Genomic DNA, 56972 nt, shown 5'->3' with positions numbered 1-56972 from the left:
GAGCAGGATGCGCGTGAACACGTTCACCTTTTCCGCGCCGCCCGCCGCGAGAATCGCGGCGCGGGCGCGCTCCATGTGCGGCGCATCGGGCGAATCGCCGATCATCTTCAGCGCGAAATACGCCTTCACGGTCGCGGAAACGTCCATCGCGCCGTCGGTGAAAAGCGGCCAGCCGCCGTCCTCGCGTTGAATGCGGCGGAGATAGCGGCCGATTTTCGCTTCGAGCTTTTCGTCGGCGGTTTCGCCGAGATAGTGGACGAGCAGCACGTATTCAGCAGGAATGGTTGCGTCTGCTTCGAGTTCGTAGAGCCAGTAGCCGTCTGGATGCTGCGCCGCGAGCAGCGCGTCGGTGGCCTTGTTGACGGCGGAATCGAGCGGGGCGCCCGAAACCTGCGCGCCCACGGCCGACAGGGATAAATCGTTCATCAGCGTTCCATCGATGGGTTCAACAGCGCTTCCGCCGCCTTCTGGCCGGAGCGGATCGCGCCTTCGATCGTCGCGGGCAGGCCGGTCGCCGTCCAGTCGCCCGCGAGCATGAAATTGCGCCAGCGCGTGCGCGTGGCGGCTCGCAAGCCTTCCTGCGCGGGCACGGCGGCAAACGTCGCGTGCGCGTCGGCGACGACTTGCCAGGGCGGCATCGGCGCGGCGGGCAGGCGCATCGCCGGCGCCGTTTCCTGCCACACCGCCTGCGCGAGCGTTTCGTGCGGCGTCGCGAGCCGCGCGCCGGCGCTCGCCAGCGTCACCGATATCCGCCCCGGCACCGCGCAGATCCAGTCCGCGACGCCATTGACGAGACACGTCAGCGGCGCGCAGCCAGCGGGGGCGTCGACAGCGAAATGCACGGTGACGATCGCCCGCGACGCGTCCGGCGCGATGAGCTCCGGCACCAGGCTGCGCGCCGCGCCGGGCGGCACGGCGAGCACGACGCCATCGCCCGGTGCGAGCTCGAGCGGCTCCGCGCCTTCAAAAGCCAGCGAGCTTACACGTTCGGCCGAATCCGTGCCCGATACACCAATGCGCGTCACGCGCGAGCCGAGCCGTATCTCCGCGCCACCGTACTGCAAGTGCCGCAGCGCGGGTTCGACGAACGCATGCGACAACCCGCTTCGCGCGACGAGCGGACGGCACGCCTGCCCGCCCTGCGCGACCGTCTCGCGCAGCAGGCCGGCGGCAAGTTCCGCGCTCGCCTCGGACGGATCGGCGTTCAGCATCGTGCGCAGGAGCGGGCGCACGAGCAGATGCCACACGCGGTCCTTGCGCCGCACGGATTCGTCGACGGTTCGGCCCTGCTTCGCCCAGAAGAGCGGCAGGAACGACAGGTAATCGGCGGGTTGCGTGCCGGGCACGCGCGCATCGGCGTCGAAAATCCAGCGAGGCAAACGTCCGGACGACATCCGGATAATCCACGCGCCGCTGCTCGCGACATCGAAGAAAGGATAGTCGGCTTGCGTCGGGCCGATCAACGTATCAGTCGCGCCGATGGCACGCAAATAGGCCATCGTCGATTGATTGCCGGATAGCAGCAGATGAGCGCCGTTATCGAGCGTGACGCCGAGTTTGTCGTCGAAAAACGAGCGGCAACGTCCGCCGGCGTGCTGCTCCGCCTCGTGCAGCGCGACGCGCGCGCCGCGCCGTTGTGCCTCGACTGCGGCGGCAAGGCCGGCGACACCCGCTCCGACGACGACCACCCGCCGCGACATCAGAACAGGTTGCGCGCCACGATCCACAGCAGGCGCGAGCGCGGCGTGCGCACGCGCGTGCGCGGCAGGTCGAAACCGCGTTTGAGATTGGCGTCGAGCACCGTGCGATACGCCGCCGACATGATGCGCGGCGCGCGCACCTGAGCGCGCGGCGAGGCCGCCATGATCGCGTCCGATTGCGCGTAGTGGCCCTTCGCGCGCTCGGCCAGCACGGCGCACACACGCGGCAGGCGCGCATCGCCGACGATGCTCGCCGGATCGCTCGTCGAAATGCCTTCGCGCGCGAGCAGTTCGCGCGGCAGATACACGCGGCCGATTTCGGCGTCTTCGTCGATGTCGCGCAGGATGTTGGTCAGTTGCAAAGCGCGGCCGAGGTGATGCGCGAGCCGTCGGCCGGCGTCTTCGTGCATCCCGAAGATTCTCACCGATAGCCGCCCGACCGCGCTCGCCACGCGGTCGCAATAGAGGTCGAGCGTGGCTTCGTCGGGCGCGACGATGTCGCCGGCGGCGTCCATCGCCATGCCGTCGATGACGGCCATGAAGTCGTCGCGGGAAAGCCGGAAATCCTGAATGTGATGCATGAGCGCTTCGAGCGCTTTTTTCGGGCGGCCGGCGTAGCACGCGTCGATGTCCTCGCGCCACTGGTCGAGCGCGACCGCGCGTTCGCGGCGCGGCAGCGTGCCTTCGTCGGCGATGTCGTCGACGGCGCGGCAGAACGCGTAGATCTGATACATCGCGTCTCGCTGCGCGGCCGGAAGGATGCGCATCGCGAGATAGAACGAACTTCCCGACGACGCTTTCGCGGCGTCTGGTGCGGGATCGTCAGCGATGATGTTGGAAACGGCCAAGACGAGCTCCGTTGTGGCGCCCTCAGGGGCAAATTAAGAGATCGGGCGCCGGTTTCGATGCAATGCCGATGCGCGCGGAACCACCTGGCGCAGAGCGGGACGAACGAAGAGGAAAGCCGGCGCGAGCCGGCTGCGACTGCGCCGGAAGCGGCAAAGAGTATAGCAATTCTTTGCCCGATTGCGCCGCGACCGCGCCGGGCAAGGCACCGCATCGACGGCGCCTCAGGCGAACCCCACCGCCCGGTTCCGCCCTTCGCGCTTGGCCGTATAGAGCGCCGCATCGGCCTCATTGATGAGCGCCTCATACGACGACGTCACGCCAGGGCGCGCACGCGCCGCCCCGACGCTCGCCGTCACCGGCACGCGCGCGCCCTGCACGTCGATAGGCGTCTCGCCGATCGCGCAGCGCACTTTTTCCGCAACGATCATCGCATCGTCGAAGTTCGTGCACGGCAGCAGCAGCGCGAATTCCTCGCCGCCGAAGCGCCCGAACACGTCCTGCACGCGCACCGCCTTCGCGACACGTTCGGCCATCACGCGCAGAACCGTGTCGCCGACGAGATGCCCGAGGTCGTCGTTGATGCGCTTGAAATGATCGAGATCGAACAACAGCATCGACAACTCGCCGCCATAGCGCTGCCAGCGTGAAAATTCGTCGCGCAGGCGCAATTCGAAGTAGCGACGGTTCGCAATGCCGGTCAGGCCGTCGCGGTCGGCGAATTCCTGAAGTTTCGCCACGGCTTCGTCGCGGGCGCGCTGCATCATGCTCGCGTGCGTCACGTCGGAAATCGTCACGCAGACGGCGCGCACGTCGCCTTCGAGCGCGAGCGGCATGAAGGTGCAGTCCTGCTGCATATAGTCGACGCCGCCGGTGATCGGCCGGTCGTGGTCGAACTTGAAAAGATACGGGCGCTGCTCCCACGAACTGAACGCGAAGCTGCCGAGCTGAAACACGCTTTCGACCTTGCGCGTGAACCACACGCGCGGCAGTTCCGGAAAGCTCGAAAAAATCGACTTGCCGATAACCGTTTCGGCCGTCTTGCCGCTGTGATCCTGCATGAAGCGGTTCCACATCAGCACGTTCAGATCGCGATCGAGCACGAAGATGCCGAAGCCCACGCGCTCGATCACGAGTTCGCTCAGCAGATGGCGCAGGTCTTCCATGCGTCAGAGACTCGACAAGAGCGCGTCGAGCGCCTCGTTCAGATGCGCGATCGCGTCCTCCGCCATCAGCATCACGAGATGCGCGCGGAAGCTGTGATCTTCGAGCGCGAAGTTCACTTCGAGCAGGAGCGCCGTCTTCCACGCGAGCATCGCGGGCTGGAACACCTCGTCGAGCCCGATTTCCGTGCCGAGCATGCCGGGCGGCGAAAAGATCGGCGAACGCCCGAGGCGGTCGAGGATGCACGACACGCACGCGCCCATCAGCACCGTGGCGACGTCGAACACGAGCTCGGTGCGCGTGGTCGCCTCGTATGTGGACTTGGTGTACGGATCGTCGACGAGCGCGCAAAGCTGATCGACGCTGCCGCTCTTGCACAGCACGATCGCCTCGCCCTTGATGTCGGAGCGAAAGCCCTGGCGCACCGCGGTGACGGCATCGGTGATGCCGGTCATCTCCGAGAGCGCCGCCGACGCCTCCGCGACACTCACGACGCGCACGCGCGGCACCGAAAGCTCGATGAACGTGCCGAGCAGCTTCGAGAGGCGCGTCGCGGCCTGGCCCATCGCCATATTGGCGACTTCCTGCAGCGCGTCGCGCTGATCTTCGTTCAGGGCGGCATCAACCATGAAGACCGTACTCCTTCAGAACGGGACGCAGCGCTTCGGGCGTCACCGGCTTAGGCAGAAACGCGATCGCGCCGAGCGCGCGCACGCGCTCCTGCGCCATCGGCTGCACTTCGGCGGACACGACGATTACGAACGTGTTCAGGTCCTCGTGCTGCAAGGCGTCGAGCACCTGATAGCCCGTCATGTCGGGCATCGTCAGATCGAGAAACATCACCGACGCGCGGCCCGCGCGGTAGTGATCGAGCGCTTCGCGCCCGTTGGTCGCGTAGGAGATCTCGACGTCCCACTCCGGCGGCAGCGCGCGCGTCAGCACCTTGCGCGCGAGCAGGGAATCATCGGCAATGACAATCGGCAACGGCATGGTCGGCTGGATCTATTAGGCTGTTGGTCGGGCTCGAGGCGCGCGCGTGGCTATACACGGCATGCTCTCGTATGGGATTACGGCATCCGCGCGGCGATCTTTAGGCGATCTTCACGGCAGAGCCGGCGAGAGCCCTCTGGCCCGGCGGGCACGCGGGCGCTGTCGGCAATGCAATTCGGCGGCGACGAGCCAGGCGCGCCGAGCGTGGACATATGCGCGCCATCCGGCGGGCGTGCGTTGCGCAATCGGCGTGCCGGCGGCACGCGCTGAATGTTGGCTCTCGATCGGCGTCATGGTGCCTGCCCGTGCAAGATCCGGCAGTCCCGGACCGTGGCCTTCAAATCCTCGCTCGTTCACGCTGCCCGCACGGTTTTATCCCGTGCGGGCCGTACTTCTCCCCGAAGCGCGCCGCGAGGTTGCTTGTATTTCTCCGGCAAACGCTCTGGATGGCATATTGGCCGGAGATTGCATTGTCTGACTATCAGAATGTCAAAGCAACTCGCCAACCGCTCCAGCGCGAATTAATATGATGAAATAAGTTTTCTGACCGGAATAATTCTCTCGATTCCGCCTCTGCTCGAAGGTTCCATGCTTTTGTGTACGTTTGCGCTTCCGATAATCTCGCTAACTCGGGAACGCAATCGAACCTTTCTTCCACACGATTCACACGACAAAACGCGAAATCGGCATACTTCGTGCGTACTTCTTGCGGTTGCACTGATCACGCTCGGCCAATCCCGCCCGCGCCCGCGTCGCGCCGTACGGAACGCGCGGGCTTCGAGTAAGTTTTTCCAATTCGCTGCCAAAAAATGACGCTGCAACGTGACGAGCCCGACGTCGATCCTGCCGCGCAATCCTGGCAGGACGAACCGCCGTTTCCGGTGGTTCCCGAGCGCAACTTCGCCGCGCAGCGCCTCACGCTCTACGCACTGCTCGTGGCTGCGATCGTGCTGCCATGCGTGTACGTCGCGCTCACCGCGCTGAACGACTATCACGCGCGCGTCGCCGAAGCGTCCGAACTGGTCGCGCGCAATGCCCGCGTCGCCGAGGAACACGCCCTCAAGGTCTTCGATCTCAACGTGACGCTCAACGAGCGCATCGTCGATCTGCTCGACGACCTCGACGCCGACGCGATCCGCCGCGAAGGCCCGGCCATCCATCAGCGGCTGAAAATGATCAGCAACACGTACCAGCAGGTCGCCGCGGCGTCCGTGTTCGCCGCCGACGGCACGCTGCTCGCGACGAGCCGCGCCTGGCCGACGCCCGACATCTCCGTCGCCGACCGCGACGACTTCGACGGCCTGCGCGCCGGCCAGAAGATCCAGCAGATTTCCCGCGTGATGGTCGGACGCGTCGCCGGCGAGCAAGTTTTCAACACGGCGATCGCGCGGCACACGGCGGCGGGCAAGTTCGACGGCATCGTGTCGATCGCGCTCCGGCCAGCGTATTTCGGCGCGTTTTATCGCGAATTGATCGGCGATAACCCGAGCGTCTCGCTCGGCCTGTCGCGCTCGGACGGCGAAGTGCTCGCGTGGTATCCGGCGCGCCCGCCCGAACGCATGTCGCTCGCGCCGCACTCGCCGCTGCGCGAAGCCTACGCGGCCGGGCGCAGGAGCGGCGTCGTGAAGATGGTTTCCGGGCTGGACGATCAGTTGAAGATCGTCGCGTTCCGGCGCGTCGGCGGCTATCCGATCTACGTGTCGAGCGGCTATCCGATAGCGACGATCTGGTCGGCGTGGTGGCGGCATCTGAGCGTGCTCGCGCTCTCGATCTTCGCGCCGTGCGTCGTGCTGTGGGGCGTGATCGCGCAATCGCTGCGGCGGCTCGCGACCGAAGAGGAAGCGTGGGAGCGCTGGCAGGCGGAAGCGTCGATGCGCCGCTCGATCGAATCGGCGTATCGGCAGGCGCGCAAGATGGAGGCGCTTGGCAATCTCGTCGGCAGCGTTGCGCACGATTTCAACAATCTATTGATGATCGTCTCGACCAACGTGCAGATCGTGCGGCGGCGCGGCGCGCCCGGCATCGACCGCGAACTGTCGGCGATGGAGCGCGCGCTGAAAAGCGGCCAGTCGCTCACGCGCCAGTTGCTCGGCGTCGCGCGCAAGCAGCCATTGCGCAGCGAAGTCATCGCCATTGGCAAATGGGTGCCGGCGGGGCGCGAACTGCTGCGCGCGTCGCTCGGTGCGAAGGTCGCGCTCAACGTCGAGGTCGCGCCGGACGTGTGGACGATCCGCGTCGATCCGGCCGAACTGGAACTGGCGCTCATCAACGTCGCGGTGAATGCGCGCGACGCGATGCCGAGCGGCGGCACGTTCACCGTGCGCGCCGACAACGTGCGCTTTCGCCACGAAGACGGCTTTCCGATCACCGGCGAATTCGTGCAGATCACGCTCGAGGACAACGGCTTCGGCATGAGCGCGGACGTGCTGGCGCGCGCGTTCGAGCCGCTTTTCACGACCAAGCCCAAAGGCATGGGCACCGGCCTCGGCCTGCCGCAAGTGTTCGCGTTCTGCGAGCGCGCGGGCGGCCTTGCGACCATCGACAGCGCAACCGGCGCGGGCACCGCCGTGCGCCTGTATCTGCCGCGCGCGACGGGCAATGCGCCGGGCGCGGCCACGACGGCCGAGCCGGCGGCGGCGCTGGAAGCGGACGGACTGCGCGTGCTGCTCGTCGAAGACAACGAGGAAGTCGCGGCCGGCACCGAGGCGCTGCTCACGATGATGGGTCACCACGTCACCTACGTCTTCAATGCCGATACCGCCGCCACGATGCTCGAAGCGGCGCGCGCCAACGCAGGCGCTGGCTTTCCCTTTGACGTCGTGCTGTCCGACATCCACATGCCGGGGCAGATGAACGGCATCGATCTCGCCGAAATGTTGCAGCGCACGGCGCCGGACGTCCCAGTGATTCTCGTCACGGGCTACGCGGAAGAACTCGATCGCGCGCGTCAGGTCGGCGCGCGCGTGCTGTCGAAACCGTTCGACATCGCGTTGCTCGATTCGCTGCTGCGCGCCATCCGCGAACATGCCGACGAGCCGCGCGCAGCGCGCCCGGTCGATCGTTGACGCGGCCGCATCGCTGCCGGCTTTTGCACGCGCGTTTGTAAAAGCGCCGCCCTCGCAAAGCACGCACGCCCGCGCGAAACCGCCCGCGCGCATCCGGCACGCGAGTTGCGTGAATGCCGATATGCGCGGCGACATGGTGTCGCCGATTTCTGGAATCCGCCCATTCGCAGGAGGCGTACATGCGACACACCGTTATCGGAGTTTTCGACACTTATGCGCAAGCCGAGGACGCGCGCTCGGCCCTGATCGCGGCGGGCTTTCCGCGCGCGGACATCGAACTGCAGGCGAACCCGAAGCGCGACGACGCCGCCGCGCCGTCCGACATGCCCGATGCCGTCACGCATCAGGAGCCGGGCATGCTCGCGAACATCGAGCGCTTTTTCAGCATGCTTTTCGGCGGACGCGATCAGCCGCCTGAAGTCGCGCATTATTCCGAAGCCGTGCGTCGCGGCGCGATTCTCGTGGCCGTCGATACCCCGAGCGTCGAGCAGGCCGATGTCGCGCGCGCGACGCTGACCGATCAAGGCGCGGTCGATATCGACGAACGCGCGGCAAGCTGGTCGACGCTCGAACACGGCACGACCGACACGGCCGCCGCAGCCGCGAGCGAGCGCGATCACTCGGTGCTCGACGAGCTCGGCCTCGGACGCGGCAGCGCCGTGCCGGGACGCGAACCTGTCAATGATCCCGCTGTGACGTCGCCCGTGGCCTCGGGCATGACGACGCCTGTGACGCCTTCGCGTGCTCGTGCGTATCCGCATGCCGATGTCGGCGATCCGGCTTCGGTGGCTCCGCGCGATTACGTCAGCGATCCCGCCGACGATCCGCTGATGCCGCGCGCCGGCATGCAGTCGCAATCGCAGACGCAATCTCAATCGATGATGAGCGACGCCGGGCGCGCGACGCCCGATCCGTTCGCGACGGGCGGCATCGATCCGCTGGCCGATCCGCTCGCCGGCACGCCTGCCGATCCGCTCGCGGCGCGCACCGAACTGGCGGGCGAATCGCTGACCGAACGCGATGCGCTCGCGGGCCGCGATCCGCTGCGCACGACCGGTTCGACGATGGACGGTCCCGCGCGCGTTCGCGATCCGCTGCCCGGCGTGCGGACCGACACGGCATCGGAATGGCGCTCGGTCGAGCCGCTGAGCCCGCTCGACGAACCGGCGCCGCCGCAGTCGTCCACTGGCATGACGGCATCGCAGACGGTGCCTAACGAGTACATGGAGTACGAAGAAGACTTCCGCGCCGATTACGAATCGAAGTATTTGGCAACCGGCGAGCCTTATGAGGACTACCAGGGCGCGTATCGCTACGGCGCGACGCTCGGCAACGATGACCGCTTCCGCAGCCGCGCGTGGGATGACCAGATGGAATACGAGATGCGCCGCGACTGGGAAACGAAGCATCCCGAGGGCGACACGTGGGAGCGTTTCAAGGCGGCGATCCGCCACGGCTGGGATCGCGTGACAGGACATCATCACGTGTGACCGGAAACGCGGTAACAGAAGAAATACGGCCCGCCCGCGCGGGCCGTTTTTACGTTCGGAGAATGCGCTCAGGCCGCCCGGTCGCGCACCCATGCGGCGTACTTGTCCATGAACGTCTGCAGATACTTGCGCGTGTCCTCGCTCACGATGTTGCCGTTATGGTCGATGCGCGACGCGTCATGCTTGATGTACATCTCCGGCTGATTCATCAGCACGATATCCAGATACGCACACACGCCGCGTAGATGCGACTGCGCGATCGCCGTGCCGATCGCCCCGACCGACGTACCGATGATCGCGCCCGGCTTGCCGCCCCAGACACTATGTCCCCACGGACGCGAGGCCCAGTCGAGCGCGTTTTTCAGCACGCCGGGAATCGAGCGGTTGTATTCCGGCGTGACGATGAGCAGACCGTCGGCATCGGCGATCTTCTGCTTGAACGCGCGGGCGACTTCGGGGAAGTCGCTGTCGTAATCCTGGCTATAGAGCGGCAGGCTGCCGATGTCGAGAAATTCGAACGAGAAATCGCCCGGCGCGAGCGATACGAGCGCATGCGCGAGCTGCTTGTTGAACGAATCCCGCCGCAGGCTGCCGACGACCACCGCGATCTTCAAGGCCATGACATCTTCCCCCGTGTAAGGATGAAAAGGTGGATGAACCGGTGCGACGCGTGCCGTCCTCGAAACGACGCGCGTGCCCATGATAGGCGCATCGCAGGCGAATCGTCTCGAAGTCCGTCGACGTTTCACGGCCCATTTTTGCGACGATTGAGTCAATCAACCTTACGCCGCGCCGCCACGCGGTTCGCGATGAGCTATCCCCATGGTTATCCACAGTTTCTGTGGATAACTGGCTAGTAACTTTTCGGACCTTTAATTTTTGATTCACCGACGAATCAACGCGCCCGAAAGCGGGCGCGTGGGCATTCAACCAATCTCGACAACAATGTGTTGGCTCAATCGGTATTTTTGTCCAATAGGAATGCTCCTAGACTGCCTCCTAAGCGTCGGCCCGACGCACACGCCTTCTGGAGGCATCGAATGAAGAACACTTTGATCGGCGGTCTGGTGTTGTCCGCGCTGCTCGCTACCGCGCCCGTTTTCGCTCAATCGGCGTCGGTCGCCAAATCCCGCGCCGAAGTGAAGGCGGAACTCGCGAGCGCGCGCCGCGCGGGCGATCTCGACGCCGTCAACTCGCTGAGCTATCCGCAATTGCGGCCTTATCAGGAACGGCACGCGCAACTTCGCGCCGACGCGCGCAACGGCGCGAGCGCGCATTGAGCGGAAGAAGCATCCAACGCATCAGAGGAAACGCTGAACCAGCCCTCCTCCACCGTCGAACAGAAGGTGGTTACGCCCGACGCCAGCGCGCCGGGCGTTTTTTTGCCACTCAGAGCATCACGGTCAAAAAGAACGTGACCGTGACGAGCGAAATCACCGTCGAAAAAAGGATCGCGCTCGATGTCACGCCACCTTCCCGCCGATAAAACTCCGCGAGCATGAACGGGCCGGTGCCGGTCGGCAGCGCGCTCAGGATCACGGCCGTTTTCGCCCACAGCGGTGGCAGGTGAAACACATGGAACGCCAGACACCACGTCAGAAGCGGCTGAGCGACCAGCTTGAGTGCAACGAGCGCGCTCGTCGTCCGGACATCGCGCGCCTCGCCTTTTGCGCCGAGAAACAGACCCAGCGCGACGAGTGCGCACGGGCTCGCCGCGCCGCCCAGTAGCCTGAGCAAGGCCTGCGCGCCTTCCGGCACGCGCACGCCGGAGCTGCTCAGTAACGCGCCCGCGACTGGCGCGATCAACAGCGGATTCTTCAAGAGCGACTTCGCCACGTGCCCGAGCGTCGCGGCGATGTGCTTTTGGGTTTGCAATCCCAATTCGATCAGCACGATCGCCACCGCGAACAGCACGCACACGGTGAGAATCGTCGCGATCACGGCGGGCGCGAGACTTTCCTTGCCGAACGCCAGCAGACAAAGCGGCAAGCCGACGAAGCCGGTGTTCGGATACGCCGCGTTCAATCCGTCGATGCTCGCGTCGGCGAGATGACGCGACTGCATCAGGCGCACGATAAGCGTCAGCAAGAAGATCGCCGCCGAACCGATGCCGAACGCGGCGATGAACGCGGGCTGATCGAGCATGGCCCACGGCGTCTTCGCCATGACGTCGAAGAGAAGCGCGGGCAACGCGAGATACACGACGAAGCGATTCAACTCCGATGCGGCCGCCGGGCCGAGCGTGTTCAGCTTGCGGCATGCGTAGCCCGCGAAAACGAGACCGAAAACCGGCAGGATGATCGTGAGGAGCGGGCTGACCAGCGAAGGCATGAAGGAGCTGCTTTCAAGGCGTGATGGCGGAGAGCGAGAGAATACTCCGCCTCGAAAGGTGAGACGATCCGGGAGCTTCGCGATGGTGAGCCGGTCGGTATGCGCCTCACTCACTCGTCACCGGTCATAGGGAGGGCGAGTGGTTGTCGCGATCTCAGATACATCGTTAGATCAGTCGTGCAAGTCGTTGTTATTAAACAACTTGGAATTTTTGCGTCTTGTTAGAGTGCTTTCGCCGCGCACCGGCTTCCGAGTAGTGAGCGTCGATGGCAAAGCGTGTCGCCGTGATTGAGGTGAGGTGATTCGGGAGCCGCCGAAACTGCGTCCCGCCGTGGCGTGGCCTCGAGACAAAACCCAATCAGGACAGCCACTTGCGGCTTGCGGCGGAATTCGCCGGCATCGTCCAACGGGTTTTGAGGTGAGGGAATTCGGGAGCCGCGCGCGGACGGAACGGCACTTGCTGCTCGATCAGCCCTCGCACTCAACAACCCACCGGGCAACATGACTATCAGAAGACCTTGGGCCTATGGCGCAGCGGCGCTGGCCCTGATCGGCGGCATCGCGGCGCTGGCCGCGTGCGCATCGAACGGCGCGCGCAAAAGCGGCAACGAGAACGTGCCCGAACCGTCGAAAGCTGTCGACCTCGATCGTTATCTCGGTAACTGGCACGAGTTCGCGCGCTATGAAAACCGCTTCGAGCGCAATTGCGAAGGCGTCACGGCGAACTATGCGCGCCGCGAAGACGGCCTCGTGTCGGTCGTCAACGCGTGCAGGCAGGGCGGGTTGAACGGACCGTACCGGTCGGCGGAAGGGCGCGCGAAGATCGTCCCCGGATCGAACGGGACAAAGCTGAAGGTGTCGTTTTTCGGGCCGTTCTACGTCGGCGATTACTGGATTCTGGATCGCGCCGACGACTACACGTGGTCGATCGTCGGTGAACCGACCGGACGATATCTGTGGATCCTGACGCGCGAAGCGAAGCCGTCAGCGGAACTGCGCCGCACGCTGATCGAGCGTACGCGCGCGCTTGGTTACGATGTCACGATGCTGCGCGAGACGCAGCAGGGTTGAGCGGTCAGCTTGCCTTGCAGGCAACCAGCAACGAGTTCTGATTGTTCTCTGTCGACTGTCCGAGCACGTCGTAACCGCTCGGACAGAGCGCCTTCGCGTTGTCCGTGCAGTTGCGCCAGCCGCCGTAAGCGGGGCATTGGATCTGCTGGGTCGGACGGCCATCGTCGGAAAAAAGCGGGGGCGCGCTGCTGCATCCCGAGAGCGCCCACGCGCTGCCTGCCAGCACGATGCAAACGCCGATTGCCCTGCCCCGCCTGATCCCGCGCTTCATTCGTTACCCCTTGATTCTTGGTCTTTATTTTCGATTTCGCGAGTATGCCACGCGAAGCTTTCGCGTCGATTTTGCTGTTCGCGAAACCCTTCACACGGCGATGCCGAGTGCCGCGATTTTCTTGTACAACGTCGCCCGTCCGATGCCGATTTTCTCCGCCGCATCCGCGACGCGCCCGCCGCTCGCGCGCAGCGCATCGGAGAGAAAGCGCCGTTCGAAATCGGCCATTGCGTCGGCGTAGGAAATATCCGGCGGCTCATCCGTGTCCTTGTCCGCCGGTTCGGCCTGCGCCGCGATCGCGACGCGGCCCGCGTCGATGAACGCCGACAGCGCGCGGGCGTCGATATGCTCGGTCTCCGACAGCATCAGCGCGCGTTCGAGCGTGTTGCGCAGCTCGCGGACGTTGCCCGGCCACGAATACGCTTCGAGCAGTTGCAGGCCGTCCTTGTGCAGCACGAAATGACCGCCGTGCCCGGGGCGCGTATCCGCCGACAGATCTTCGAGAATCGCGTAGGCGAGCGCCTCGATGTCGCCGAGCCGGTCGCGCAACGGCGGCGCGTGAATCGTCAGCACGTTCAGGCGATAGAACAAATCCGCGCGAAAGCGTCCCGCCGCGACGAGCGCCTGCAGATCCGCCGATGTCGCCGCGATGATCCGCACATCCGCGCGCACGATGCGGTTCGAGCCGAGCGGCTCGAATTCCTTGTCCTGCAACACGCGCAGCAGCTTGCCTTGAAGCGGCAGCGGCATGTCGCCGATTTCGTCGAGAAAGAGCGTGCCGCCGTCGGCCAGTTCGAACTTGCCGACGCGCCCTTTCCGCTCCGCGCCCGTGTACGCGCCCGCCGCCGCGCCGAAGAACTCGACTTCGAGCAGCGTGTCGGGGATCGCCGCGACGTTGACGGTCACGAGCGGCTTGCCCGCGCGCGTCGATGCGCCGTGGATCGAATGCGCGAGCAGTTCCTTGCCGGTGCCGGTTTCGCCGAGCAGGAGCACGGGTGAATCGACGAGCGCCGCGCGCCGCGCCTGTCGCTTCACTTCGAGACTGACCGGACTCGTGCCGACGAAGCTCGAAAACGTGTATTTCGCGCGCCGCGCCTGCGCAAGCGACTGACGCGTCGCGATCAGCTCCTGCTGCACGCGCGAGTAATGCGCGAAGAGCGGGGTGAGCGCCTTCATCTCGTCGAAGAGCGCAAAGCCGATCGCGCCGATGGTCTTGCCCGATTCGTCCTTCAGCGGCAAGCGCGTGACGACGAGCGGCTCGCGGTCGGTTTCGAGCACGTCGAGCAGGATCGGCTTGCCGGTTGCGACGACTTCGCGCATGAGACTGTTCGGAATCACCGCTTCGCAATCGAGGCCGACCGCGTCGAGCGGATCGTCGAAGCCGAAGCGCGCCGCATAGCGTTTGTTGATCCACACGACGCGCGCGTCCGCATCGACGATGAAAGTGCCTTCGCTCAGATTCTCGAAGGTCTTGAAAAGCGACTCCATTGCGCGGCGCATCACGTCGCTGTAGTCCACCGGTACGTTGATCCAGTCGTTGCGCATGGCGCCCAAAATCTCCGCTTTCTCTGTTTGGAGACAGACTATCTCAACTAAGAGACGAACCGGCTATCCGCATCTGTACTAGTCTGTGACAGTTCGCGCGGCGGTTTTGGTCGTAAAACGTCTCGATCCTGAGACATGCGGCTGCAAGCTCCTCGTGTCATCTTTTCCCGATGCCCGCCGAGCCTGTATTACACGGCATTGGCACAGAAAGTGCATTCTGGCGGCGCGTGGCGCTACTGACGCGCCGCCAGCGCCTCCAGAAGAGGCGCGCGGACAATGTTTCGAAGAACAATCAATCATGGAGACTCAATGTCGTTCATCATCGTGCTCGCCGCCCTGGCGTTCCTGATGCTCGCCGCGTATCGCGGCTACAGCGTCATTCTTTTCGCGCCGATCGCCGCGCTCGCGGCCGTCCTTCTAACCGATCCTGCCGCCGTCGCGCCCGTATTTTCGGGCATCTTCATGGAGAAGATGGTCGGCTTCGTGAAGCTGTATTTCCCTGTGTTCCTGCTCGGCGCGGTGTTCGGCAAGGTGATCGAACTGTCGGGCTTCTCCGAGTCGATCGTCGCGGCGGCGATTCGCTACATCGGCAAGTCGCGCGTGAATGCGGTGATCGTCGCGGTGTGCGCGTTGCTCACTTATGGCGGCGTGTCGCTGTTCGTCGTCGTGTTCGCGGTGTATCCGTTCGCGGCGGAGATGTATCGGCAGAGCAATATTCCGAAGCGCCTGATGCCGGGCGCGATTGCGCTGGGCGCGTTCTCCTTCACGATGGATTCGCTGCCGGGCACGCCGCAGATTCAGAACATCATCCCGACGACGTTCTTCAAGACGACCGGCTGGGCCGCGCCGTGGCTCGGTGTGATCGGCTCGGTGTTCATCATCGTGGTCGGTCTGGCGTTTCTCGAATGGCGGCGCCGCTCGGCGATGGCCAGGGGCGAGGGCTACGGCACGTCGCTCGTGAACGAGCCGGAGCGTGTCGAATCGACGTCGCTGCCGAATCCGATGCTTGCGATCGCGCCGCTGATTCTCGTCGGCGTGGCGAATTTCGCGCTGACGAAGTGGATTCCGACGTGGTACGGCGCGAGCTATACCGTGCCGCCGGAAGTGCTGCCGGGCGTGCATGCGCCTGTTACGACGGCGGTGAAGACTGTCGTCGCGATCTGGGCGGTCGAGGGCGCGTTGCTGCTCGGCATCGTTCTTGTGTTGCTGACGGCGTTTTCGCGGGTGAAGGAGCGTTTCGCGGTGGGCACGCGGGCGGCGGTTGCGGGCGCGTTGCTCGCGGCGATGAACACCGCTTCGGAGTATGGCTTCGGCGGAGTGATTGCGGCACTGCCGGGCTTTCTGGTGGTCAGCGATGCGCTGAAGAGCATTCCGAATCCGCTCGTCAATGCGGCCATTTCGGTTTCGTCGCTCGCGGGGATTACGGGTTCTGCTTCGGGCGGGATGAGTATCGCGCTTGCTGCGATGTCGGATACTTTTATCGCTGGCGCTCAGGCGGCGCATATTCCTCTGGAAGTGCTGCATCGGGTTGTGGCGATGGCATCGGGCGGGATGGACACGTTGCCGCATAACGGCGCTGTTATTACGCTGCTCGCGGTTACCGGGCTTACGCATCGGGAGTCTTATCGGGATATTTTTGCTGTTACCGTCATTAAGACTCTCGCCGTGTTTTTTGTTATCGCTGTTTATTATTTGACTGGGATTGTTTGAGGGGTTTTTTTCTTCCTTCGCCGGATCCCGTTTTCTTTTTGGTTTATTAGCGTTGCCCCTGTGCGGGGCGGCACTTACTTTCTTTGCTGCTGCAAAGAAAGTAAGCAAAGAAAGCAGCTTTTTCAGGCCCGCGGTCATACGCAGTTTGGGCAGTTCTCTCATCCGAGGTGGCACTCGCCTAAAGAGTGCCCTCAAACATTTAAGCAGGCTTGGATCGCGCACGGTCTGACAAACCATTACTTTTAGCGCGCTGGCTCAGCGCAAAAGAGCTTCGGCACAGCGCTACGCGCTGCCGCCGGGTATTCGAGGGAAACCAGCGGGACGCACGCGCTTGCGCACCCAATCAACCCTTCGGCCGCGCAGCGGGCCGGAGCTATCTGGTGCTGAACCAATGAGCTATGCAACGCGATGTGTCAGACCGTGCGCGAGCCAAGCCGGGTAATTGTGGTGAGGGCACTCTTTAGGCGAGTGCCACCTAGGACGAGAGAACTACCCAAACTGCGTATAACCGCGGGCTTGAAAAGCTGCTTTCTTTGGTTACTTTCTTTGCAGCAGCAAAGAAAGTGACTGCCGCCCCGCACAGGGGCAACGCTAATCGACCACAAAGGAAACGGGATCCGGCGAAAAAAACAAAAAGAAACCCCAATATACGAACCACACCGCAACCCAGCAAACTCCCAAAGAACCCAATCGAAAACCAGGAAAAAAACGATGACCCAACCCGAATCGAAAAAGACACTTTCAGGCAAAACCGCATTGGTCACCGGCTCGACGAGCGGCATCGGCCTGGCAATCGCCATTTCGCTTGCACAAGCCGGCGCAAACCTCGTGCTAAACGGCTTCGGCGATACCGAAAGCGCCTTGAAGCAAATCGAAGCCACCGGCGTGAAAGCGGTCCACCACCCCGCCGACATGACCAAGCCTCAAGAAATCGAATCGATGATCGCCTTCGCCAACGAGCAATTCGGCGCCGTCGATATCCTCGTGAACAACGCCGGCATTCAGCACGTCGCAACCATCGACGAATTCCCGGTCGATCGCTGGGACGCCATCATCGCCATCAATCTGAGCTCCGCGTTCCACACCATGCGCGTCGCCCTGCCGCAAATGCGCGCGCGCAACTGGGGCCGCGTCATCAACATCGCGTCGGTGCACGGGCTCGTCGGCTCGGCAGGCAAATCCGCGTACGTCGCCGCGAAACACGGCATTCTCGGACTCACCAAAGTCGCCGCGCTCGAAAACGCACGCACCGGCGTCACCATCAACGCAATCTGCCCCGGCTTCGTGCTCACGCCGCTCGTGCAAAAGCAGATCGACGACCTCGCCGCGCGCGATTCGCTCTCGCCCGACGCCGCCCGCGCAAAACTGCTCGGCGACAAGCAGCCGTCCGCGCAATTCGTGACGGCGCAGAAAATCGGCGACATGGCCGTGTTCCTTTGCTCCGACGCCGCCAGCGAAATGCGCGGCTCCGCCCTGCAAATCGACGGCGGCTGGAGCGCCCAGTAAGCGAACGCCGCTATCGGCGGCAAATCGCCACACTTGAGCGTTTCAGTCGGATTCCCCTAAAGAACGTGGGGGTAATCGCCGTTATGTCCTTGTAATAAGACGCGCGCCGCCGTCGAAAAGCAGCGCGCGACACGAAGAAAAATCAAGGACATCATGCGCAACAACCAGCCCGTCACCCAGCAAGAGTTCGACTATCCCGCATCGGAGATGCTCGTCTCCGCGACCGATCTCTCCGGCAATATCCAGTACTGCAACCCCGCCTTCGTCACCGTGTCGGGCTTCTCGCGCGGCGAACTGATCGGCCAGCCGCACAACCTCATCCGTCATCCGGACATGCCGCGCGAAGCGTTCGCCGATCTCTGGTCGACCGTGCGCGCCGGCCGCTCGTGGACCGCGCTCGTCAAGAACCGCCGCAAGAACGGCGATCACTACTGGGTGCGCGCGAACGTCACGCCGGTGATGGAGCACGGCAAGGTCGTCGGCTATCTCTCCGTGCGCGTGAAGCCGACGCGCAACGAAGTGCGCGACGCCACCGCGCTCTACGCGCAAATGAAAGCGGGCAGCGCGTCGCACCGGCTCGTGCGCGGGGCGCTCGTCAGGGATAGCATCATCGGCCGGCTCGCCGCGCTCGCGAACATTCCCGTGAGCGCACGTCTTGGCGTGGCGTTCGCGGCCGTGCCCGCGAGCATGCTCGTCGCGGCTCTGGCGGCTTTTCGCGGCACGCCGCCGCTGCCCTTCTGGATCGCGCTCGGCGTGAGTTCGGCGGCGAGCTTCGCGGGCTGGCTCGCGCTGTCGCGTCAGGTCGATACCCCCGTTCGCGCGATGTCCGGCTTCGCCGCGCGCATGGCCGCGGGCGATCTGACCGCCGAGATGCCCGATGCGCGCCACGACGATCTCGGCGACGTGCAACGCGCGCTCGGCCAGTTGAAGGCGAACCTCGCGGCGATCGTGTTCGACGTGCGCGGCCAGATCGGCGGCGTGCTCGATGCGGCGAACGAGATTTCGAGCGGCAACACGGATCTGTCGCGCCGCACGGAGATGCAGGCGGCGTCGCTCGAACAGACCGCCGCGACGATGGATCAACTGACGACGACCGTGCAAGGCAACGCCGACGCCACCGTGCGCGCGCTCGAACTGGTGAAGGAAGCGCAGGCGGCGGCGGACGACGGCGGGCGCATCGCGAGTCAGGTCGAGCAGACGATGGCCGGCATCACGGCGGCGTCGCGCCGCATCGCGGACATCACCGATGTCATCGACGGCATCGCGTTCCAGACCAACATCCTCGCGCTGAACGCCGCCGTCGAAGCGGCGCGCGCGGGCGAAGCGGGCCGCTCGTTCGCGGTGGTCGCGACCGAAGTGCGCAATCTCGCGCAGCGCTGCGCGGCATCGGCGAAGGAAATCGAAGGCGTCGTGGCGACGAGCGTCGCGCAGATCGAGGAAGGCACGAGCCTCGTCACGCGCACGACGACGCAGATGCGCGCGATCGACGAAGCGGTGCATCGCGTATCGGCGATCATCATGGAAGTCGCGAAGGCGAGCGGCGAGCAGGCCGAAGGCATCGCGCAGGTGAATCAGGCGGTCGCGCATCTCGACGATTCGACTCAGCAGAACGCCGCGCTCGTCGAGCAGGCGGCGGCCACGGCGCAGCGTCTCGCGGAACGCGCCGTCGTGCTCGACGAAGCCGTGCGCCTTTTCACCGTCGCGAAGGCTTAGGAAAGCGCGCATCGCTTGGTACTATCCGGACATTGCCAACGAGGAGTGTCTCCGATGACCGCCGAGAACAATCGCACGGAAGAAGCACGAGCGATGGAACGTATCGTCAACGCGACGCGTCAGGTCCAGTCCGCCTTTCTGGCGCTGCAGAAGCAGTTCCCGCCGGAAGGCGACGGCCGGCCGTCGCAAATGGCGCTGCAAACCTTCGACGCCGCGCTGCAGGAGCTCGAAGACGCGCAAGCCGCCTTCGACACCATGCTCAACGATCTGTTCGACGGCAACCGCTAGCTCTGGATCGCCACGTTTTCGCGCGGCCCGCTCAGCGCGTTTTCGTCGGCGATAGCGTTGAGGCCCGCCCACGGCACGCCATCGGTCGACTGACGGCGCGCTGCGGCCACGCAAGCTTCGACCAGTTCCTTGAACGACACCGCCGCCGAACTCGTCCGCACGAGCACTTCGCCCTGCAGCGAGCTTTCGGGAAAGATCAGCCCGACGACCAGTTCCGCCGACGGCGCGCGCTGATGCAGCCGCCGCAGCAAATTGCGCAGATACGGCGGCGACTCGGCCGCATCGAACGAGACGACGCAGATGATCGTCACGCCCGAGAGATCCACTTCGCCGAAACGTCCGCGCGAGAAACGCTCGTAGCCCGCGAGGTCCGCGTACAGGCCGTGCTTGCGAAAAAGCTGCACGGCGATGGTCGCCGCGAGATCGTCCAGCTCGCTTCTCCCCGCGATGCACAACACCGACGCCGTGTGGCCTTCCTGCTGCGCATCGAAGCGCGCGGGCGGCGTCTCGTGCGGTAGCCGCGCCGCGTCGTCGGGCGACTCGAAACTCGCGGGCAGCTCTTCGCGCGGCGTGACGGCCACGACGTTATCGTCGGCGTCTTCCAGACCTTCGATGATGTCGAGCGCCGACTCGTTGATGCGCCGCAACTGGTCCGCCGTCACGACGCCGCGCAGCACGTCGTTGTGCGCGAAGCGCAGGCCTTCGAGCGCGACTTCGTCGTAATACGCGATCAGCGGACGTTCCTTGAGCAGCGATTCGGCCTGCACGAGCGCTTCGTCGGGATCGTTCGCGAGCAGGCGCTGATAGAAGTTCTCGGCGGGCGTGAGCGCGGGCCGGTCGCCGAACAGCACGTCGAGAAATTCGAGGCGGTCGACGTGCCGGCCGAGAATCACGAGGCACAGCGTGAGCGGCGTCGAGAGCACGAGGCCGATCGGCCCCCAGATCCAGCTCCAGAAAATGGCCGCGACGATCACCGCGAACGGCGACAGCCCCGTGCTATGCCCGTACAGGAGCGGTTCGACGACCTGCCCCGCGACGATGTCCGTCACGCCGAAGAGCACGATGGTCCACACGAGCATCGCCCAGCCGGGACCGACGGCCGCCGCGAACACCACCGCGACGATCGCCGCGATCCACGTCCCGACGTACGGCACGAAGCGCAGCAGCGTGGTCATCACGCCGAAGAGCAGCGCGCCCGGCACGCCGATGATCGCGAGCCCGATCGATATCACGATGCCCACGCCCACGTTGATGCCGAGCTGCGCGAGGAAATAGCGCGACAGGCGCCGCGCGGCTTCGTCCATCGCGGTCGTCGCGCGATGCAGGTCGCGCGAGCCGAAAAGCCGTATCAGCCGGTCGCGCAGATCCTCGCGCTGCAGGAGGATGAACACCGCGACGACGAGCACGATGCCCGTGGTTTCGAGCGGACTGATGATCGGCGACAGAAAGCGCTGCGCGAGTTCGAGCGGCGTCGGCGTCGGCTGATGCACTTCGACGGGCATCGGCTGATCGATTGGCGAAGCGGCCGGATTGTCCTCGTTCTTCGGCTCCTGCTCGCGCGCGGGCGACAACCGCTTCAGCGCACGCGATGCGCGGCCGAGAAACGCATCGGCGCGGCCAACGGTCATGTTCTGCACGGTGTCGATCTTGCGCTCGACCGCGGCCTGATACTTCGGCAGATCGCCCGCGAGCTGCGCGACCTGCGCGCCGATCAGCGCGCCGACCGCCGTCAGCACCGACAGCGCGATTACCACCGCGACGATCACCGACGGCACCTGCCCGAAACGCAAGCGCCGCAGGAAATCGACGAACGGCGCGAGCAGGAAACTCAGCAGAATCGCGAGGATGATCGGAATCATCACCGCGCGCCCGAAATACAACGCGCAAATGACGACGACGCCCGTCACCAGCGACGCAAGCGCGCGCACGCCGGGCGCATCGGGCGGCAGGATCTTCGCGGGTGGCCGGCGCGGCCCGGGTGCTTGCGGCATGGGAACGGCTCGCTTTTCTGAAAGAGGTCGGGCGCGCACGACTGTGCGGAGCAAGCGACGATCAAGCAAGGCGCGTGCCGTCATGACAGCGCCCGTCGCCGTAAAGGTGAGTCTATTCGGGAGCCGGATTTTACTGCAATCGATTCAGGGTGAGCTGCTACGGGAGCGCAACGTGCTCTATCGACATCATCGGAACAAACAGTTGGATGCGCGAACCGCGCGCGTGCGACATTGACGGGCCGGCGGCTCACCAAAAAGGAAATCATGGCGGTCGATTCACCTTGCATCAGCATCTGTAAATTCGATGAAAAAACCGGCCTGTGCATCGGCTGCCTTCGCACGAAGGACGAGTGCAAGCAATGGAAGAAGATGAAGGACAAGCATCGCGCGCGCATCATCGACGAGCGGCCCGAGCGCAAGGCAAAACTTAAGAAGCGCAAGAAGTAGGCGCTCGAAAGGACAAACGCTGGACTGGTCGGCAGAAGGGTGATGCGCGGTTTCGTCATGCGCGCGGACTACACTGATTCATGCCTTGCAAGGAGTCAGTCATGAACGTGACCGCGACACGCGCCGCAGTTGTCATTGCATCGGTCTTTGCCGCGACATCGGCTTACGCGCAGCTTCATCCGAGCGTCGAAACCGACATGAACGCGCCGCAAAACAGCACGAAGCTCATGCCGAACGCGCCGCTCGGCAGCCAGTATCCGACGCACGGCAATGCGCAGGCCGGCGAACTCAATCTCAACCCGAGCGATCCGCGGGCGCAACTCGTCAACGGTCTGCCGAACAACGCCAATAGCGGCGGTTACGGCTCGCCGCTCGCGGGTAACAAGGCGAACGTGCCGCGCGGTGAATAATCCACTGGCAGTCCGCGCACTGATCTCGTTTCGAGAATAGTGATTTGAAATTCGGCGGGATTCTCCTTCTGAAGGCAAGAGCCGATACTTGATTCACAGGCCGGGACCTCTCCCGGCTATCTACCGAATCAGGGAACTTGCCATGAAGGTTTATTACCATCCGCTGTCCGGGCATTCGCATCGCGCGCGTCTTTTCCTGAGCCTGCTTGGCATCGAACACGAAGAAACCTTCGTCGATCTCGCCGCCGCCGCGCACAAGACGCCCGATTATCTGAGGCTGAACCGCTTTGGCCAGATTCCCGTGCTCGTCGATGGCGACACGGTCATCGCCGATTCGAACGCAATCCTCGTCTATCTCGCGAAGAAAGCCGACGCATCGGACTGGCTGCCCGAAACGCCCGTGCAAGCCGCCGCCGTGCAGCGCTGGCTTTCGGTCGCGGCCGGACAGATCGCGTTCGGTCCGGCCGCCGCGCGCCTCATCACCGTGTTCGGCGCGAAGTTCGACGCGGCGGAGGTCATCGCCCGCGCGCACGCCGTGCTGAAAGTGATCGACGCCGAACTCGCCAATCGCGACTGGATCGCCGATACCGGCACGGCGCATCCGACCATTGCGGATGTCGCGCTCTACAGCTACATCGCGAGCGCGCCGGAAGGCAACGTCGATCTATCCGCCTACACGAACGTCAACGCGTGGCTCGCGCGCGTCGAAGCGCTGAAGGGCTTCGTTGCGTTCCAGAAGACGGCCGCGGGTCTCGCGGCGTAAAGTCAGCGCGGCGGCGCATCGCCGAAATCGCGCCGCGCCGCCGCGCCCGAACCGAAGAGGCATACGATCATGTCCGCTTCCACACTTTCCGATGCCGCACCGGTCGCCACGCCTTCGCCGTGGCATCGCGGCGAAGTCGCCATTCAGAAGGCTTTCGGCGTCGCCGAACGCATGGACGGCGTCGGACGCCGCGTCGTGCGCGATTACATGCCGGAGCAACATCGCCAGTTTTTCGCGCAGTTGCCGTTCATCGTCGCGGGCTCGGTCGATGAAAACGGCGATCCGTGGGCGACGCTTCTCGCCGGGCATCCCGGCTTCATGCACACGCCCGACGCGAAGACGCTGTCGATGAGCCACGCGCGCGATCCGCTCGATCCCGCCGACGCCGGCATGAACGACGGCGCGTCGATCGGCCTGCTCGGCATCGAGATGCACACGCGCCGGCGCAATCGCATGAACGGCACGATTCGTCGCGACGGCGCGAACGCCGTGTTCAATGTCGCGGTCGAGCAGAGTTTCGGCAATTGCCCGCAATACATCCAGTTGCGCGATTTCGAGTTCGTGCGCGATCCGGCCGCGCCCTCGCCCGTCGCGCCGCTCGCGCTCGATACGCTCTCGCCGCGCGCGAAAGAGATGATCGCGGGCGCGGACACGTTCTTCGTCGCGTCGTATTTCGATCGCGAGGACGGGCATCGGCAAGTGGACGTTTCGCATCGCGGCGGCAAGCCGGGTTTCGTGCGTATGTCGGACGACGGCTCGCTGACGATTCCCGATTTCGCGGGCAATCTTTTCTTCAACACGCTCGGCAACATTCTCGTGAACGCTCGCGCGGGACTCGTGTTCGCGGACTTCGAAACCGGCGACGTGCTGCAACTCGCGGGCGACGCCAAAGTCCTGCTCGATTCGCCCGAAACCGCAGCGTTTCAGGGCGCGGAGCGGTTGTGGCGCTTCACGCCGCGCCGCGTGTTTTATCGTGAAGCGGCGCTGCCCTTGCGATGGAAAGCGCGTAGCGGCGGCGCATCGCCCAATTCGCTGATGACGGGCGACTGGGCACAAGTGGCCGAGCGCCTGAAGGCGTCGGCGCTCGCGAACGTGTGGCGCACTTTTCGCGTGAGCAAGGTCGTCGATGAAAGCGATGCAATCCGCTCGTTCCACCTCGAACCGGCGGACGGCGCGGGCATCGTGCCGCACAAGGCGGGTCAGCATCTGCCGATCCGCGTGTCGCTGCCGGGCGATGCGAAGCCGCAGATTCGCACGTACACGCTCTCGGTTGCGCCGTCGGACGGCGTGTATCGCATCAGCGTGAAGCGCGACGGACGCGTGTCGGCGCATCTGCACGACACGCTGAAAGCGGGCGATGTGATCGAAGCGCGCGCGCCCGCCGGCGACTTCACGATAGATGCGCTGGAGCAGCGCCCTGCCGTGCTGATGGCAGCGGGCGTCGGCATCACGCCGATGCTCGCGATGCTGCGGCATGTCGTCTACGAAGGATTGAGGAAGCGCCGCGTGCGTCCGGTGTGGATGATCGTGTCGGCGCATTCGCTCGCGAGCCGCGCGTTCTCGCGTGAGATCGACGCGCTCGCGCAAAGCGCAGGCGGAGCGGTGACCGTGATCCGCGTGCTGAGCGACACGAACGGCGCGCAGCTCGATCGCGATTACGACGTGTCGGGGCGCATCGACATCGATCTGCTGACGAGCCGTCTGCCCTTCAACGACTACGACTTTTATCTGTGCGGGCCGGGCGCGTTCATGCAATCGATCTACGATGGCCTGCGCGCGCTCAACGTCGCCGATGCGCGCGTGCATGCCGAAGCGTTCGGTCCATCGGCGCTCAAGCGAACGGCGGATCGCGGCGCGGACGTGAAGCCGCTGCGCCCTGCCGCAACGGGGCCGGTGAAGATCGAATTCGTCAAGTCGGGCGCGAGCGCGCAATGGAAGCCGGGCAGCGGCACGTTGCTGGAACTCGCGGAGGCGAGCGGTTTGTCGCCCGAATTCAACTGCCGCGGCGGCACGTGCGGGACATGCCGAACGCGCGTCGTGAAGGGCGCGGTGTCGTACGAAAGCGAACCGGCGTTCCATGTCGGCGATGAAGAAGCGCTGATCTGCTGCGCGATGCCGGCCGCCGAAGGAGACGCGCTCGAACTGGATCTGTGACGATTGTGCCTCGCGCGCATATCCCCGAGAATGCACGGCATCTTTCAAGGCCGCACGCCGTGCATTCTCATGGACCGTTTACAGGCAATGACGACCTTCGTCACGGTGGTCGAAACCGGCGGCTTCGCATCGGCGGCGCGCAAGCTCGACGTGTCGCCATCCGTCGTGAGCCGCGTCGTGACGGAACTCGAGGAACATCTGGGCGTGCGCCTGCTCACGCGCACGACGCGCGTCGTGCGTCTCACCGACGCGGGCAGCGGCTACTTCGAGGACTGCCGCCGCATTCTCGGCGAAATCGATAACGCCGAACTTTCCGCGACCGGCACGCATTCGTCGCCGCGCGGCCTGCTTTCGATCACCGCGCCGGTGATGTTCGGCCGGCTGCACGTCACGCCGATCGTTCTCGACTATCTGCGCCGTTACCCCGAAGCCGATGCGAACTGCTGGTTCGTCGATCGCGTCGTGAATCTCGTCGACGAGGGCATCGACGTGGCGGTGCGTATCGCACAACTGCCGGACTCGTCGTTGCAGGCGATCAACGTCGGGCGCGTGCGGCGCGTGCTTTGCGCATCGCCCGCGTATCTGGCGGCGCACGGTACGCCGCGTCATCCAGACGAGCTCGCGGATCATGTCGTCATCGCGTCGACGGGCGCGTCGACATCGCCGGAATGGCGTCTCTACGATGGCGAGCGGCAAATCCTCGTGCGCTCGCACGCGCGCTTCACGACGACGACCAACGATTCGGCCATCGCCGCCGCGCTCGCGGATTTCGGCATCGCGCGGCTGATGTCGTATCAGGTCGCGCAGCACGTGAGCGATGGGCGGCTCGCCATCGTGCTGCCAGAGTTCGAGCCGCCGCCCTTGCCGATTCATCTCGTGCATCGCGAGGGCCGCCACGTCACGCAGAAGGTGCGCGCGTTCCTCGATCTCGCCGTGGCCACGCTGCGCGCGGACGATTCGTTGCAATGAACGCGCTAAACAGCCGCGCCATCGGTGACAAATCGTTCATCGCCCGGCAAATCGAACGGCCGTTAGCACGACTGCCGTGCAAAATGCCGGCAAAACATGCAACATAGCTGTCTCGAACGATCGCACCGATCGCCCGCGCTTTCGGCTTTTCCTGAACCTTTATCGGCTCACGCACCATGACGAATCCAACTTCTCCCTCGAATGAACGCCCGCTCGACATGATCATCTTCGGCGGCGGCGGAGACCTGGCGGCGCGCAAGCTGCTGCCGGCGCTCTACATGGCGCACACGCACTGCAACCTGCCCGCCGAGACGCGCATTCTCGCGATCGGCCGCAAGGACTGGACGCGCGAGGATTACCTCAAGAACTTCATGGAAGAGCAGGCGCGTCCGTTCATCGACGCCAAGGTGTTCGATGCGCAGTCGTGGGATAAATTTCTCGCGCTCTTCGACTACGTGCGTGTCGACGTCGAAAATCCGGGCGATTTCCAGCGTCTCGCGCAGGCCGTGCGCCCCGGCTCGCAACGCGTGCTGTATCTGTCGACGTCGCCGGAACTGTTCGTGACCATCTGCGAAAACCTCGATACCGCCGGCATCCTTGACGATCACGCGCGCGTCGTGCTCGAGAAGCCGCTGGGCCACGATCTCGCGTCGGCGCGCGCCATCAACGATGCGGTCGGCAAGCACTTCAAGGAAGAGCAGATCTATCGCATCGACCATTATCTCGGCAAGGAAACCGTGCAGAACCTGATGGTGCTGCGCTTCGGCAATGCGATCTTCGGCCCGCTGTGGCAGGCGCCGTACATCAAGAGCGTGCAGATCACGGTGTCGGAGACGGTGGGCGTCGGCAGCCGCGCGGGCTTCTACGATCACACGGGCGCCCTGCGCGACATGGTGCAGAACCACTTGCTGCAACTGTTGTGCATCGTGGCGATGGAGCCGCCGGTATCGCTCGATCCGGACGCCGTGCGCGACGAGAAGCTGAAGGTGCTCAAGTCGCTGCGGCCGATGAGCGTCGCCGATATCGCCCGCGACACCGTGCGCGGCCAGTACACGGCGGGCGCGGTCGGCGGCGAGGCGGTGAAGGGTTATCTCGAAGAGCAGAACGTCCCCGCCGACAGCCGCGCGGAAACGTTCGTCGCGTTGCGCGCGCATATCAACAACTGGCGCTGGGCCAACGTGCCGTTCTTCCTGCGCACCGGCAAGCGCATGCAGAATCGCCGCTCGGAGATCGTCATCGACTTTGCGGACCTGCCGTTCTCGATCATTCCCGATGGCCCGCGTCACTACGGCAACCGCCTGACGATCACGCTGCAGCCCGAAGAGTCGATCCAGCTTCAGATGATGGCGAAGGAGCCGGGCAGCGGCATGCACATGCAGCCGGTCACGCTCAATCTCGACTTGCAGCAGGCCATGACGCAGCGGCGCGCGGAGGCGTACGAGCGCCTGCTCATCGACGTGATTCGCGGCCGTCTCACGCACTTCATGCGCCGCGACGAGCTGGAAGCGGCATGGACGTGGGTCGAGCCGATTCTGAACGGCTGGAAGGAACTGGGCGACCGTCCGCGCGGTTATACGGCGGGGACATTCGGACCGGCGGCGTCGAGCGCGTTGATGGCGCGGGAGAATCTCGCCTGGGCGGAAGAAGCTTGATGCGCTGAAGCGGCTTCAACGCATCGCGGCGCGCGGCGCTCGTTTCGAGGCCCACGCCGCGCCCGCCGCCATCACCGCCGACAACACAACGATTCCCGCCAGAATGCCTTCGAGCCGCATCAGCGCGGGCATCGGATCGGACGACCAATGGTGATCCTGCACGAACACCATGATGAACGCGATGCAGAACTGCCGTCCGACATAGCTTGCGCCTTGCGTTCCCGTCTGCACGTGACAGCCGATCCACACGCCTGCGCATAGCGCAATCATGCAGGCGAGCGGGTTGTCGCCGAGTAACGGCAGCAGCGCGAGACTCACCGCACCCGCGAGCAGACAGCCGATGAAACGCTGAATCATGCGTTCCGCAACGGGCTTGTTCGTCGGCTTGCCGAGCGCCGATGCGGGCAGGATCAGCACGGCGACCGCGGTCACCATCGACTGCGCGAAGCCGGGCAGATTCCATGCATAGGCGAGCGACGCGAGGATCATCACCGACCACGCGCCTTGCCACGCGAGACGCTTGCGCATCGCGAGGGCGATTTGCGCGGCGCCCGCGACATGCGCCGCATCGAGCGCCTGCACGGCCTGGGCGGCATCGGAAGGCATCACGGTCACGCTTTGCGCGTTGACGCCATCGACTCTGTCTACCGTCGATGCCGCCTGCGCGCGCGGCACCGGCCGCGCCCCGCGCGTCTTCCGATAGTGCTGCACGCCCGCATGAAAGAGCGCCGACACGCCCACGCACGCCACCGTCCCGACGATCACTTCCGCGACGCGCAAGAGCGCGAACGACGCCGTCGCGCCCGCCGACACGAGCCGATGCGCCTCGAAGGTCACCATCAGCGCGGTCACGCCGCCGAGCACCCACGCGTAGCCCGCGTCCGAGACGAGCGCGCGAAACACCGACATGCCGACGATCGCCCCGAGCAGCGGCACGAAGATCCACGGCACATCGCCGATGATGGAGCCGGCCACCGCGCCGATCAGCGCGCCCGCGATCGTGCCGACCACGCGATGCACGCCGCGCTGCGCGCACGCCGAGAACTTCGACTGCATCACCGCGAAGCCGCTGATCGCGGCCCACCAGATGTTGCTCAGATGGAAAGCGTAGGCGAGCGCGACGGCAAGCCCGACGGACAGCATCGCCTGCGTGGCGAAGAGCGCGCGCGCGGGCGTCGGTCTGATCGCGATGAGTTCGCGCCCGAGCGCGGCGAATGCGTCGCGGACCATGTGCATGAATTCGCCCACGGCGGCGGCGGCGGCGCTTTCGTGCGATAGCGGACGGGCGCTTCGGGGAGGATCGTCGGTCGGCATCGTTCCAGGGTCGGTTCGGACGTCTGGATCGAGCGTAGCCGCCGATCGCCCGGATGCAAAGCCGAACCGAAAAAGTGCGGCAAATCCGCTACACGCGCGACGTCAGCAGACGCAGGCCCGCCAGTCCGAACGCGAGCGCGAGACACGCGTCGAGGCCGCGCTGGATGCGCGTGTAGATACGCCGCGCGGCGGCCATCGAGAAGAGCGCGGCATAGCTGCCGAACACGCACACGCCGATGCACAGACATCCCGCGACGACGACGAGCATATGTCCCGCCCCTTCGCCCGCCGACGATCCGAGCGCCGCCACCGACATCCACACGAGAATCGCTTTCGGATTGGTGAGATGCAGCAATGCGCCACGCGTATACAGCTTGCGAACGCTCTGGACCCGCGCGCCGGCCGACGACGCGCGCAGCGGCGGCTTGAACGCCGCGCGTCCCGATTTGAACGCGAGCCATAGAAGATACAGCCCGCCGCAGATCTTCACGCCGGCGAGAAAGCCCGAATACGCCGTCAGCGCGGCGGAAAGGCCGAGCGCGGCGAGCATCGCCCAGAAAAAGGAGCCGGACATCACGCCCGCCGCGAACGCGAAGGCCGCGCGCCGCCCCGACGTGCTCGCGATCGACATGATCGCGAGATTGCTCGGTCCGGGACTCGCCGTGCCGACGAAATACGCCGAATAAGCGATGAGCAGATTCGCGCTGAGCAAGGCGTGGCCGTTCATGACGTTGCGTCTCCGGTGTCGGGTTCGACAGTGTCGTCAGCCAATGCGCACGCGTCCATGAACGCTTCGCATTTTCCCGGGCAGGCCAGTTACTTGCGTATGCACTCGCCGATGCTATCTTTGAATGCGCACCCGCCCCTCTCACAAGGACACATCATGGCGAAAGTTCTGGTTCTCTATTATTCGATGTACGGCCACGTCGAAACGATGGCTCAGGCGATAGCCGAAGGCGCGCGCGGCGTCGCGGGCACGGAAGTTACGCTCAAGCGGGTGCCCGAAACCATTCCCGCCGATCAGGCCGCGAAGATCGGCGTCAAGCTCGATCAACAGGCGCCGGTCGCGACCGTCGACGAACTCGCCGATTACGACGCGATCATCTTCGGCACGCCCACTCGCTTCGGCAACATGGCCGGCCAGATGCGCACCTTTCTCGACCAGACGGGCGGACTGTGGGTGAAAGGCGCGCTCGTCGGCAAGATCGGCAGCGTATTTTCGTCGACGGCTTCGCAACACGGCGGCCAGGAGACCACGATCACATCGTTCCATACGACGCTTTTGCATCACGGCATGGTGATCGTCGGCGTGCCGTATGCGTGCGCGGGCCTCACCAACATGAGCGAAGTGTCCGGCGGCACGCCCTACGGCGCGACCACGCTCGCGTCGTCGGACGGCAGCCGCCAGCCGTCGCAGAACGAACTGGATATCGCGCGCTATCAGGGCAAGCACGTCGCCGAACTGGCGGCGAAGCTCGCCGCCTAGACCGCACTCACGCTTCGACGTCGAGCTTTACTTCGTAGAGCGGCTTGCCGTCGAGATCGTGCAGTGAAACGGTCAGCGCGCGGCTCGCCGGATCGATCTTCGCGCGGCCGTAAAACTGCTGCATGGCCGCGGGCGAACGGTTCTGCGGATTGTCCTTCGGCACGCTCACATAGCGCAGTTCCGGGCCGAAGGTCATGTCGAGATCGTTCGGTCCGAACGTGCCCGCGTTGATCGGACCGCCGACGAATTCCCAGAACGGCTTGAACTCCGTGAACTTCGCGCGCGACGGATCGTAATGCGCCGCTTGGGCGTAGTGCACGTCCGCCGTGATCCACACGACGTTCTTGATGTCTTCCTGCTTGATGAAGCGCAGGATGTCGGCAAGCTCCAGTTCGCGGCCGGACGGCGCGCCATTGTCCGCGTTGGCCCATGCCTCGTAGTTGCCTTTGGGCACGTCGGGGTTCGCATCGGGCACGACGAGCGAGATCGGCATATCGCTCGCGATGACCTTCCACGTCGCACGCGACGCCTTCAGCGATGCCTTCAGCCACGCCGTTTGTTGCGAGCCGAGAAACGCCGAACCGGCATCGAGACGCGTCTGCCTGTTCGGCGAATTCGCACCGCGATACGAACGCTCGTCGAGCATGAACACGTCGAGCAGCGGGCCGAACTGAAAGCCGCGATACACCTGTTCCGGATCGAGTTGATTGATGCGATACGGGTTGTATTCGAACATCGCCTGCTTCGCGCGCGCCTCGAGCAGGTTGATCGAACGCGTCTGGTAACGCTTTTCCGCTTCGCCGATCACCTGACCCGGATACCAGTTGTTGCGCACTTCGTGATCGTCCCATTGCACGAGGAACGGCACTTCGGCGGCGAAGCGGCGCTTGTTCTTGTCGAGCTGGTTGTAGGCGAAGGCCGCGCGGTAATCGTCGAGCGTCTGTGCGACATGCGACTTGCCTTCGGTGACGATGTTCGTCCACATCGTGCCGTCGGGCAGCTTCACTTCCGGTTCGATCACGCTGTCCGCATAGATCTGATCGCCCTGGTGAATAAAGAAATCCGGCGCTTCACGGCGCATCGCTTCATAGATGCGATAACCGCCGAAGCGTTCGTTGATGCCCCAGCCCTGCCCCGCTTCATCGCCGGAAAAGACGAAGCAGATGGGCTTGCTGGCATCGATCGATGCCGTGCGCAGACGTCCCGTCACCGGTTCGCTATACGCCTTGCCATCGACGAGATCGGCAAAGCGCACGCGATAGAACACATCGGCGCCGGGTGGCAGTCCGGTCAGGTCCATGCGCGCCGTGAAGTCGCTGCCTTCGAGCGCGGCCGGTCCGATGCGCCGCTGAAACGTCGTGAAGCGCTCGCTCGTCGAATACTCGACGATCATGCGCGAAGGCCGATCCGCGCGGCTCCACACGATGCCGCTCGTCGCGGTGACGTCGCCGCTCATCACGCCGCCGGGCAGTTGCGGGCGCAGCTTGTCGGCGGTGACGACGGCGGGCGCGACGCCTTGCGCGAGCGCATCGGCGAGACCCGCGCCCGTGAGCGCGAGCCCCGTGCCGGATACGAGACCCTTCAGCAAGGTGCGTCGGGACGGTTTGACGATGCGATCCGGCATGGCGAGCTTCCTCTCGAACTGTACGGTGAAGTGGTTGTGCGCTGAGTCGAATCGACGATGGTAAAACGTAACGGTGTCGCTTTTGTTTCAACGCCCGCTTCAAAGCGCGCTTCAAAGCCCGCTGCATGGTCCATAGAGTCCGCACGATTCGATGCGATCAGCACGCGGCGATTGCTATAGTGGCTCACGGCATCGGCGACGCGCTCTTCCCAGAAGCGCCAGTGCGTCGAACGCGCGCGGCCGATCACGATGAGATTTGCATCGAACTCGCGCGCTGCCTGTGCGATCACGCGCGCGAGCGTCGTGCCGCACGGCAGGTCCATCGTCACGCAGACGCCGTTGATGCTCGACGCGCGTATCGCCTGCAATGTGCGCTTCTCGACTTCGCGCGCGAGTTCGTCGACATGCGCGAGCGCCGCGCCGAAGTCGTATTGCGCGGACGATACCGCCCAGAACGGCGCACGATCCACTACGTGAAGCGCCGTGAGGCGCGCGTTGCATTCGCGGGCCCGCGCAATGCCGAGCGCGAGCGCGGCATGGCTGCCATCCGGTCCCACTGCGACAAGAATGTGCTGTTGCATGATGTCATCTCCAGTCGATGTCGCGCGTTTCAGTGCATGCGCCATGCGCGCTTCACCGTATCGATCACGGCGGCTTCGGTGCAGGTCATGACGCCGTCCGCGACCACCGCCGATTCGCACAGCATGAGCACGTTGCGCCGCATGTGTTCATCGGATACTTCATGCGCGAGTTGCTGCAAGACATGCGGATCGACGCGGCACACGTCGTCCCATGTGAGATACGAACATCGCGTGAGGTCTTCGCAGACTTCGCGCACGACTTCGTGCAACTCGCCCGCATAAAGCCCGAGCCGCGCATAAAAGCCGCGCCGTTCGAGCTCTTCGATTTCCGCACTGCCGATATGCCCGTCCGCGATCAGCGACATCACGACGATGCGCGCCGCCGCGCGGGGACTGTCCGATGGATAGTGGCGCATGGCATTACTCCTCGATGAAAGGTCGTCAACGAAGGGCAGTGCGATGGTGTCGATGAAAGAACGCGCCGCCCGGTTGAGTTGCATCGTAGGCGCGGACAATGAGCATCGAATGAGCCAGGCATGTTGGTTCGAGACGAACACGCGCACGCAAAAAACGTTGGCGCGGGCGCGACGGTCCGCTTATTTGCGCGCATGTTCATGGCGCCGTGCGCGCCTTGCCGCACAAGGCTCGAACGCCTTCGATACACACGCTGGCATAGCCGATGCATAAGGCTGTGCCGTCGCGTCATGACTGCCTGCCACTGCTTGACGCGACCGGGCCGGCGCCTCGAGTGCCGGCCCGTTTCTTCCGGCGCCGCAGTGTGATTCTCGCGAGCTTCCGGCGGCACGCGCAGGCGCCAAGGAGATCACCATGAACAACTTCGATGACGCCTTCCAGGCGCTGATAGGCAGCGAAGGCGGCTACTCGTTCCATCCGGCGGACCCGGGTGGCGAAACGATGTGGGGCGTGACGGCGCGCGTCGCGCGCGGTTATGGCTATGCGGGCGCGATGAAGGACTTGCCGCTCGACCTCGCGAAGCGCATCGCGAAGCAGAAGTACTGGGACCCGCTGCATCTCGACGAATTCGATCCGCGCGTGGCGTTCCAGGTTTTCGATGCGAACTACAACGGCGGCCTCGTCGTGCTGTGGATGCAGAAGGCATCGGGCGCGAAGGAAGACGGCAAGTTCGGTCCCGATACCGTCGATGCCGTGAAGGCCGCGGATCCGATGCGCTTCGTGCTGCGCTTCGTCGCGTATCGGCTGCGATATCTGAAGGGCCTGCATGCATGGCCGACGTTCAGCCGCGGCTGGACCGAGCGCATGGCGACGAATCTTCTTCTGGGAGCAGCATGATGGACTGGTCAAAAGTGGCGGCAACGATCGGCGCGAAGGCGCCTCTTCTGGCGGGTCTTATCGGTGGGCCGGTCGGTCTCGGCGTGAGCACGGCGGCGGCGATCATATCGCATGCGCTTGGTACGCCTAACGATCCCGATATCGTCGAGACCGCGCTCAACGATCCCGCGGCACTCGACAAGATAAGTCAGGCGGAAAGCGCGAACTCGTTGCAGCTGCAACAACTCGTGGTGGCGGCGGCGCAGGCGCGTCTGTCGTTCGAAGCGGACATGGCGCGCATCGCGGCGGGCGATCGCGCCGATGCGCGCGCGATGGGTATCGCGAACAAGGACTGGGTGCCCAAGTTTCTCGCGATGGCGGTGACGGGCGGCTTCTTCGGCATCCTGCTGCTGATGGCGCTGCGCGCGCTGCCCGAAGCCAATCGCGATCTCGTGAACGTCGTCGTCGGCGCGCTCGGGACCGCGTGGATCAGCATCATCGGCTATTACTTCGGGACGTCGGCGGGCTCGATGCGCAAGACCGAACTGCTCGCCCAACCAAGCGTGCCGATCACGCCGGAGACCGCTGTGACGCTGCGCGATCCGGCGCCGGCGTCGGCCGCGCGCGATGCGGGCGCGCACGCCGACCATGCGACGCCCGCGTTCGTGCCGGGCGGACAAGGCCCGATCTTCACGGGCGCATCCTGAGCGTCATCGCGTCAGAGTCCGGTGCGCGGATCGTACGGACGCGCCGGATGATGCGCGATGTTCTCGAACTGCGGCCGCATCGCATCGCTGAAGGTCTTCTTCTGCTGATCGGTGAGGCCGCTGTAGAACTCGAGCCATGCTTTCGCCGATTGATCCGCGAGCGGCGCGTCCTGTTGCTCGGCCCTCGCGTGCAGCGCGTGCAATGCGGAGAGATCGAGGATCGGCCGCTGCAACATCGATTGCATGCGCGCCTGCATCTGATCCGCGTTCATGCGCTCGGTGGAATGGCTTTGCTGCATCGTCTGCAATGCCGTTTGCCATTGCACTTCCTGATCGGGCGTGAGGCTCAACTGGCCGTGCAATGCGCGCATGTCGACCGGTTGCACGTGAACGGCGATATCGTTATCCGCTGGCATTGCTTGTGCGTAGACCGGCGCGGAACCGACGCCGAGCGACAGCGCCGTGACGACGGTCGCCGCCGAGAGTTTGAGAAGCAAGCCGGTGCGTTGTGCGGTGAGTTGAGTCATGTCGATTCCCCTTTTCCTCGTCGATGTGTGACTGCGGTCGCGCGCGTTTGACGCTTCAACCGTGACAAGCAATGTAGAGGCGGGCAATTAGGTGGAAGTGAGGACCGTTCAGCTCGCTCCCGAAAACCTTCACCTTTGCATCATTCGCGACGCTGAAAACCCTTGCAAACAAAGGCTCCCGCCGCCCTTCCGACTCACACTCCCGAAAACCCTCACCTCAACGCGCTCAGATCACATTCAGCATCGACAAGGCCGTCTCCTGCAACGGCTGCAACACGCGGACAAGCGCGGCTTCGGGCGATTCTTTCCCGATCGGCATGTTCGCCGACAACGCCGCCACCACTTCGCCATGACGATTCTTGATAGGCACCGCGACGCCGCGCACGCCCATCTGCAACTGCTGTTCGATCGCCACGAAGCCATCGACGCGTGCCTGCCGGATCTTCTCGTAGAGCTTTTCCTTGTTGGTGATCGTGAGCGGCGTGAAGGGTTTGAACTCGGTCGCGTCGAGCCAGCCGCGCACCGATGCCTCGTCCATATACGCAAGCATCGCGATGCCGCCCGACATCAGCGCGGCGGGCACGCGCGCGCCGAGCACGAAGCCCGTCGTCATCACGCGCGTCGAGCCGTTGCGCGCGATGATGACGAGGTCCCAGTCATCCATCACGCTCACATACACCGATTCGTGAATCACCGCGCTCAACTGCTGCAGATAGGGCTGCACGATGCGCGGCAGCCGCGCCGACTCGAAATACGACCAGCCCATGCGCAGCACGCGCGGCGTGAGGTTGAAGAGCTTGCCGTCGGTCTGCACGTAGCCGAGATGCGCGAGCGTCAGCAGATAACGCCGCGCGGCCGTTCGGGTCAGCCCCGTGCGCGCGGCGGCCTGCGTCGGTGTCATGCGCGCGTGCTGATCGTCGAAGGCTTCGAGAATCGCAAGACCCTTTTCGAGACCGGCGATCCAGTCGCGCTTGTCGAGTTCCGGTTTAGTCATGCTGACATTCTTGTTTAGTTATGGATCAGCCGGTGTTTCGGCGATCCATCAAAGCCAATGGCTAGTGCTAACCCCAAAAGCGATCGATTATCGGACATCTGCGTGCGATAATCGCGCAAAATTTATCATAAAACGTTGATCGAAAAGGGTTGCGCTCTTATTCTCCAATCACTTTCAGAGCGCGCGTTTGGCGGCAACCAAAAAACGCTCCGCCGCTCGGCCAGTTTCCAGGCTCAATTCGATAAACCCATTTCGGAGACATCTCTATGGCTAGCCCTAAGGAAGACGCGCACGGCGGCCGCCAGGCGAAAAAAGCGACCGCGAGCGGCTGGATCGGCTCGGCGCTGGAGTATTACGACTTCTTCATTTACGCCCAGGCCGCCGCACTCATTTTCCCGCAGTTGTTCTTCCCGTCGGGCAATCCGAAGGTGGCGATCATCGCGTCGCTCGCGACGTATGGCGTAGGTTACGTGGCACGTCCGATCGGCGCATTCGTGCTCGGCCATCTGGGCGACACGCACGGCCGCAAGAACGTGCTGCTCGTCTGCATGTTCCTGATGGGTTTCTCGACGATGGCCGTCGGTCTTCTGCCGACGTATCACCAGATCGGCATGGCGGCGCCCGCGCTGCTCGTCGTGTTGCGACTCGTGCAGGGCTTCGCGGTTGCCGGTGAAATCTCCGGCGCGAGCTCGATGATTCTGGAGCACGCGCCCTTCGGACGTCGCGGCTACTACGCGAGCTTCACGCTGCAAGGCGTGCAGGCCGGCCAGATTCTCGCCGCCGCCGTGTTCCTGCCACTCGCGACGTTCATGCCGGAAGACATGTTCAACTCGTGGGGCTGGCGTGTGCCGTTCCTGCTGTCGGCCTTCGTACTTGTCGCGGGCTACATCATCCGTAAGGAAGTGCATGAAACGCCGGCGTTCACGTCCGAGGAATCGCATGGCGGCGTGCCGAAGTCGCCGATCAAGGACGCGTTCGCCAACAGCACGCCCGACATGATCCGCGTCGTCTGCATGGCGCTGATGAACGTGATTCCCGTCGTCGCGACGATCTTCGGCGCGGCCTACGCGGTGCAGTCGTCGTATGGCATCGGCTTTCACAAGAGCGTGTATCTGTGGATTCCGGTGGTCGGCAATATCGTCGCGGTGCTGGTGATTCCGTTCGTCGGCAATCTGTCGGACAAGATCGGCCGCCGTCCGATGATGATCGGCGGATCGCTGATCTCGGGTGTGCTCGCATTCGCCTATCTCTACGCGATCAGCATTCACAGCGTACCGCTCGCGTTCCTGATGTCGCTGTTGATGTGGGGCGTCGTGTATCAAGGCTATAACGCGATCTTCCCGAGCTTCTATCCGGAACTCTTCCCGACGCGCTCACGTGTTTCGGCGATGGCGATCGCGCAGAACATCGGCACGACGATCACCGCACTCTTGCCCGCGCTCTTCGCAGCGGTCGCGCCGCCGGGATCGAACAACATCCCGCTGACAGTCGGCGCGATTGCGTTCGGCGTGACGGTCATCGCGGCAATCGCGGCGTACTCTGCGCGTGAAACGTATCGCGTCCGCCTGAACGATCTCGGCAAGAAGGACGCCGTGCCGATGAGCCAGCAAGAGTACGATCGCCTGCGCGCCGATTCGATGTCCGTCGAAAAAGTGGCCAAAGCGCATCACGCATGATTCGACCGTGTTGGAGTGATTTGCCGGGCCCTTCGGGGCCCGTTTTTTTTGCGAGCCGCGATATCATGAATGCCGGTCCATCCATGACACGGAGGCATGAATGTCCGGCTTCAACGAGCGCACCCTCAACGGCATCAGCGTATTCGCGGCCATCGTCGATGCGGGCACGTTTGCCGCAGCGGGTGATCGCCTCGGCATGTCGCAACCGGGCGTGAGCCGTGCGATCGCGCGCCTCGAAGCGCGTCTGCACATCCGGCTCTTCGAGCGCACGACACGCAGCGTCGCGCTCACCGACGATGGCCGCCGTTTCTTCGAGAACGTGATGCCGCATCTCGCAGGTCTCGCGGAAGCGGCGGCCACGGCATCGGAAGGCGCAACGGCGGTGCGCGGACGACTGCGCGTGAACGTCGATCCGATCTTCTCGCGGCTATTGCTCGGCCCGAAGCTCGATGCGTTCCTGAAGGCGCATCCCGATCTGCAACTCGACCTCATCACGAGCGATCGTCTCGGCGACATGATCGCCGACGGCTTCGATCTCGCCGTGCGTTTCGGCGAACCGCGCGATTCGAGCCTCATCGCGCGCAAGCTGCTCGATACGCCCGTGCGTACGGTCGCCGCGCCGTCGTACATCAGGCGGCGCGGCAAGCCCGCAACACCGCAGGCGCTCGTCGAAGACAAGCACACGTGCATCGAGTTTCGCGATCCCGAAACGGGGCGGCCGTTCGTGTGGGAGTTTCACCGGAGGAAGAAGCGTATCGACGTGGATACGCGCGGACGTCTCACGCTCAACGATCCCGGCACGATGCTGAGCACGCTGCTGTCGGGCTACGGCATCGCGCAGATTCTGCTGCTCGGTCACGAACATCTGCTGGCCGACGGCAAGCTCGTCGATCTCTTTCCCGACTGGCCCGATGAGCGCTTTCCGCTGTATGCGTTCTATCCGTCGCGGCATCATCCGCCGGCGAAGACGCGCGCGTTTCTCGATCTCGTCATCGCGTTGACGGGAGCGCACTAGCGCAACGCTTTCTCGAACCCGTGATCGCCCGGCACCGGTTAGCCCGAATCGAAATCCGGCTCAATGTTCCTGCGTCGCACCTTCCACGCGCTTCTTTTCGCGCCGCCAGGTTGCGGGCGGCTTGCCGACCAGACGCTTGAACGCGCGAATGAATGCGGCCTCCGATGCATAACCGACATCCTGCGCGACGACCGCGATCGTCGAGTTCGTATTGCGCAGCAAGCCGGCCGCGACCTGCATGCGCCAGTTGACGAGATATTGCATCGGCGGCAAGCCGATCATGTCGACGAAGCGTTCGTGCAGCGCCGATCTCGACAGACCGACGCGCTCGCCCAGTTCCTCGACGGTCCACTCGTGCGCGGGCGCATCGTGCATGACCGCGAGCGCGCGTCCGACGAAACGGTCGCGCAGGCCCGCGAGCCAGCCGCGGCTTTCATCGGGCAGCACGTCGACGTAACGGCGCACGGCATCGACGAACATCATTTCGCTCATGCGTTCGAGCATCGCTTCGCCGCCCGGCCGCTTGTAGCGCGATTCGGCGACGGCCTGCTGCATGAAGTGACTGATCCAGCCCTGACCGCCGCTCTCCTTCAGGTGCAAAAGGCGCGGCAATGTCGCGATCAGCGGATTGAACGGACGCAGATCGCAGCCGAGAAAGCCGCATACCAGCATCGTTTCATAGGGATCGTCGGGAGAGGGATTGTTGCGCGCTTCGACCGCGTCGTAGGTCAGCGTGAAGGGCAACTGATCGATCTTCGCCGACAGCGCCGCAACGTCGATCTCGGCGCGAACGCCCGGCGCACTCGAGATCACGTGCGCGTCGCCGTGCGGAAATACGATGATGTCGCCGCTCGCGAGCCTGACCGGCGCCTCGCCGTCGATCGCGCCCCAGCAGCTTCCATGCGTGACGACGTGATACTCCATCACGTGCTCGCACTCCGGCATGACGATGCTCGCGATATCGCGCGCGGGCGGTGCGGCCGCCGCCCAGCTTCGATTGCCGCTCACGTGAAAGAACAGCGCGCCGCGCAGGCGCACCGTGCGCAGTACATCGGAGAGGATGTCGTGGCTCATGTCGGCTCCCGCGAAACGCATGCATCGACAGGACGCGGCGCGAAGACGAAGCGGACGAACGGTCAATTCGCGGCGACTCGCGGACAGGCGTCGATGCGATGGTAACGGGATACTGCACGTGCCCGCCATCAGGGCGATGCTCGACCTCTCATCTTCGATCTGGAGAAGGAACCATGCATGCGTTGAATACATCCGCAGTCTGCGACGAAGCCACGACCTCCGCGCAACCCGATTTCGCCGCGATCAAGGCACGCCAGCAGGCCACGTGGGCCAGCGGCGACTTCGCGGTGATCGGCACGACGTTGCAGATCGTCGGCGAAATGCTGGCCGAAGCGATCGACCTGCGCGCCGGCGAGCGCGTGCTCGACATCGCCGCCGGCAACGGCAACGCGACGCTCGCCGCAGCGCGCCGCTTCGCGCACGTGACATCGACGGATTATGTTCCCACGCTGCTCGATAAAGGCCGCATGCGCGCACAGGCCGAAGGGCTTTCAGTCGCCTTCGAAGTCGCCGATGCGGAAGCACTGCCCTTCGACGACAACAGCTTCGATGTCGTGCTCTCCACGTTCGGCGCGATGTTCACGCCCGATCACACGCGTCCCGCAAGCGAGATGATGCGCGTAGCGAAGCGCGGCGGCCGCATCGGCATGGCGAACTGGACGCCCGAGGGTTTCATCGGCCAGTTGTTCAAGATCATCGGTGGTTACGTGCCGCCGCCCGCGGGACTGCAATCGCCCGCCTTATGGGGCACCGAGCCGCATCTCGTCGCGCTTTTCGGCGCCGAGGCGGCCGATATCCGTTGCGTGCGCAGGCACTTCAACATGCGCTACGAATCGAGCGCGCACTGGCTGCAAGTGTTCCGCGACTTCTACGGGCCGGTGCATCGCGCGTTCGCGGCGCTCGATACCATGAAAGCGGCCGAACTCGAACGCGAGATCATCGGCCTGCTCGAACGATGCAACGTGGCGGGACCGTCGTCGCTCGTCGTGCCGAGCGAGTATATGGAAGTCGTGATCGTCAAGCGCGCTTGAGTCGCACGCGCGCGCGTCAGAGCGTAACGGGACGTTCGCTGCGCGCGCTTTCGATGACCGCCGCGAGCGTCGCGGCGTTGTCGAGACTGACTTGCGCGTAGTACTCGATCGCGGCGGCATCGCGCGTGGCGACCATGTGCGCGAAGCGCTCCGCCGCGAACAGAAAGCCGCTGCCCGTATCGGACTCGATCAACTCGAACGGCACCGAGTTGGGAATGCCGCGACGCACGCGCAACTGGCTCGGCAGATAGCCGTATTCATCGCCCGCGTGCTGCGCGCTCGTGTGATTGAGATACTCGGTGTCGATGGTGCCCTGCGTGCCGATGATCGTCGCGTACCGATGATTCGCCGCGTCCATCGAACACGAGACTTGCGCGCGGCGGCCATCGGCATAAATGAGCGTCGTCATGAGGCTGATGTCGACCGCGCTGTCCGCCCATGTCGCGATAGCTTCCACACGTTGCGGCGCGCAGCCCATCACGAGACGCACGAGGCTCAGCGGATAGCTGCCCGCATCGAGCAGCGCGCCGCCGCCGAGTTCCGGCTTCATGCGGATGTTCGCGCCCGGATTGCCGACCGTGAAGCCGAAGCTCGCCTGAATCGCGCGCACGTCGCCGATCGCGCCTTCACCGATCAACGTCATCATCGCCGTGGTCTGCGGCTGGAAGTAGTACGGGAATGCTTCCAGCAGCATCACACCGTTGCGGTCGGCCGCGTCGAACATGCGCGCGGCTTCGTCGCGATCGAGCGCGAGCGGTTTCTCGCACAGGATGTGCTTGCCGTGGTCCGCCGCCTTGATCGCCCATTCGGCATGCAGGCTGTTAGGCAACGGAATGTAGACCGCGTCGATATCCGGGCTCGCGAGCAGCGCATCGTAACTGCCGAACCACGTTGCAATGCCGTTCGCTTCGGCGAACGCCTTGGCGTTGTCGTCGCTGCGGCTCGCGACCGCGACGACGCGCACGCGCTCGCTCGGCCGCACGTCACGCGTGAATTGCCGGGCGATGTTCGCGCCGCCGAGAATGCCGAGGCGCAGGACGGACGATGCTTGAGTCGAAGACAAGGCTGGTTCCTGAATTTGTACCGGATGGTTCATCCGACCGAAGGTATCACAATCGCGCACGTTTCAGGGCACGCATGTGTCGGGACGAACTTTCGTGCCGCGCTGCGCGGCTGGAACGTGGCAATTGTCGACGCGCTGTTCGTCGCTGGCTTTGTCGCCGAGACGCTCTTTCAGCGTCTTGGGTTCCGATGCCGCATCGGATGCCGCGACGGGCGCATCCGTTGCGAGCGCCGCGCTCGTGCACACGACACACACCACACACGCGACGCACGCGCTTGGCAGAGCGAGCTTCTTCATGATGAGCCGTATGAAAGGATGAAACCTGCAAGCTTCGTCGCGCCGCGACCGCGCAGCGCTCCGTTTCTTGCGCTTTCATTCACGCATGCATTCCGCTGACGATACCGCTCGCGCGCACCGCCGATGGCACTGCCCGCAAACCGCGCACGGTCACGACGAGCCCGCTCGCATCGTCGCGATTGGCGACTTCCAACGTCGCATGATGCCGTTGCGCGACACGCAGCGCGATGGCGAGACCGAGCCCGCCGCCGTGTCCCGTGGTGCCGACGCAGCGATAGAAACGGTCGCACACGCGATCGATCTCGCTTTGCGCGATGCCCGGCCCCGAGTCGCGCACACTCAGCGCGATGCCGTCTTTCTCGCGACGCAGCATCACGTCGACGCGGCCGCCATGCGGCGTGTGGCGAATCGCGTTGTCGAGCAGATTGTTGACGAGCACCGTGAACGCGTGCGTGTCGCCCATGATGGTGAAGGCATCGTGATCGTTCTGCGCGTGTTCGAGTTCGAGGCCGAGGTCGATCGATCGTGTTTCGGCAAGCAACGAGAAATCGCCGACGCGCAATTCGCACAACGTGCGCAAGCTCATTGGCACGATGGCCGCTTCGCGCGCGGCATCTTCGCGCGCCATGCTGAGCAGTTGCTGCGCGAGATGGATGAGGCGATTCAGGCGGCCGTCGATTTTCGCGAGCGTCGCGGCATCGACCTGAAGCGAGCCGTCGCCAATCGCGCCTTGCATCTGCAGCTTGAGCGCGGTGAGCGGCGTGCGCAGTTCGTGCGCCGCATCCGCGACGAACGTGCGCTGCGCCTGCGACGCTTCGCCGAGCCGCACGAGCAGGCCGTTCAACGCATCGACGAGCGGACGCAGCTCGTCGGGCATCGGTTTGTCGAAGACGACGGGATCGAGCGATTCGGGCGAGCGCGCGACGAGCGAGTCCGACAGCCAGCGCACCGGCGAGAGTCCGCGCGCAACGACGACGAGCACGATGACGACGATTACCGGAATCAGTAGCGCGAGCGGCCATATGGTGCGTAGCGCGAGCGATATGGCGAGGTCGTCGCGAATGAAATACGGCTGCGCGACCTGCACGAAGCGATTCGCCTGCGCGACGCCGAACGCGCGCCACAGAATGCCTTCGCGCTCGACCGACTGAAAGCCGACGCCGAAGCGCGGCAGCGCGGGTTCGTGCGGCGAATGATAGACGAGGCGTCCGCTCGGGTCCCAGATGTCGATTACGAGCCGGTCGTCGGCGATGCCGTGCAGTTCGGGATTGCGGCCGAGCGCGACATCCTCGGCGGTGATGTTGCCCGGCAGCGAGAGCGCGACCGTGCGCAGTTCATAGTCGAAGAGCTCGCCCGCTTCGAGGCGCGCGGTGCTGAATATGCCGATGCCCGCGATCAGGCACGCGATGCCGAGGCCGAAGATGAGCCAGCCGAGCAGCCATCGGCGAATGGACGTCATCCGATCCTCTTCAGTCGATAACCCACGCCGCGCACCGTCACGATTTCCTCCGCGCCGATCTTGCGCCGCAGACTGTGTACATGGACTTCGATTGCGTTGCTGCCCACTTCCTCGCCCCAGCCGTATAACTTCTCTTCGAGCTCGTGACGGCGAAACACGCGCGACGGCTCCTCGATCAGCGCCTGCAGCAGCGCGAACTCGCGCGGCACGAGATTGAGCGCGGCGCCGCTCTTCGTCGCTTCGTGCGCGGCGGGATCGAGCGTCAGATTACCGTGCGAATACACCGGATGCTTCTGCCCCGTGCGGCGTCTCAGCAGCGCGCGCACGCGGGCCGCGAGTTCGTCGAGGTCGAAGGGCTTCATCAGATAATCGTCGGCGCCGGCATCGAGGCCGCGAACGCGATCGTCGACGGCATCGCGGGCGGTCAGGATGATCACCGGCGCGTTTCCGCCATTCTTGCGATAGGTCGCGAGCACGTCGAGGCCATCGCGCTTGGGCAGGTTCAGGTCCAGCAGCACGAGATCGTACACGCCGTTGCCGAGCGACAGTTCCGCAGCGCGGCCGTCCTGCGCGCAATCCACCGTGTAACCTGCGCGACGCAATGCGGCGAGCACGGTTTCCGCGATCATCTCGTCGTCCTCCACCAATAACAGGCGCATGCGCTTTCTCCTGGCTTGCCGTGTGAAGCCGCCGATTCTCTGGCCCGCATGCTTAAGCGCCACTTAAGCAATGCGGGCAGGCGCACATTATGTCCGCGTTATCGGCGTTGCGCAGTGCCTGCTTAAGCATCGCATAAGGTACGTCCACGCACTATACGTCGAACGGCCCGATGCGCGGCCGTCCGTCCCGGAGATGCCGATGCGAGCGTCCACTCTCGTTTCCCTGCGTGCGAACGCGGTGTTGATCGCGTTGTGCGTCGCCGCATCGGATGCCGCGTGGTTCACCGTCTGCGGATGCTCGGGACACGTCCACGCGCTCGAAAGCACGGCGGTGCGTTTCGCGACGCTCGCAAGCGCAGCGGGCATCGTGATCGTCGTGCGGCGCATCGCGAAGCTCGCGTTCGATGCGGCCACGTCCGCAAGGCGCATCGCCTGGACGGCCGACAAGCTGGTCATTGTCGGAAGCGGTCCCGGCGACTGGCTCGTGCAGCTCCATGCCGAACTTCATCCCGCCGGTTCGAGGCCCGGCGTAGCCCGGATTTGTGGACGCGCATCCGCGTCCTGCAGGGTGCCACGCGGTCGGGCGTGACCTCGGAAACGCGCCTGACCTCCTTCGACCCGGCTTTCGAGCCGGGTTTTTTTTGGCCGCGGCCTTTTTCTCGCGCGACGATACATATCCCTTTCACGCGCATTTCAACATGCATTCGTTCGCTTACCTAAGCATCTCTTAAGGTTTGCGAAGGCAGGCTTCGGGTTCCATCCGGCGTTCAATGCTGTACGCACGCGAAGCGATCATGACCACACACTCGGTTTCGCTGCTTTCATGGCTCGTCATTGCACTGTGCTGCGCCGCGACTTGTCACGCGACGCTCGCGGCGCTCGTCTTTCCCGGCCTGCGCGGCGCGACGTCCGCACGGGACATTGGCGCCGGTGTCGATACCGGCCCGATCAGCGTGCTGAAACCGCTCTGCGGAAGCGAGCCGCGCCTGTACTCGAATCTCGAGACCTTCTGCAAGCAGACGCATCCGTCATACCAGTTGCTGTTCGGCGTGACGCTCGCATCGGATCCCGCCGCGCGCGTCGTCGAGCGGCTCGCGCGCGCCTTTCCACTGCGCGATATCGAACTCGTCATCGACGGCACTTTGCACGGCGACAATCGCAAGGTCGGCAATCTGATCAATCTCGCGGCGCGCGCGAAGCATGATCTCATCGTGATCGCGGATAGCGACATCGCTGTCGAGCCGGACTATCTCGCGCGCGTGACCGGGCCGCTCGCCGATGCGGACGTGGGGCTCGTCACGTGCCTGTATCGCGCGCGGTGCGTGGGCGGCTTCTGGTCGCGCATCGGCGCGCTCTTCATCAACGAATGGTTTGCGCCTTCGGTGCATGTCGCCAACGTGCTCGGCCAGCGTCGCTACGGCTTCGGCGCGACGCTCGCGCTGCGGCGCGAAACGCTCGTGAAGTGCGGTGGCTTCGAAGCCTTGCGCGATTGCCTCGCCGACGATTACTGGCTCGCCGCGCACGTGCGCGCGCTCGGTTTGCGCACGGTGATGTCGGAAGTGGTCGTCGCAACCGATGTGATCGAACGCGATCTCGCGTCGCTCTGGCGCCGCGAGACGCGCTGGCTGCGCACGATCCGCTCGGTCAATCCACTCGGCTTCGCGTGTCTGTGCCTCACGTTCACCGCGCCGTGGCTGCTGGCGAGCGCGCTGCTCGGACTCGGCTTCGAGCAGGGCACCGATCCCGCGCAAACCATCGCGGACACGATCGTCGATCTGAGCACGTCGCTCGGTCTCTCCGCGCGGCTTTTGCTGCACAGACGCGGGGCGCGCTCGTGGCGCGCGTTCTGGCGCGATCTGCCGCTCATCCCGTTGCGCGACGTGCTGATGTGCCTGCAATGGCTCGCCGCGTCGTTCGGATCGAGCGTCGTGTGGCGCGGCGTGCGCATTCCGCTCGACGACGCACGCGAACGCTACGACGCCAACACCTCCGACAGTCAATGACGCATTCACCGGACCTCGTCATGAAGCACACGCTCTTTCTGCAAGCGCCCTCCTTCGACGGCTTCGACGGCGGCGCCGGCTCGCGCTATCAGGCGAAGCGCGAAATCCGCTCGTTCTGGTATCCGACGTGGCTCGCGCAGCCCGCCGCGCTCGTGCCCGGCTCACGCGTGCTCGATGCGCCCGCCGACGGCCTGTCCTTCGACGCGACGCTCGATATCGCCGCGCAATACGAACTCGTCGTCCTTCATACGAGCACGCCTTCGTTTCCCGCCGATGCATTGTTCGCCGAGAAGCTGAAGCTGCGCGCGCCAGACGTCATTGTCGGCATGGTGGGCGCGAAGGTGGCCATCGATCCGCACAATTCGCTTGCCGCCAGCGACGCGCTCGACTTCGTGTGCCGCGAGGAATTCGACTTTACGTGCAAGGAAATTGCCGAAGGCCATGCGTTCGCCGATATCAAGGGGCTCAGCTATCGCCTGCGCGATGGCTCGATCGAGCACAACGAAGCACGCCCCATCCTCGAAAACATGGACGAGCTGCCCTTCGTCGCGCCGGTCTACAAGCGCGATCTCAACATCGAGAATTATTTCATCGGCTATCTGAAGCATCCTTACGTGTCGATTTATACGGGGCGCGGCTGCCGTTCGCGCTGCACGTTCTGCCTGTGGCCGCAGACGGTGGGCGGACATCGCTATCGCGTGCGCTCGGTGGACAACGTGCTCGAAGAAGTGAAGTGGATTCGCGACAACATGCCCGAAGTGAAAGAGATCATGTTCGACGACGACACCTTCACCGACTTCCGGCCGCGCGTCGAAGAGATCGCGCGCGGGCTGGGCAGGCTCGGCGTCACGTGGTCGTGCAATGCGAAGGCGAACGTGCCTTACGCGACGCTCAAGATCATGAAGGACAACGGCCTGCGCCTTCTGCTCGTAGGTTACGAAACCGGCGACGATCAAATCCTCCTGAACATCAAGAAGGGGCTGCGCACGGATATCGCGCGACGTTTTGCCGACGATTGCCGCAAGCTCGGCATCACGGTGCACGGCACATTCATTCTCGGCTTGCCGGGCGAGACGAAAGAGACCATCGAAAAGACCATTCGATACGCCAAGGAAATCAATCCGCACACGATCCAGGTCTCGCTCGCCGCGCCTTATCCCGGAACCGCGCTCTATGCGCAGGCCGTGCAGAACGGCTGGCTCGCGGAGAACAAGGTCGTCAATCTCGTCAGCACGGAAGGCGTGCAACTGGCCGCGATCGGCTATCCGCATCTGTCGCGCGAAGAGATCTATCACGAGCTCGAACGCTTCTATAAGCGCTTTTACTTTCGACCGTCGAAGATATGGGAGATCGTGCGCGAGATGCTGACGAGCTGGGACATGATGACGCGGCGGCTTCGCGAAGGCGTCGAGTTCTTCCGCTTCCTGCGCGCGCACGAGGCGTGACATCGTGCGCGCGATCATCGTCACCGCCGACGACTTCGGGCTGCACGAACGCGTGAACGAGGCAGTCGCGCGCGCGCACTGCGATGGCGCGCTGACATGCGCGAGCCTGATGGTCGGCGCGCACGCGGCCCATGACGCCGTGCGGATCGCGCGGGAACTGCCGGCATTGCGCGTCGGGCTGCATCTCGTGCTGAACGATGGCGCCGCCACGCTGCCGCGCTGGTCGATTCCCGATCTCGTCGATGCCCGCGGCTGCTTCGAAGGCTCGATGTTCGAAAACGGCGTGCGCTTCTTCTTCCGGCGCGACGTGCGCCGGCAACTCGGCATCGAGATTCATGCGCAATTCAAGGCGTTCGCCGCGACCGGCCTCGCGCTCGATCACGTCAACGTGCACAAGCACTTCCAGCTGCATCCGACGGTGCTCGGCCTGATCCTCGAGATCGGTCCGCGATACGGCATGCGCGCAATGCGTCTGCCGCGCGAGCCGAACGGTTCGCTCTTGCTTGCGCCTTGGATCGCGCTCGTGAAGAAGCGCCTCGACGATGCAGGCATCGCTCATAACGATTGGGTCGCGGGGATCGCCGCAACCGGCCGCATGGACGAGGCCGCATGGCTCGCGTGGCTCGCGAACGCGCCCGAAGGCGTGCTCGAAATCTACAGCCATCCCGCGATGGAAGGCACGCCTTTGACGCCATCGATGCGCGACTATCGCCACGCCGACGAGTTCGCAGCCCTGTGTTCGCCGCGCGTGCGACGCGCCATCGAAGCGACGGGCGCGATGCGCGGCGGTTTCGCCGATGTGTTCGGCCACGCGCGCACACGGGAGCCGGTCACGTGAGATGGCTCAAGCGCATCGCGTGGCTGCGCTGGCCCGCCGCCATCGCCCTGCTCGTCATGCTATCGCTCCATGAAGGCGTCGCGGATGCGTTCACGCTCGTCGCGCGCACGGGACCGGTGCTGCTGTGCCTCGTGCCGCTGCACGCATTGCCGCTGCTTCTCGATGCGCGCGCGTGGCAGCTTCTGCTCGACAAGCGTATCGGCCTCGGCCCGCTCTGGCGGATCGCGGTCGTGCGCGAAGCGGTCGGGCGGCTTTTGCCCGTGCTCGGTATCGGCGGCGAACTCGTGGGCGTGCGGCTCGCCACGCGCTATATGCCGGACGTGAGCCGCGTGAGCGCATCGGTGATCGTCGAAATGCTCGTGACGATCGCGGTTCAATACGCGCTCGCCGTGCTCGGGCTCGTGCTGCTGCGTTGGCACGCGAGCGACGCGCGCGATATCGGCAACGTGATCGGCGCGGCTGTGATGGCTTCGCTGCCGATCGGCGTCGCCGCGTTCTTCGTCGCGCTCAAGGGTGCGCCGTTCCATCGGCTCGAAGCAATTGCGCGGCGCTGGCTCGATTCGTCGCACGCATTGTCGGCGAGGCTCGATGGCAAGCGTCTCGATCACGACATTCGCGCGCTGTTGCAGCGCATGCCGCTCGTCGCGCGCGCGTTCGCGTGGCAGTTCTCGGGATACGTGCTTGGCGCGCTCGAAGTCTATGCGGCCTTCGCCATGCTCGGCCATCCGGTGCCGATCGCGGGCGCGATCGCGATCGAATCGCTCACGCAGGCGGTGCGCAGCGCAGTGTTCATCGCGCCCGCTGGCCTCGGCGTTCAGGAAGCGACGATCGTCGCGATCGCGTCGGCGTTCGGCGTCGAGCGAGAAGCGGCGTTGTCGTTCGCATTGCTGCGACGAATGCGCGAACTCGCATGGGGCGGGATTGCGATTGCAATGCTGCGCTTCACGCAGACACACTCGCAGGCGGCGTTGCGCGCTGGCGCGGCCGAAAGGTGAGAGTTTGCGGGAGCGCCGTCTTTCTTGCGAAAGTTGCGATCCGCAACTAGACTGCGCGGATATGGTTGCGATTCGCAACCGATGGAGACGTCATGGATATCATCGATACTCCCGCACAGCCGCGCGACCGAACCATCCTCGAACTGCGCGAATTCTCGCGCAAACTGGTGCGCGAACTGGGTTTCATGCGCAACACGCTCGCGGACAGCGGACTGGCGCCGTCGGCGGTTCACGCGATCATCGAGATCGGCGCGACGCCCGGCATTCAGGCACGCCATATCGCGCAGATTCTTCGGCTCGACAAGTCGAACGCGAGCCGGCAGATCGCGCGGCTCGAAGCAGCGGGGTTCATCAAGCGGCAGACGTCGAGCGATGACGCGCGTTCATCCGCGCTGTATCTCACGGCGGCGGGGCAGAAGCTGCGCAGAAAGATCGACAAGTTCGCGACCGATCAGGTCTCCGATGCGCTGCGCCGCATGGTGCCAGAGGAACAGCAAACGCTCGTGCGCTCGCTCGCGCTTTATGCCGATGCCCTCTCGCATGGTCATGTCCGCGCGACGCCGCACGCCGCGCATACGGCAAGCGCGCGCATCGTCGAGGGATACCGGCCGGGCTGCATCGGCGATGTGGCGAGTCTGCACGCGCGCTTCTATGCGCATCACGCGGGCTTCGGCGTGTTCTTCGAGCGCAAGGTCGCGACGGAGATGGCGGCGTTCGCGCAAAGCCTGCCCGCGCGGGGCAAGGCGCTGTGGCTCGTGATGGAAGGCGAACGCACGCTCGGCTCGCTCGCGATCGACGGCGATCTCACGACGCGCGTCGCGCATCTGCGCTGGTTCATCATCGACGATGCATTGCGCGGCAGCGGCATGGGCCGGCAACTGATGACGCGCGCGATGAGTTTCGTCGACACGCACTACGACGAAACGTATCTCTGGACCTTCAAGAGTCTCGACGCCGCGCGCCATTTGTACGAGTCGTTCGGCTTCGTGTTGAGCGACGAAGCCGAAGGCACGCAATGGGGCGCATCGGTGACCGAGCAGCGCTTTACGCGCCGCGCGGTGCGATGAATCATCGGCGCAGAACGCGCGATGTCGGACCGAGACGTTGCGCGAAACGGCGCGCGCATTCGATGCCGAATCGCGTCGGGCGCGCGCCGCGATCGTGCTGCACGTCGAAGCCCATGCGCCATGCCGCGATGCGCTTGCCGTAACAGGTGAGCGTTTCCAGGGACTGCATCACGAAGACGATTTCCGGCAACGTGTCCGCATACAGCGCTTCGGCGTCGTGCTCGCGCCCTTCGGCAAACGCGTCATGAATGGCGACCTGACGATCGAACGCATCGGGCGCGACGATGAGGCCATCGCAACCCGCGCGCAGGTTATCGACGAGTTCCTGACCGCCGCGCCCGTTGAACACCGCGAGCGTCTGATCGAGCGCGCGCAGCTTTTCGATGGTCGCGCGGATCGTCACGGCCGGGCCTTCGCCTTTCAGCAAGCGGAAGTTCGGGCGCTCGGCCGCGAGCGCGGCGATCGACTCCGCCGACAATCCCACGCTGAGATATTCCGGCGCGTTCTGAATGCCCGCGTTCGCGCCGGTCCGTTCGAGCACCGACGCGAAGAAGTCGTAGTAGAACGCTTCCGGCTCGCCGCGCTTCGACGGCGGTTGAAGAATGAGCCACGACGCGCCGCGTTCGAGCGCGTAGCTGGCAAGCGCGACCTGTTGTTCGACGCTATCTCCGGTGATCGTGACCGCGAGCGGCACGCGCTTTTCGATGTGCGCGGCGCAATCGTCGATCATCGTGCGCTTCTCTTCGTCCGACAAGCGGTTCACTTCCGTCGCGAGTCCGAGTGTGACGATGGCCGGCGCGCCGGCTGCGATGGTCGCGTCGATCTGCTTGCGCGTGGCGTCGCCGTCGAGGCGGTTCATCGCGTCGAAGTATGCGTATAGCACCGGCCACATGCCGGAAGGCGGCGTATCGAAGTCTGACATCGATGCCTCCGCTCAGTGCGAATCGCGCGGCACGGGCGCGCCGCTCGAGCCGACGAGAAAGTCCAGGTCCGCGCCCTGATCCGCCTGCAATACATGCTCCACGTACAAGCGGTAATAGCCGCGCTTCGGCAATTCGGGCGCCTGCCACGCAGCGCGGCGCTTCTCCAGTTCATCGTCCGATACTTCCAGATGCAGACGCCGCGCCTCGACATCCAGTTCGATGATGTCGCCCGTCTGCACGAGCGCGAGCGGTCCGCCCGCCGCCGCTTCGGGCGATACATGCAGCACGACCGCGCCGTATGCCGTGCCGCTCATCCTGCCGTCGGAGATGCGAACCATGTCGGTGATGCCTTTTTGCAGCACCTTCTTCGGCAGCGGCATGTTGCCGACTTCCGCGAAACCCGGATAACCTTTCGGACCCGCGCCCTTCAGCACCATGATGCAATGCTCGTCGATGTCGAGCGAATCGTCGTCTACTTTCGCGTGAAGCTCTTCGACGTTCTCGAACACGACCGCGCGCCCGCGATGCTTCAGCAACGATTGCGTCGCCGCCGACGGCTTGATGACCGCGCCGTTCGGCGCGAGATTGCCCTTCAGCACGGCGATGCCCGCGTGCGGCTTGAACGGCTTTTCGAAGCGCGTAATGACTTTCTCGTCGTAGTTCGCCGCGTCGCTCACGTTGTCCCAGATCGTGCGGCCATTGACCGTGAGCGAATCGCGGTGCAGCAGACCTTGCTCGCCAAGCTGGCGCAACACGGCAGGCAAGCCGCCCGCGTAGTAGAAGTCCTCCATCAGATATTCGCCGGATGGCTGAAGGTTCACGAGACACGGCACCTCGCTGCCGAGCTCCCAGTCTTCGAGCGACAGTTCCACGCCGATGCGCTTCGCCAATGCGATCACATGCACGACCGCGTTCGTCGAGCCGCCGATGGCCGCATTCGTGCGGATCGCGTTTTCGAAAGCCTGGCGCGTGAGGATCTTGTCCATCGTCACATCGTCCTTGACCATATCGACGATGCGCCGTCCGGCCATGTGCGCGAGCACCTGACGGCGCGCATCGACGGCGGGAATCGCGGCGTTATGCGGCAGGCCCATGCCGAGCGATTCGACCATCGAGGCCATCGTGGATGCGGTGCCCATCGTCATGCAGTGGCCGCGCGAGCGGTTCATGCACGATTCGGCTTCGACGAATTCTTCCTGCGTCATCGTGCCCGCGCGCACTTCTTCGGACATCTGCCACACGCCTGTGCCCGAACCGATGGTGCCGCCGCGAAAGCGGCCGTTCAGCATCGGCCCGCCCGATACCGCGAGCGCGGGCAGGTTGCACGACGCCGCGCCCATCAACAGCGCCGGCGTAGTCTTGTCGCAGCCGACGAGCAGAACGACGCCATCAATAGGATTGCCGCGTATGGACTCTTCGACATCCATCGACGCGAGATTGCGGAACAGCATCGCCGTGGGCCGCAGGTTCGATTCGCCGAGCGACATCACCGGAAACTCCAGCGGAAAGCCGCCCGCCTCGCGCACGCCGCGCTTCACGTATTCCGCGAGCTCGCGAAAATGCGCGTTGCACGGCGTGAGTTCCGACCATGTATTGCATATGCCGATGACCGGCCGGCCATCGAACTGGTCGTGAGGAATGCCTTGATTCTTCATCCACGAACGATGGATGAAGGCGTCTTTGTCGTTACCGCCGAACCAGCTTTGCGAGCGTAGCTTGCGCATGGATGTCCCTTTTCTGCCCTTTGCCGCGCGTTCTTCATATGTGGGATCCAGTAAAAAAAGGCCGCGCGGGCGGCCTTCTTCCGAAACCCGGACACGTCGAGTTATACACCTCGCTTCGCATCCGGCGCGCGTCTTTGCGCAAAGATTTGACGATCAGTCGAGCGTCTCGCGAGAACGTTCGCGCATGCACATCACCGCGATCACCGACAGCACGCCGCAGCCGATCACATACCATGCCGGCGCCATCACGCTCTTCGTGATGACGATGAGCGACGTGACGAAGAACTGCGCGAAGCCGCCGAAGATCGCGACGCCGAGGCTGTAGACGATAGCCGCGCCCGTCGCGCGCACTTCACGCGGGAACAGTTCGCCGAGCATCGCGCCGGTCGGACCGACGTTGAGCGAATGCACGATGGAGAGCGCCGTCACGACCGCGAGCAGCGTGCCCGTCGTCGGCGACTGATTCAGCAACGCGAACGCCGGCCAGATCGCGAGCATCAGCAGGATGCGCGTCGTCTGCGCGAGCTTGTTGCGGCCGATCCGATCGGACAGATAGCCGCCGATCGGCGCGACGACGAACAGGATTGCGCCCGATACGCAGCCCGAGAGCATCGCCGTCCAGTTCGGCAAGCCGAGCGTCTTTACGCCGTAGATCGACAGATAGAACACGATGATGAAGTGCGCCGATGTCCCGCCGATCGTCAGGCCGAGTCCGTTCAACACCGCGCGGCGATGATCGCGCAGCACCGCGACGAGCGGCAACTTCGGCGCTTTCGGCCGCGCCTCGACACTTTCGCGCGGCGCCTCTTCCATCGTGCGGCGCAGCCACCAGCCGACCGGCACGATCGCAGTGCCGATGATGAACGGCACGCGCCAGCCCCAGCTTTCGAGTTGCGCAGCCGTGAGCGTCGCCGTCAGCGCGACGCCGGTCAACGCGCCCGCGAGCGCGGACAATCCCTGACTCGCGAACTGCCACGATGCATAGAAGCCGCGACGGTTCGACGGCGCCTGTTCGAGCAGCAGCGTCGTCGATGCGCCCACTTCGCCGCCCGCCGAAAAGCCCTGAATCAGCCGCGCGATCACGAGAATGACGGGCGCGGCAAGCCCGGCCTGCGCGAAGGTCGGCGCAACCGCGATCATCGCCGTGCCGAGCGCCATCAGGCCGAGCGTGAGCAGCATCGCCTTCTTGCGGCCGGCGCGGTCGGCGTACATGCCGATCAGCAGGCCGCCGACAGGCCGTGTGAAGAAGCCGACGCCGAAGCTCGCCACCGCGAGCAGCAACTGGCCGACGGGATCGTGCACCGGAAAGAACAGCTTGCCGATGACGAGCGCGAAGAACGCATAGACCGTGAAGTCGTAGAACTCGAGCGCATTGCCGACCGCGGCGGCCATCACGAGCCGCGTGCGCGCTGCGCGGCTGGTTTGCATCGATGGATTCGCCGGCGCGCGGGCAAGGGTGGGTGCGTTCATCATGGTTTCCAGTGGAATCAGTCGGCGAGCCAGGCTTCGGCCAGGCGCACCCAGTAGCTCGCGCCGATCGCGAGAATGTCGTCGTTGAAGTCGTAGCCGGGGTTGTGCACCATGCAGCCGCCCTTCGAGCCGATGCCGTTGCCGATCCACGCATACGTGCCCGGACACGCTTCGAGCATGAACGCGAAGTCCTCGCTGCCCATCAGCGGCCGCGCGGCCGCTTCGACGCGCTGCGCGCCGAGCATCTTCGTCGCGACATCGGTGGCGAAGGCGGTCGGTTCGGCGTGATTCACGAGCACGGGATAACCCAGTTCGTAATCGATGTCGGCCGTGCATCCGAACGCCAGCGCCTGCGCATGCACGAGCGCGGTGATGCGTTCCTGAAGCTGCTTGCGCACGCCCGCGTCGAGCGCACGCACGGAGAGCTTCAGCAGCGCGGTTTCGGGAATGACGTTGCATGCCTCGCCCGCCTGCACGCTGCCGACGGTGACGACCGCGGGCTTCTGTGCATCGACTTCGCGCGCGACGATGCTGTTCAGCGCAAGCATGATCGATGCGACCGCGGGCATCGGATCGCATGCGGTGTGCGGCATCGCGCCGTGGCCGCCGACGCCGCGCACGGTGATGTTCACGCGATCCGACGATGCCATGCCCGGTCCCGGCGTGAAGAACATGTCGCCCGCCGGAAAGCCCGGCATGTTGTGCAGGCCGAACACGGCATCGCACGGAAACTTCTCGAAGAGACCGTCTTCGATCATCGCGCGCGCGCCTGCTTCGCCTTCTTCGGCAGGCTGAAAGATCACGATCAGCGTGCCGGAGAACTGACGGCTCTCGGCGAGATGACGCGCGGCGCAGAGCAGCATCGCGGTGTGGCCGTCGTGGCCGCATGCGTGCATCGTGCGCGCGTGCTTGCTCGCATACGGCAGGCCGGTCGCTTCCTCGATCGGCAATGCGTCCATGTCGGCGCGCAGCGCGATGCGCTTGCCGCCCTTGCCTTCCGTCAGCACGCCGACGACGCCCGTCTTGCCCAGCCCGCGATGCACTCCGTAGCCCCATTGCGCGAGCAAGCCGGCGACGAGATCGCTGGTCTGGGTCTCTTCATACGCAAGTTCGGGATGCGCGTGAATGCGTCGGCGAACATCGACGAATTCGGCTGCGATGGCGGCAATGCCGGGGATGACGGGCTCGACTGACAGCATGTGACACTCCTTGCTCGATGTTTCGACGTGTCCCAAGCATATAAAGACGAAAAGCAAACCAAAAGACGGTAAATTTATTGCGTGATTACCGATAGTTGTCGGTGCTAACCCTAGGGTGTCGCTCATGAGCATGAAGTACCACCAGTTGCGCGCGTTCCTGACGACCGCCGAGCAGGGCAGCATTCGTGCGGCCGCGCGCAGCCTTCACTTGTCGCAGGCTGCGCTGACGAAGGCGATCAAGGAACTGGAGCAGGATCTCGGCGTGCCGCTCGTGCTGCGCACCGCGCGCGGCGTGCAGTTGACCGCGTTCGGGCAGCAGTTGCGCGTGCGCGCGCATCTGATCGTGAGCGAGATGCGCCGCGCCGAAGACGACATCGCGCAGATGAAAGGCGCCGGGTCGGGAAGCGTGAGCGCGGCCGTCACGCCGACCGCCGC

54 protein-coding genes (2 of these 54 running past the window's edge) are annotated in these 56972 nt (G+C 64.6%); 27 read left to right on the top strand and 27 right to left on the bottom strand.

The window, feature by feature from the left end; translation table 11 throughout:
* From shc to AWB77_RS13760, 6 genes are all read right to left on the bottom strand, one after another.
* Positions 1-426: the 5' end (the start) of a squalene--hopene cyclase gene (shc, locus tag AWB77_RS13785; protein WP_061134993.1), read on the bottom strand. It extends 1554 nt beyond the left edge of the window; 426 of the gene's 1980 nt are visible here — the first part of the coding sequence; its start codon is at positions 424-426; the stop codon falls past the left edge of the window.
* Positions 426-1700, bottom strand: coding sequence for a hydroxysqualene dehydroxylase HpnE (gene hpnE / locus AWB77_RS13780; RefSeq protein WP_061134992.1), 1275 nt, complete (start codon positions 1698-1700; stop codon positions 426-428). The genes shc and hpnE overlap by 1 nt, the downstream gene beginning before the upstream one ends.
* Positions 1700-2548 (bottom strand): presqualene diphosphate synthase HpnD, encoded by an 849-nt coding sequence (hpnD, locus tag AWB77_RS13775; RefSeq protein ID WP_061134991.1) that lies wholly within the window; start codon positions 2546-2548, stop codon positions 1700-1702. The genes hpnE and hpnD overlap by 1 nt, the downstream gene beginning before the upstream one ends.
* Before the next feature lie 222 nt (positions 2549-2770).
* The gene (locus tag AWB77_RS13770; protein ID WP_061134990.1) at positions 2771-3712 is read right to left on the bottom strand and encodes a sensor domain-containing diguanylate cyclase; all 942 of its coding nucleotides are present in this window, start codon (positions 3710-3712) and stop codon (positions 2771-2773) included.
* A gap of 3 nt (positions 3713-3715) precedes the next feature.
* On the bottom strand, positions 3716-4339 hold the full coding sequence (locus tag AWB77_RS13765) for a chemotaxis protein CheC (RefSeq protein ID WP_061134989.1): 624 nt from the start codon (positions 4337-4339) through the stop codon (positions 3716-3718).
* Positions 4332-4700 (bottom strand): response regulator, encoded by a 369-nt coding sequence (locus tag AWB77_RS13760; RefSeq protein ID WP_061134988.1) that lies wholly within the window; start codon positions 4698-4700, stop codon positions 4332-4334. The genes AWB77_RS13765 and AWB77_RS13760 overlap by 8 nt, the downstream gene beginning before the upstream one ends.
* 809 nt (positions 4701-5509) lie before the next feature.
* On the opposite strand from AWB77_RS13760, the gene AWB77_RS13755 reads away from it, so the two are divergent.
* Together AWB77_RS13755 and AWB77_RS13750 are read left to right on the top strand one after the other, a co-directional pair.
* Entirely contained in the window at positions 5510-7765 is a 2256-nt protein-coding gene (locus AWB77_RS13755) for a hybrid sensor histidine kinase/response regulator family protein (protein ID WP_061134987.1), read from the top strand.
* 179 nt (positions 7766-7944) lie between these two features.
* The gene (locus AWB77_RS13750) at positions 7945-9255 is read left to right on the top strand and encodes a hypothetical protein (protein ID WP_061134986.1); all 1311 of its coding nucleotides are present in this window, start codon (positions 7945-7947) and stop codon (positions 9253-9255) included.
* Positions 9256-9323: 68 nt separating this feature from the next.
* Here AWB77_RS13750 and AWB77_RS13745 read toward each other — a convergent pair whose 3' ends face one another.
* A complete protein-coding gene (locus AWB77_RS13745) occupies positions 9324-9875 on the bottom strand; it encodes an NADPH-dependent FMN reductase (protein ID WP_061134985.1) in 552 nt (183 codons plus the stop codon).
* Positions 9876-10295: 420 nt separating this feature from the next.
* Between AWB77_RS13745 and AWB77_RS13740 the strand changes: the two genes are divergently transcribed.
* Positions 10296-10535 (top strand): DUF4148 domain-containing protein, encoded by a 240-nt coding sequence (locus AWB77_RS13740; RefSeq protein WP_061134984.1) that lies wholly within the window; start codon positions 10296-10298, stop codon positions 10533-10535.
* A gap of 109 nt (positions 10536-10644) precedes the next feature.
* Here the strand turns inward: AWB77_RS13740 and AWB77_RS13735 are convergent, their stop codons facing one another.
* On the bottom strand, positions 10645-11586 hold the full coding sequence (locus AWB77_RS13735) for an AEC family transporter (RefSeq protein WP_061134983.1): 942 nt from the start codon (positions 11584-11586) through the stop codon (positions 10645-10647).
* A gap of 501 nt (positions 11587-12087) precedes the next feature.
* Between AWB77_RS13735 and AWB77_RS13730 the strand changes: the two genes are divergently transcribed.
* Entirely contained in the window at positions 12088-12657 is a 570-nt protein-coding gene (locus tag AWB77_RS13730) for a lipocalin family protein (RefSeq protein WP_061134982.1), read from the top strand.
* Between the two features lie 4 nt (positions 12658-12661).
* Here AWB77_RS13730 and AWB77_RS13725 read toward each other — a convergent pair whose 3' ends face one another.
* Positions 12662-12883 carry a hypothetical protein gene (locus AWB77_RS13725; RefSeq protein WP_244158541.1) on the bottom strand — a complete coding sequence of 74 codons (222 nt, stop codon included), beginning with the start codon at positions 12881-12883 and terminating at the stop codon, positions 12662-12664.
* 135 nt (positions 12884-13018) lie between these two features.
* Positions 13019-14473 (bottom strand): sigma-54 interaction domain-containing protein, encoded by a 1455-nt coding sequence (locus AWB77_RS13720; protein ID WP_061134981.1) that lies wholly within the window; start codon positions 14471-14473, stop codon positions 13019-13021.
* Positions 14474-14782: 309 nt separating this feature from the next.
* On the opposite strand from AWB77_RS13720, the gene AWB77_RS13715 reads away from it, so the two are divergent.
* The 4 genes from AWB77_RS13715 (at position 14783) to AWB77_RS13700 (ending at position 19690) form a co-directional block, all read left to right on the top strand.
* Entirely contained in the window at positions 14783-16183 is a 1401-nt protein-coding gene (locus AWB77_RS13715) for a GntP family permease (RefSeq protein ID WP_061134980.1), read from the top strand.
* Positions 16184-16894: 711 nt separating this feature from the next.
* A complete protein-coding gene (locus AWB77_RS13710) occupies positions 16895-17689 on the top strand; it encodes a 3-hydroxybutyrate dehydrogenase (RefSeq protein ID WP_061134979.1) in 795 nt (264 codons plus the stop codon).
* A 153-nt stretch (positions 17690-17842) separates the two neighbouring features.
* A complete protein-coding gene (locus AWB77_RS13705) occupies positions 17843-19402 on the top strand; it encodes a methyl-accepting chemotaxis protein (RefSeq protein ID WP_061134978.1) in 1560 nt (519 codons plus the stop codon).
* Between the two features lie 54 nt (positions 19403-19456).
* Entirely contained in the window at positions 19457-19690 is a 234-nt protein-coding gene (locus AWB77_RS13700) for a hypothetical protein (protein ID WP_008354254.1), read from the top strand.
* Here the strand turns inward: AWB77_RS13700 and AWB77_RS13695 are convergent.
* Positions 19687-21681: an AI-2E family transporter gene (locus AWB77_RS13695; protein ID WP_061134977.1), complete on the bottom strand. Its 1995-nt coding sequence runs from the start codon at positions 21679-21681 to the stop codon at positions 19687-19689. The genes AWB77_RS13700 and AWB77_RS13695 overlap by 4 nt on opposite strands.
* 264 nt (positions 21682-21945) lie before the next feature.
* On the opposite strand from AWB77_RS13695, the gene AWB77_RS13690 reads away from it, so the two are divergent.
* The 6 genes from AWB77_RS13690 to zwf all read left to right on the top strand — a co-directional run bounded on the left by AWB77_RS13690 (position 21946) and on the right by zwf (position 28076).
* Positions 21946-22128: a DUF1289 domain-containing protein gene (locus AWB77_RS13690; protein ID WP_061134976.1), complete on the top strand. Its 183-nt coding sequence runs from the start codon at positions 21946-21948 to the stop codon at positions 22126-22128.
* 107 nt (positions 22129-22235) lie between these two features.
* Positions 22236-22538 carry a hypothetical protein gene (locus AWB77_RS13685; RefSeq protein WP_096031136.1) on the top strand — a complete coding sequence of 101 codons (303 nt, stop codon included), beginning with the start codon at positions 22236-22238 and terminating at the stop codon, positions 22536-22538.
* Between the two features lie 142 nt (positions 22539-22680).
* Positions 22681-23301 (top strand): glutathione S-transferase family protein, encoded by a 621-nt coding sequence (locus AWB77_RS13680; protein WP_061134974.1) that lies wholly within the window; start codon positions 22681-22683, stop codon positions 23299-23301.
* A 69-nt stretch (positions 23302-23370) separates the two neighbouring features.
* Positions 23371-25455 (top strand): 2Fe-2S iron-sulfur cluster-binding protein, encoded by a 2085-nt coding sequence (locus AWB77_RS13675; RefSeq protein ID WP_061134973.1) that lies wholly within the window; start codon positions 23371-23373, stop codon positions 25453-25455.
* A gap of 69 nt (positions 25456-25524) precedes the next feature.
* Positions 25525-26424, top strand: coding sequence for a LysR family transcriptional regulator (locus tag AWB77_RS13670; RefSeq protein ID WP_061135138.1), 900 nt, complete (start codon positions 25525-25527; stop codon positions 26422-26424).
* 176 nt (positions 26425-26600) lie between these two features.
* Complete coding sequence (zwf, locus tag AWB77_RS13665) at positions 26601-28076, top strand: glucose-6-phosphate dehydrogenase (protein WP_061134972.1); 1476 nt, start codon at positions 26601-26603, stop codon at positions 28074-28076.
* Between the two features lie 15 nt (positions 28077-28091).
* On the opposite strand, the gene AWB77_RS13660 is transcribed toward zwf, so the two are convergent.
* Together AWB77_RS13660 and AWB77_RS13655 are read right to left on the bottom strand one after the other, a co-directional pair.
* On the bottom strand, positions 28092-29390 hold the full coding sequence (locus AWB77_RS13660) for an FUSC family protein (protein ID WP_061134971.1): 1299 nt from the start codon (positions 29388-29390) through the stop codon (positions 28092-28094).
* An 88-nt stretch (positions 29391-29478) separates the two neighbouring features.
* Positions 29479-30117: a LysE family translocator gene (locus tag AWB77_RS13655; RefSeq protein WP_061134970.1), complete on the bottom strand. Its 639-nt coding sequence runs from the start codon at positions 30115-30117 to the stop codon at positions 29479-29481.
* A 156-nt stretch (positions 30118-30273) separates the two neighbouring features.
* Between AWB77_RS13655 and wrbA the strand changes: the two genes are divergently transcribed.
* On the top strand, positions 30274-30876 hold the full coding sequence (gene wrbA, locus AWB77_RS13650; protein ID WP_008354244.1) for an NAD(P)H:quinone oxidoreductase: 603 nt from the start codon (positions 30274-30276) through the stop codon (positions 30874-30876).
* A gap of 7 nt (positions 30877-30883) precedes the next feature.
* Here the strand turns inward: wrbA and AWB77_RS13645 are convergent, their stop codons facing one another.
* Genes AWB77_RS13645 through AWB77_RS13635 form a run of 3 tightly spaced genes read right to left on the bottom strand, consistent with a single transcriptional unit; the run spans position 30884 to position 33497 of the window.
* Positions 30884-32500, bottom strand: a complete 1617-nt coding sequence (locus AWB77_RS13645) for an alkaline phosphatase D family protein (RefSeq protein ID WP_061134969.1) — start codon at positions 32498-32500, stop codon at positions 30884-30886.
* Positions 32458-33081 carry a universal stress protein gene (locus AWB77_RS13640; RefSeq protein WP_061135137.1) on the bottom strand — a complete coding sequence of 208 codons (624 nt, stop codon included), beginning with the start codon at positions 33079-33081 and terminating at the stop codon, positions 32458-32460. The genes AWB77_RS13645 and AWB77_RS13640 overlap by 43 nt, the downstream gene beginning before the upstream one ends.
* A gap of 29 nt (positions 33082-33110) precedes the next feature.
* A complete protein-coding gene (locus AWB77_RS13635; protein ID WP_061135136.1) occupies positions 33111-33497 on the bottom strand; it encodes a tellurite resistance TerB family protein in 387 nt (128 codons plus the stop codon).
* A 412-nt stretch (positions 33498-33909) separates the two neighbouring features.
* On the opposite strand from AWB77_RS13635, the gene AWB77_RS13630 reads away from it, so the two are divergent.
* Together AWB77_RS13630 and AWB77_RS13625 are read left to right on the top strand one after the other, a co-directional pair.
* On the top strand, positions 33910-34392 hold the full coding sequence (locus AWB77_RS13630) for a glycoside hydrolase family 108 protein (protein ID WP_061134968.1): 483 nt from the start codon (positions 33910-33912) through the stop codon (positions 34390-34392).
* Entirely contained in the window at positions 34392-35078 is a 687-nt protein-coding gene (locus AWB77_RS13625; protein WP_061134967.1) for a hypothetical protein, read from the top strand. The genes AWB77_RS13630 and AWB77_RS13625 overlap by 1 nt, the downstream gene beginning before the upstream one ends.
* 11 nt (positions 35079-35089) lie before the next feature.
* Here AWB77_RS13625 and AWB77_RS13620 read toward each other — a convergent pair whose 3' ends face one another.
* The gene (locus AWB77_RS13620) at positions 35090-35605 is read right to left on the bottom strand and encodes a Spy/CpxP family protein refolding chaperone (protein ID WP_061134966.1); all 516 of its coding nucleotides are present in this window, start codon (positions 35603-35605) and stop codon (positions 35090-35092) included.
* Positions 35606-35831: 226 nt separating this feature from the next.
* A complete protein-coding gene (locus AWB77_RS13615) occupies positions 35832-36599 on the bottom strand; it encodes an IclR family transcriptional regulator domain-containing protein (protein ID WP_061134965.1) in 768 nt (255 codons plus the stop codon).
* Between the two features lie 266 nt (positions 36600-36865).
* On the opposite strand from AWB77_RS13615, the gene AWB77_RS13610 reads away from it, so the two are divergent.
* Positions 36866-38275 carry an MFS transporter gene (locus AWB77_RS13610; protein WP_061134964.1) on the top strand — a complete coding sequence of 470 codons (1410 nt, stop codon included), beginning with the start codon at positions 36866-36868 and terminating at the stop codon, positions 38273-38275.
* Positions 38276-38375: 100 nt separating this feature from the next.
* Positions 38376-39290, top strand: coding sequence for a LysR family transcriptional regulator (locus AWB77_RS13605; RefSeq protein WP_061134963.1), 915 nt, complete (start codon positions 38376-38378; stop codon positions 39288-39290).
* Positions 39291-39350: 60 nt separating this feature from the next.
* On the opposite strand, the gene AWB77_RS13600 is transcribed toward AWB77_RS13605, so the two are convergent.
* Positions 39351-40364 (bottom strand): AraC family transcriptional regulator, encoded by a 1014-nt coding sequence (locus tag AWB77_RS13600; RefSeq protein ID WP_061135135.1) that lies wholly within the window; start codon positions 40362-40364, stop codon positions 39351-39353.
* A gap of 173 nt (positions 40365-40537) precedes the next feature.
* Here AWB77_RS13600 and AWB77_RS13595 point away from each other — a divergent pair, with 173 nt between their 5' ends.
* Entirely contained in the window at positions 40538-41395 is an 858-nt protein-coding gene (locus AWB77_RS13595; protein ID WP_061134962.1) for a class I SAM-dependent methyltransferase, read from the top strand.
* A 16-nt stretch (positions 41396-41411) separates the two neighbouring features.
* On the opposite strand, the gene AWB77_RS13590 is transcribed toward AWB77_RS13595, so the two are convergent.
* From AWB77_RS13590 to AWB77_RS13575, 4 genes are all read right to left on the bottom strand, one after another.
* Positions 41412-42458 (bottom strand): Gfo/Idh/MocA family protein, encoded by a 1047-nt coding sequence (locus AWB77_RS13590; protein WP_061134961.1) that lies wholly within the window; start codon positions 42456-42458, stop codon positions 41412-41414.
* A gap of 63 nt (positions 42459-42521) precedes the next feature.
* Entirely contained in the window at positions 42522-42755 is a 234-nt protein-coding gene (locus AWB77_RS13585; protein WP_082852657.1) for a hypothetical protein, read from the bottom strand.
* 79 nt (positions 42756-42834) lie between these two features.
* On the bottom strand, positions 42835-44214 hold the full coding sequence (locus tag AWB77_RS13580) for an ATP-binding protein (protein WP_061134960.1): 1380 nt from the start codon (positions 44212-44214) through the stop codon (positions 42835-42837).
* On the bottom strand, positions 44211-44873 hold the full coding sequence (locus AWB77_RS13575; protein ID WP_061134959.1) for a response regulator: 663 nt from the start codon (positions 44871-44873) through the stop codon (positions 44211-44213). The genes AWB77_RS13580 and AWB77_RS13575 overlap by 4 nt, the downstream gene beginning before the upstream one ends.
* A 199-nt stretch (positions 44874-45072) precedes the next feature.
* On the opposite strand from AWB77_RS13575, the gene AWB77_RS13570 reads away from it, so the two are divergent.
* From AWB77_RS13570 to AWB77_RS13545, 6 genes are all read left to right on the top strand, one after another.
* Complete coding sequence (locus AWB77_RS13570) at positions 45073-45462, top strand: hypothetical protein (RefSeq protein ID WP_157694808.1); 390 nt, start codon at positions 45073-45075, stop codon at positions 45460-45462.
* Positions 45463-45667: 205 nt separating this feature from the next.
* Entirely contained in the window at positions 45668-46876 is a 1209-nt protein-coding gene (gene hpnI / locus AWB77_RS13565; protein WP_061135133.1) for a bacteriohopanetetrol glucosamine biosynthesis glycosyltransferase HpnI, read from the top strand.
* Between the two features lie 20 nt (positions 46877-46896).
* Positions 46897-48321: a hopanoid biosynthesis associated radical SAM protein HpnJ gene (hpnJ, locus tag AWB77_RS13560; RefSeq protein WP_061134957.1), complete on the top strand. Its 1425-nt coding sequence runs from the start codon at positions 46897-46899 to the stop codon at positions 48319-48321.
* Between the two features lie 4 nt (positions 48322-48325).
* Positions 48326-49159 (top strand): hopanoid biosynthesis-associated protein HpnK, encoded by an 834-nt coding sequence (gene hpnK / locus AWB77_RS13555; RefSeq protein WP_082852656.1) that lies wholly within the window; start codon positions 48326-48328, stop codon positions 49157-49159.
* The gene (locus AWB77_RS13550) at positions 49156-50154 is read left to right on the top strand and encodes a lysylphosphatidylglycerol synthase domain-containing protein (protein WP_061134955.1); all 999 of its coding nucleotides are present in this window, start codon (positions 49156-49158) and stop codon (positions 50152-50154) included. The genes hpnK and AWB77_RS13550 overlap by 4 nt, the downstream gene beginning before the upstream one ends.
* 92 nt (positions 50155-50246) lie before the next feature.
* Positions 50247-51221 carry a bifunctional helix-turn-helix transcriptional regulator/GNAT family N-acetyltransferase gene (locus AWB77_RS13545; protein WP_061134954.1) on the top strand — a complete coding sequence of 325 codons (975 nt, stop codon included), beginning with the start codon at positions 50247-50249 and terminating at the stop codon, positions 51219-51221.
* Position 51222: 1 nt separating this feature from the next.
* Here the strand turns inward: AWB77_RS13545 and AWB77_RS13540 are convergent, their stop codons facing one another.
* From AWB77_RS13540 to AWB77_RS13525, 4 genes are all read right to left on the bottom strand, one after another.
* The gene (locus AWB77_RS13540) at positions 51223-52143 is read right to left on the bottom strand and encodes a dihydrodipicolinate synthase family protein (RefSeq protein ID WP_208601518.1); all 921 of its coding nucleotides are present in this window, start codon (positions 52141-52143) and stop codon (positions 51223-51225) included.
* Positions 52144-52155: 12 nt separating this feature from the next.
* Positions 52156-53868, bottom strand: coding sequence for an IlvD/Edd family dehydratase (locus AWB77_RS13535; protein ID WP_061134953.1), 1713 nt, complete (start codon positions 53866-53868; stop codon positions 52156-52158).
* Between the two features lie 153 nt (positions 53869-54021).
* On the bottom strand, positions 54022-55338 hold the full coding sequence (locus tag AWB77_RS13530; protein WP_061135131.1) for an MFS transporter: 1317 nt from the start codon (positions 55336-55338) through the stop codon (positions 54022-54024).
* 17 nt (positions 55339-55355) lie between these two features.
* Positions 55356-56537 (bottom strand): M20 aminoacylase family protein, encoded by a 1182-nt coding sequence (locus tag AWB77_RS13525; protein WP_061134952.1) that lies wholly within the window; start codon positions 56535-56537, stop codon positions 55356-55358.
* Between the two features lie 130 nt (positions 56538-56667).
* On the opposite strand from AWB77_RS13525, the gene AWB77_RS13520 reads away from it, so the two are divergent.
* Positions 56668-56972, top strand: partial view of a LysR substrate-binding domain-containing protein gene (locus AWB77_RS13520; protein WP_061135130.1) — the start only. The gene runs 595 nt beyond the window's last position; only the first 305 of its 900 coding nucleotides appear in the window; the start codon lies at positions 56668-56670; its stop codon lies beyond the right edge, outside the window.

The organism is Caballeronia fortuita (genome assembly GCF_001544835.2).
Classification (GTDB): domain Bacteria; phylum Pseudomonadota; class Gammaproteobacteria; order Burkholderiales; family Burkholderiaceae; genus Caballeronia; species Caballeronia fortuita.
This window is presented reverse-complemented; position numbering and strand designations above follow the sequence as displayed.

Bases quoted from the DNA above. Each gene is read 5' to 3' on its own strand.
- AWB77_RS13680 (WP_061134974.1), top strand. From the start codon at position 22,681: ATGAAGGTTTATTACCATCCGCTGTCCGGGCATTCGCATCGCGCGCGT.
- AWB77_RS13635 (WP_061135136.1), bottom strand. From the start codon at position 33,497: ATGCGCCACTATCCATCGGACAGTCCCCGCGCGGCGGCGCGCATCGTC.
- AWB77_RS13660 (WP_061134971.1), bottom strand. From the start codon at position 29,390: ATGCCGACCGACGATCCTCCCCGAAGCGCCCGTCCGCTATCGCACGAA.
- AWB77_RS13595 (WP_061134962.1), top strand. From the start codon at position 40,538: ATGCATGCGTTGAATACATCCGCAGTCTGCGACGAAGCCACGACCTCC.
- wrbA (WP_008354244.1), top strand. From the start codon at position 30,274: ATGGCGAAAGTTCTGGTTCTCTATTATTCGATGTACGGCCACGTCGAA.
- AWB77_RS13760 (WP_061134988.1), bottom strand. From the start codon at position 4,700: ATGCCGTTGCCGATTGTCATTGCCGATGATTCCCTGCTCGCGCGCAAG.
- AWB77_RS13770 (WP_061134990.1), bottom strand. From the start codon at position 3,712: ATGGAAGACCTGCGCCATCTGCTGAGCGAACTCGTGATCGAGCGCGTG.
- AWB77_RS13675 (WP_061134973.1), top strand. From the start codon at position 23,371: ATGTCCGCTTCCACACTTTCCGATGCCGCACCGGTCGCCACGCCTTCG.
- AWB77_RS13755 (WP_061134987.1), top strand. From the start codon at position 5,510: ATGACGCTGCAACGTGACGAGCCCGACGTCGATCCTGCCGCGCAATCC.
- hpnE (WP_061134992.1), bottom strand. From the start codon at position 1,700: ATGTCGCGGCGGGTGGTCGTCGTCGGAGCGGGTGTCGCCGGCCTTGCC.
- AWB77_RS13625 (WP_061134967.1), top strand. From the start codon at position 34,392: ATGGACTGGTCAAAAGTGGCGGCAACGATCGGCGCGAAGGCGCCTCTT.
- AWB77_RS13600 (WP_061135135.1), bottom strand. From the start codon at position 40,364: ATGAGCCACGACATCCTCTCCGATGTACTGCGCACGGTGCGCCTGCGC.
- AWB77_RS13745 (WP_061134985.1), bottom strand. From the start codon at position 9,875: ATGGCCTTGAAGATCGCGGTGGTCGTCGGCAGCCTGCGGCGGGATTCG.
- AWB77_RS13605 (WP_061134963.1), top strand. From the start codon at position 38,376: ATGTCCGGCTTCAACGAGCGCACCCTCAACGGCATCAGCGTATTCGCG.
- AWB77_RS13705 (WP_061134978.1), top strand. From the start codon at position 17,843: ATGCGCAACAACCAGCCCGTCACCCAGCAAGAGTTCGACTATCCCGCA.
- AWB77_RS13710 (WP_061134979.1), top strand. From the start codon at position 16,895: ATGACCCAACCCGAATCGAAAAAGACACTTTCAGGCAAAACCGCATTG.
- AWB77_RS13735 (WP_061134983.1), bottom strand. From the start codon at position 11,586: ATGCCTTCGCTGGTCAGCCCGCTCCTCACGATCATCCTGCCGGTTTTC.
- AWB77_RS13585 (WP_082852657.1), bottom strand. From the start codon at position 42,755: ATGAAGAAGCTCGCTCTGCCAAGCGCGTGCGTCGCGTGTGTGGTGTGT.
- hpnJ (WP_061134957.1), top strand. From the start codon at position 46,897: ATGAAGCACACGCTCTTTCTGCAAGCGCCCTCCTTCGACGGCTTCGAC.
- AWB77_RS13670 (WP_061135138.1), top strand. From the start codon at position 25,525: ATGGACCGTTTACAGGCAATGACGACCTTCGTCACGGTGGTCGAAACC.
- AWB77_RS13530 (WP_061135131.1), bottom strand. From the start codon at position 55,338: ATGAACGCACCCACCCTTGCCCGCGCGCCGGCGAATCCATCGATGCAA.
- AWB77_RS13545 (WP_061134954.1), top strand. From the start codon at position 50,247: ATGGATATCATCGATACTCCCGCACAGCCGCGCGACCGAACCATCCTC.
- AWB77_RS13655 (WP_061134970.1), bottom strand. From the start codon at position 30,117: ATGAACGGCCACGCCTTGCTCAGCGCGAATCTGCTCATCGCTTATTCG.
- AWB77_RS13720 (WP_061134981.1), bottom strand. From the start codon at position 14,473: ATGCGCAACGACTGGATCAACGTACCGGTGGACTACAGCGACGTGATG.
- AWB77_RS13575 (WP_061134959.1), bottom strand. From the start codon at position 44,873: ATGCGCCTGTTATTGGTGGAGGACGACGAGATGATCGCGGAAACCGTG.
- AWB77_RS13740 (WP_061134984.1), top strand. From the start codon at position 10,296: ATGAAGAACACTTTGATCGGCGGTCTGGTGTTGTCCGCGCTGCTCGCT.
- AWB77_RS13620 (WP_061134966.1), bottom strand. From the start codon at position 35,605: ATGACTCAACTCACCGCACAACGCACCGGCTTGCTTCTCAAACTCTCG.
- AWB77_RS13570 (WP_157694808.1), top strand. From the start codon at position 45,073: ATGCGAGCGTCCACTCTCGTTTCCCTGCGTGCGAACGCGGTGTTGATC.
- AWB77_RS13750 (WP_061134986.1), top strand. From the start codon at position 7,945: ATGCGACACACCGTTATCGGAGTTTTCGACACTTATGCGCAAGCCGAG.
- AWB77_RS13645 (WP_061134969.1), bottom strand. From the start codon at position 32,500: ATGCCGGATCGCATCGTCAAACCGTCCCGACGCACCTTGCTGAAGGGT.
- AWB77_RS13695 (WP_061134977.1), bottom strand. From the start codon at position 21,681: ATGCCGCAAGCACCCGGGCCGCGCCGGCCACCCGCGAAGATCCTGCCG.
- hpnI (WP_061135133.1), top strand. From the start codon at position 45,668: ATGACCACACACTCGGTTTCGCTGCTTTCATGGCTCGTCATTGCACTG.
- AWB77_RS13700 (WP_008354254.1), top strand. From the start codon at position 19,457: ATGACCGCCGAGAACAATCGCACGGAAGAAGCACGAGCGATGGAACGT.
- AWB77_RS13535 (WP_061134953.1), bottom strand. From the start codon at position 53,868: ATGCGCAAGCTACGCTCGCAAAGCTGGTTCGGCGGTAACGACAAAGAC.
- AWB77_RS13690 (WP_061134976.1), top strand. From the start codon at position 21,946: ATGGCGGTCGATTCACCTTGCATCAGCATCTGTAAATTCGATGAAAAA.
- AWB77_RS13640 (WP_061135137.1), bottom strand. From the start codon at position 33,081: ATGCAACAGCACATTCTTGTCGCAGTGGGACCGGATGGCAGCCATGCC.
- AWB77_RS13715 (WP_061134980.1), top strand. From the start codon at position 14,783: ATGTCGTTCATCATCGTGCTCGCCGCCCTGGCGTTCCTGATGCTCGCC.
- AWB77_RS13610 (WP_061134964.1), top strand. From the start codon at position 36,866: ATGGCTAGCCCTAAGGAAGACGCGCACGGCGGCCGCCAGGCGAAAAAA.
- AWB77_RS13630 (WP_061134968.1), top strand. From the start codon at position 33,910: ATGAACAACTTCGATGACGCCTTCCAGGCGCTGATAGGCAGCGAAGGC.
- AWB77_RS13615 (WP_061134965.1), bottom strand. From the start codon at position 36,599: ATGACTAAACCGGAACTCGACAAGCGCGACTGGATCGCCGGTCTCGAA.
- AWB77_RS13580 (WP_061134960.1), bottom strand. From the start codon at position 44,214: ATGACGTCCATTCGCCGATGGCTGCTCGGCTGGCTCATCTTCGGCCTC.
- zwf (WP_061134972.1), top strand. From the start codon at position 26,601: ATGACGAATCCAACTTCTCCCTCGAATGAACGCCCGCTCGACATGATC.
- AWB77_RS13730 (WP_061134982.1), top strand. From the start codon at position 12,088: ATGACTATCAGAAGACCTTGGGCCTATGGCGCAGCGGCGCTGGCCCTG.
- AWB77_RS13540 (WP_208601518.1), bottom strand. From the start codon at position 52,143: ATGTCAGACTTCGATACGCCGCCTTCCGGCATGTGGCCGGTGCTATAC.
- AWB77_RS13765 (WP_061134989.1), bottom strand. From the start codon at position 4,339: ATGGTTGATGCCGCCCTGAACGAAGATCAGCGCGACGCGCTGCAGGAA.
- AWB77_RS13525 (WP_061134952.1), bottom strand. From the start codon at position 56,537: ATGCTGTCAGTCGAGCCCGTCATCCCCGGCATTGCCGCCATCGCAGCC.